This window comes from Bartonella sp. CB10SXKL (assembly GCF_042195515.1).
Lineage (GTDB): Bacteria > Pseudomonadota > Alphaproteobacteria > Rhizobiales > Rhizobiaceae > Bartonella.
Map to the genome: position 1 here is coordinate 1 of NZ_JBHION010000007.1, position 57,671 is coordinate 57,671.

Consider the following 57,671-nt stretch of genomic DNA (forward strand, 5'->3'; position numbering starts at 1 on the left):
ATGGAGCAAGCCAAGGGTAAAGCCGAGGTTATTATAGCAAAACAACGCCATGGTCCGACAGGAATCGTTCCCCTTGCCTTTCAACCCGACTTTACATGCTTTAGTGATTTGGAAAAATAGGAGCAGAAAAATGCGTTAAAGAGAGCTTTAAATACCCTTTGAAAGGCATTTGAAGATCCTTTGAGAACCCCTTAAAAACTCTTTAAAAAAAATAAATTGGTACAAAACCTAGTGTCAAAATATACAAAACCCGCTGGCAAGCTACAGCTACACTGCTGACAAACTAAACACACAATAAAAAAGTAATGGTAGCGGAGGAGGGATTTGAACCCCCGACACAAGGATTATGATTCCTCTGCTCTAACCTACTGAGCTACTCCGCCAAAATAAGCAATCATAATTGTCAATAATTATATCTTTTGCGGATATAAGGGGTAGAATAGTAAGATGTCAAGCATCGTTTTTAAGCTTTTCTCTTGTCATTCTATATTATCCTCGATATGTAAAAGTGTAATTTTATATGATAAAGTAAGGTAAGGCATGAAAATGGTGCCACGTGTAGCGGTTTTAGGATGCGGTCATTGGGGTGAAAATCATATACGGACACTCCACTCTCTCGGAGCTTTAGCAGCAGTTTCTGATATTGATAATGATCGTGCTGCTAGTTTTGCAACACTGTATGGTGTAGAGGTTGTTACACCAGATGATCTTTTTACTCATCGAGATATTGATGCGTTGGTATTAGCGTTGCCGCCACAATTGCATACGCAAAATGTGCTCCGTGCTGTTAAAAATGGTAAAGATGTTTTGGTGGAAAAACCAATAGCCTTGAATGTTTCTGATGCTAAACGCCAAGTTCAGGAGGCTGAGGCCTATGAGCGAGTTTTTATGGTGGGCCATATTTTACGTTTTCATCCGGCTTTTGAAAAAATGTGTGAATTGGTGAAAAACGGAGATGTGGGAGATGTGCGATATATTTATTCTCATAGATTAGGCTTTGGAAAATTTCACACACACAGTGATGCTTTATGGGATCTTGCCCCTCATGATCTCTCAATGATTTTGGCGTTGACAGGATGCGAACCTTCCGAAATTCGCGGTGAGGGGGCTGCTGTCGTTGATCAGATTTCTGATTTTTCTCATATTCATATGATTTTTCCAAATGGTGTGCGTAGTCATCTTTTTACTTCACGCTTAAGTTCTTATCGTGAGAGGCGTTTAACTGTTGTTGGAACAAAGGCTATACTCGTTTTTGATGATATGGAACCGTGGAGTCGTAAATTGGCAATGCACCATTTTGCCGTTTGGAAAGAAAATCAAGAGTGGGCTTTTAGCATGGATGAGCTGAGTTATATTGATGTTTGTGAAGATTTGCCGCTTACTTGCGAATTACGGCATTTCCTTCATTGTATTGAAACGCGTCAATCACCTCGTACAAATGGTGATGATGCTATTGCTGTTTTACGGATTTTAACAGCTGCTGATGTCAATTATGATAGATAAAAGAGATAGGTAGCGCTTTTGCATTTTTGTGATGATCAATGGAGTTAATATGCAATTCATCGACCTTGGGGCGCAGCGTGCGCGTATTGAAGATAAAATTAATTCTGCAATTGCGCATGTAGTCGCTAGTGGTAAGTATATTTTGGGGCCAAAAGTAACAGAATTTGAAGAGAAATTGGCAGAATATCTTGGCGTTAAACATGTGATTGCATGTGCTAATGGAACAGATGCTTTGAAGATGCCTCTTATGGCTAAAAATATTGGTCTAGGGGATGCTGTTTTTTGTCCTAGTTTTACATTTTCAGCAACGGCTGAAGTGGTTGCTTTGGTGGGGGCTGAACCTGTTTTTGTCGATGTTTTACCTGATACATTCAATATTGATGTTGAAAAACTTTCTCACGCTATCGAAATGATAAAAAAAGAAGGACGTCTAAAGCCAAAGGCTATTATTGCTGTTGATTTATTTGGGCTTTCTGCTGACTATGTGCAAATTGCTCAAGTGGCTGCCAAGGAAAATCTTTTTGTAATTGAAGATGCTGCTCAATCTATGGGGGGGAGAAGCGGTAATACTATGTGTGGTGCTTTTGGTGATGTGGCTGCTACAAGTTTTTATCCTGCAAAACCATTAGGATGTTATGGCGATGGAGGCGCTATGATGACCAATGATGATCATTTTGCAAAACTTTTACGCTCTATTTTGTTTCATGGTAAAGGTGAAACGCAATATGACAATGTACGTATTGGTATGAATTCGCGCCTAGATAGCATTCAGGCTGCAATTTTACTAGAAAAGTTTGTGATCTTTGAAGATGAAATGGAAAAGCGTGTAGAAATTGCTCAACGCTATTCCAATGGCTTAAGAGATATTGTTACAGTTCCAGAAATAGGAGAAAATATTCGTTCTGCTTATGCACAATATACGATTAAGGTAAAAGAACGGGATAAATTAAAAGATTTTTTACAAAAAAATTCTATCCCTACAATGATTTATTATAAAACTCCTTTACATCAACAGCCAGCTTATAAACACTTCCCTTATGTAAAAGATTCCCTTTCTGTTTCAGAGTCTTTGGGAGAGTGTGTTTTAAGTTTACCAATGCATCCTTACTTGACACAAACGGATCAGGATATGATTATCAAAAAAATAAGAGATTTTTATCACTCTTGAGAGCGTGTTTTTATCCTTAAAATTATGGTCAAATCTCTATTGGTGATCCATCTTAGAAGGTATTTTTTGTTAGAGTGTGTGACCAATGTCTTTGGTATTATTTGCTTTCTAGAACCTATGAAATGTTGTTCTTTAGAGCGGTGATATGATTAGAAAGTGAATCTGCTAGACAAGAAGATATTTTTTAACAGAACGGTATGGGCTAAAAAACTTTGTTCTTTAGCTTAGCAGAAAAGTCACGTTTAATAAAAAGGATTTGGGTTATGAAAGTTACAATGAACCTTTGTTGATTTTACTCTTCATTTAAGGTGTTTTAAAAGATAACTTATTTAACAGGGCTTTTGGAGAGAAAAGTTATTTTTTTGCGAATACGTGAGGCTAGGTCATTTTTGTTTTTTGATTTTTGAATCAATGTGTTGATGGGTGATGTATTCCCCTCTTGTAGCGCTATTTGAGCTGCCAATGTTGCTGCAAGTTCTTTTGTTTCTTCACGGAGTTCTTCCAGCAATTGGTGGTTAGCAGTCGGGTCAAGCTCATGAGTTTGGATTTTTTGTAAGCGTTGCTGATAGAGTGCGATTTTTTCACGCATCATTTTTCTTTCCTTTGAAAGTGTGTAGTGTGGCGATATTTTGTTTGATTGCTATCGCTTCTTTGGTGAGAGTATCTTTTGTGGGGAGGCATAGCCGATAAAATTGTTCTGTTACTTGGCTCAGTTGTATTTTTTGTTGGGCATATTTTTTTTGCAAAAATTCATACTTTTGTTGGTTGTTTGCTAATTCTACAGCATGTTGTGCACGAAGAAAATCGTGATTTGCTTCTATTTCCGCGAGTGATAATGGCATTTTCGCACAAACATCTTTATACGCAAAATGAACGGCTTTCCGCCAAATAAAAGGAGATAAAAGCACCAGTAACCAAGAAGTGAAAGCAACTCCGAGTATAAAAAAAAGAAATGATTGAATAAGCATAATACCCCTTTTCAAATAAGAATACGTTTAAAACGGATTCCATGTCGGTTTAGGTGTTAATTTTAAATATCCTACATTGATACCAAGGCGTGCGCCGACTCCTGTACGTATTGGGATTAACAAGGTATTATGGTATTTTAGGACATGAAAACCAACACCTGCAATTAAATAGGCCGAACCTGAAATACCACCATAGCGTCTCCATAAATTATTTATGCCATTAAGATTGTAAACTAAGATCATTAAACGGGAGCCTTGGCCGCCAAAATCCCATCCTACTGAGGGACCTTGCCAAAAAACTTTATGTTGACCATAGCTTTTGGTAAAAACCCTTCCTTCGCCATAGGTTAATCCAGCAAAAAAGGCACCAGAAGCTTCTTCTCCTAAAATATAGGCATTGGGATAACCGTATTTTGAAAAAATATTTTGAATTGCAACAGCCAAACCACTGGCTGTTTTTCCAAAAAAAATATGACCAGAATCAATAATTTCTTGGAGTGAATAATGAGGCTCGTTTTGCTCTATTGGTTTTAGTTGAGCATGTGTGGTGTTTATGGTGATGAATAAAAGGAAGATTAAAGATATAATATTTTTGTACCAGTATTTGAGCAGAGAGAGAGCCATGGAGTTTTCTCCTTTTATTAGTGATAAACAAAAAGATAATATTAGAATTTTCATGCTATTCAAATAAAAAATAAGATATAAGGTTATTTAAATTCTTGAATTTATTTCTGATTTTTTAGCATGATTGTTAATATTTCCTATTATGCATCAGATGTTAAGAGTTTTTCTTTAAAATAAAGTTTGTTTTTTTGAATCTAGGAGTTTTCAATCATTATGACGTTAGATATTTCTTTGAAGCCTATGGATCTTGCTGCTTTGCTTTGTAGTCGTATTTGCCATGATTTGATTTCACCTGTGGGGGCTATTCAAAATGCAATGGAGCTTTATGATGAAGGAGGAGCTGAAGAAGATGCTTTACAATTGGTGCGTTTATCCGTTGCAAGTGCTGCTGCACGTCTACAATTTGCGCGATTGGCTTTTGGTTTTGCTGGTGCAAGTGGAGGACAAATAGATACACGGGCTGCAGAGCAGGTTGCTCAACAATATATGAAAGAAGAAAAAGCAACTTTAAAATGGCAAGCTTCTTCTTTATTGTTAGAAAAAGATGAAGTTAAACTTTTGCTTAATTTATTATTGATTGCAAATGCAACAGTTTCTCGTGGTGGTGAAATTGTTGTTATGATTTTGCAAGAAGAAAATAAACGTTCTTTTCGATTTGAGGTTTTCGGTAGAACTCTCCGTATACCCCCTCATTTTCTTGCGTTATTCCGTGGAGAAGTTCAAGAAGAGCTTGTTGATGCACATGTCATCCAATTTTATTACACAATGTTACTTGCTCAGATGACAGAGATGAAAATAAATATTGATGAAAGTGATGGTTGTATTGTTTTAGAAAGTATAAAAAAGCTTTGAATAAGAGAGAAGCGCTTAAGCTGTGTTGGGAAAAGTGGCTTCGATTGAATTTATGAGCGATAAGGTTATATGTGTAAATTTGGTGTGGTTACTTCTTAAGCTTTAAGCGCTTTCTATATGAGATTTTTGGTGTGCGAGTTTTCTACTTTTAACAGAGAAAAGATCTCGGGAAAAAATCTCGGCCCGCTAGACTCCGAGATTTTACAATGTGCATGTTCACTGCTTAAGCGGTTTTTCGTACGTTCTCTTCAACTGGATCACGTAATACATAACCACGTCCCCAAACTGTATCAATGTAATTTACACTAGAAGAGACTGCTTCCAATTTTTTCCGCAATTTACAGATAAAAACATCGATAATCTTTAGTTCTGGTTCATCCATTCCACCATAGAGATGATTGAGAAACATTTCCTTGGTAAGGGTGGTACCTTTGCGTAAAGAGAGAAGCTCTAACATTTGGTACTCTTTACCGGTTAAATGAACAGGGCGCCCTGCAACTTCGACAGTTTTTGTGTCAAGGTTAACGGTGAGATCTCCGGTAACAATAACCGATTGTGCATGTCCTTTAGAACGACGAACAACTGCATGGATACGTGCAATGAGCTCATCTTTATGAAAAGGCTTCGTCATATAGTCGTCTGCTCCAAAGCCAAAACCACGAACCTTGTCTTCAATGGCATTCATACCAGAAAGGATTAAGACAGGAGTTTTTATTTTTGCCAATCTTAGAGTCCGCAAGACATCATACCCTGACATGTCAGGCAAATTCAGATCAAGCAAAATGATATCATAATCATAGAGTTTTCCTAAATCGATACCTTCTTCACCCAGATCAGTGATATAAACATTAAAGTTAGCCGACTTTAACATCAACTCAATGCTTTGAGTAACTGCTCTATCATCTTCAATTAATAATACGCGCATTTTAGATCCCTCACTTTGCTCCTTCACGAATCATAAGGAGCATTTCTATTTTATATCAGTTAGCAAAACCACTGTTATAAAAACAATTCATTAAATCAAACACTTATGACAAAGTGTTTATGAACATTTCAGTAGTACGCGTAACAATCACTACTAAATTCCCCACTATCCATGATAGTGGTTAACAAAATATTTTTATTTTTGAAAGAGGCTACAAAATTATTTTAGAAAAATCCCATATTTTTTAACATAATAAACAAAGAAGGGCTTTTTCTATAAACTTTAACTTAAAAAAAATTTGTAAAAGAGCGTTATAAATTACTTTTTTACAATTTCAGTGTTTATTTACTGAGCTTTAAACCTCTTCATTTATAATGGGGGGAAAAGTTAAAGAAATAGTTATTGCTCTTTAAAGCAGATTGTATTTTCAGATGCTTTAATGCAAGGCAAAAATTATTATAATTTCAAGTTAATAGACTGTTTTTGTCGGATAGACATATAACTAAAAGATATTTATTGGGTGTGAATGCGAGTTTTGAGTTGGCGCAATCAAGGAGTAGTGAGTATGAAGCCACGAGAAAATATGGTGCGATTGAGGATGTTTCAAGTGCGTGGAAAGCGCCGTGAAATTGCACAGCTTGAGATGATGATCGCAGAATTTGAACGAATGGTGTTAGAGTTGGAAGCACAGATTACTCATGAAGAACGTAAATCTGGAAACAATGATGTTCACCATTTTGCTTATTCTGCTTTTGCGCGTGCAGCGCGGCAAAGACGTGATAATCTGATCAATTCAATTCGTGATTTAGAACTTCAAAAAACAAACGCTGAAATTGCTCTCCATGAAGCTAATACAGAGCTGCAACGTGCACAGCTTTTGGAAGCACGAGAAAAGAAGATTGTTGCGGATGATAAGGATATTTTGATTCAATCTAATTCAATGGTTGGCTAATTCAATGGTTGGCTAATAAAAGCAATTATTGAAGAATCCATTCTTTCAGGTTTATCTTTTGGATATAGTATAAAACAGCCAAACTTTTATCAAGTTTGGCTGTTTTATAGATTGCTTTATGTTATCAAATCGTAATCAATGGCAACTTAATGCCTGTAGTGTTGAATCTTGGTCGTTCGTAATCCCGCTAAACCGTGTTCATCGATTAAACTTTGCCATGAAAGAAATTCTTCTACAGTCAAAGTATAACGGTGGCACGCTTCGTCAAGACTTAACAATCCACCTCTGACAGCCGCAACAACTTCAGCTTTGCGACGAATCACCCAGCGCCGTGTTGTTTGCGGCGGTAGGTCGGCAATTGTAAGCGGACTTCCATCTGGCCCAATAACATATTTCATTTGTGTTTTTATCAAGTTGCTCATTCGTATCCTCTACCTTTAGTCAAGGACTTGATTCGTTTATAGAGCATGAAATTTAAAAAAGAGCTAAAAGCGCTGAAAGAAAAAATTAATTATGTAAAAAGAAGCTCAAGTTGAAGTGTGAAGAAGAGATTCTTGCAATATTTTACCGGATTTTTCAAAAGAGCAAAAAAGGATTTCTCCTAAACGATTACCATTATGCCTTATTTCCATCATTCTTTTTTTGTTTGCAGCAGCTCTTAAGAAAGTAATGCCTATGGTTGTGGAAAGGATAAAAAAATAATATAAAGGCAATCAATCGTGTAAAAGTGCTGAAGAGCGTGCATCAGAATGTCAACATATGGGTAGCCATTAAACAGAGCAGTAAATAGAGAATGAATACATGTTTTTAAACAGTCTTGATTTACCAGGACAACCTGAAGATTCTCGCATTGTTGTTGCAATGTCGGGGGGGGTTGATTCATCGGTTGTTGCAGGTCTTTTGAAAAAGGAAGGGTATAATGTTATTGGCATTACGTTGCAGCTTTATGATCATGGGGAAGCAACGCATCGGGTGGGGGCGTGTTGTGCAGGACAAGATATTGAGGATGCACGCCGCGTTGCAGAAACACTAGGAATTCCTCATTATGTTCTTGATTATGAAAAGCGCTTTCGCGAAGCTGTTATTGATCCTTTTGCAGAAAGTTATGCTCATGGAGAGACCCCAGTACCATGTATTGCATGTAATCAAACGGTTAAGTTTGCTGATTTATTAGCAACGGCACGCGAATTGGGGGCAGATGCTTTGGCTACGGGACATTATATTCGTTCGCGTTCCAACGGAGCGCATCGAGCACTCTTTCGTCCTCTCGATAATGATCGTGATCAGAGTTATTTTCTCTTTGCAACGACACAAGAACAGATTGATTATTTGCGTTTTCCACTTGGTGACCTTCCAAAAGCCCGCGTTCGTGAAATGGCAGCAGAAATGGGCTTTGTGGTTGCCAATAAGCATGATAGTCAGGATATTTGTTTTGTTCCACAAGGAAAATATTCAGATGTTATCGCAAAACTGCGTCCAGAAGCAGCTAATCCTGGCGTTATTGTCCATATTGATGGAAAGATTTTAGGTAAACATTCGGGAATTGTTAATTATACGGTTGGTCAACGTCGTGGTATTGGGGTATCAACGGGTGAAGCGCTTTATGTGGTTTATCTCGATGTGGAAAATGCACGTGTTATTGTTGGACCGCGTGAAATGTTAGAAACGCATAAGCTTTTTTTACGTGATGTGAATTGGCTTGGTGATGAGTCGTTAGATAATTTCCCTTCTCAAGGTATTGAGGTGGCTGTAAAGGTGCGTTCAACGCGTCCTCCTCACCTTGCGCGCTTACATTATAAAGAAGGTATTTTTTTCGTTGATTTATTGGAATGTGAAAATGGTGTGGCACCAGGGCAAGCTTGCGTTCTTTATGATGGAAATGGTCATGAGGCGCGTATTCTTGGGGGAGGATTTGTAACACATTCAGAACGTGCAGCTGATACTGAAATGATGTTGAAGCGCGTTTTATGCAATCTCGAAACAAAAGATCCTGTTTCCTCAGAACTAAAAACAACAGCTTTATAAAGCATAGTAAATTGATTTATAATGATATTTTTTAATCTTAAACTTGAATGAGGGACTTCCGGAAGATTTTCTCATTGAAAGTTTGTTTTATGATTGAATCCATCAAAATTATATCTTTTACACGTCATAAGCGGGGTTAGGGTGTGGAAAGTGATGATAAAGAAAAGGTAAAAATGTTTTTTATCAATGCTTTCAAAGGCTAGGGGACGGCAATATTATTGGAGACTGGTAGATAACATACAACATTGGGTATGTTTTATAACTTGAAGTGTTATCATCTTTAGTGGTCAAAGTTGGTAAAATGAGCAAGTGCAATACCTGAGGCTGTGGCAACATTAATGCTGTCAAAACCGTCAGTCATGGGAATACGTAAGGTGTTTGATTGTTGTAGTATATGGGGTGGTAAGCCATCGCCTTCTGTTCCAAAAATAAGTGCTATTCTTTTGGTTTTGTTGGCTTGCTTGAGAGTGTGTGAGGCAGAAGGGGAGAGTGCATAAAGATGAAAGTTTTCATCGTTTAGAGCAGCTATAATGTCATCTATATCAGCGTTTTGCGTATAGGGTACTTTTAAAGCAGCGCCGGCAGACACTCTTATTGATTTGCGATAAAGTGGATCGCATGAGGTTTTGTCGACAATAATGCCATTACTGGCAAAGGCTGCTGCATTACGAAAAATTGATCCCATATTATCGTGATTCGAGATACCACATAAAACAAGAATCAAAGCTTTTTCTGGAAGATGTTGTAAAAAACTTTGTAAGGATGGCAGTATTTTGCGTTTACCAATACCCAGAACACCACGATGAACATGGAAGCCGGTGATATTATCCATAACTTTTTGTGGAACGCAATAAATGGGACATAGAGGCTGTGTTTTTTCTAAAAGCGGTAGAAGTCCAGAGAGACGGTTTGCTACGATGAGCAGTGAGATGGCAGAAAAATCTTTCGAGTGCAGTAATGCGGACAATGTTACTTTGCCTTCAGCAATAAATTGATGTTGCCGTCCAACAAGATCTTTTTCACGGATATTATGATAGGCTTTTAGGCGTGGATCATCGGTTTCATTGATTGTTATGATATTCAAATGCATGCGAGATTTTTAGTGCTTTTTTCTTATGATTTCCAGATGTTAGAATTTATTTTATTTTAACAAAGAGAGAAAAAAACATTATTTTAAAACTTATGGTAGAATTTGTATTGACAATATGCAACCATAGGTATAATGTAAAAATACTGATACGGAATCATATATTTTTTCTCGTATCGGGTGCAGTGTCTTGGGTCCCCGCTATTTCCCAAGTTCTGTATGCCCTTAATTTCTAAGGGAAAAGAATCTGGGTCCCCAATGCCCAGATTCTTTTTTTTTGAGGGTAATCATTGTTCTTCTTTTTATATCTAAATTTTTTAGTAAATCATATTTTAAAATCCAGTTGACCTGTAAAGTTACCGTAGAGTGCTAAGATATTTTTTCTAAGGTGCAACGATGGCTTATAAATGGGGTATAATGCACATCATAAGACTGAAAAATAATGCATGATCATGATAGATTTGAGCAAAAACAAGTTTTTCGTTTATGAGAAGTGAGATGGCTTTAAGTTATTCAGAAAACGATTAATAATGAAGGTTATGTGTTTGATTGCTCTTGGGAAAGCTCTTTTTTCTATTATTTTCTCTCTTCTTTATTTATTGGTGCTGTTCGTGTAACTGAGCAGTTTTTACGATAATAATGGTGAGCTGAGGCGTTTATTGTATGATGAAGCTTCTGTAATATTGAGGAAAGATCGTCGTTATGCCAAAAGTATAATGATATGGTTGAAAATATTAATTCCCTATTTCGTGAAGAAAAGGATGAGGTTCATGGATGTAAAAATCAATATACAAAGCTTGACTTTATACTCTATTTTTATTGCGTGTATTGTTTTTGCTTTGAAATATTGGACATATCACATCACAGGTTCGGTTGCACTTTATTCTGATGCATTGGAATCAATTGTTAATATCCTTGCGTCATTGGCAGCATGGTGGGCTGTTAAAGTGAGTATGAAGCCAGCAGATCATGATCATCCCTTTGGGCATCATAAAGCGGAATATTTTTCCGCAATTCTTGAAGGGGTACTCATTATTATTGCCGCAATTGTTATTTTAAGAGAAGCATGGATAGCTCTTTCTACCGTTAAATTGTTGCAGAAACCTGGAATATGGCTTGTTATTCATCTTATTGCAACTGTCATAAATTGTATGTGGGGAATGGTTCTTATTTGGCAGGGAAAACTCCATCGCTCACCGGCTCTTAAAGCTGATGGAGTGCATTTTATAACAGATGTTTTTACTTCGCTTGCAATTTTAATTGGTTTGATTGCCGGTTTTGTCGGGGGATGGGGAGCTTTAGATCCAATTTTAGCGATAATCGTTGCCGTTAATATTCTCTTACAGGGCTGGAAGGTGATTAGAAATGCTGTTCAGGGGTTAATGGATGTTGGCGTTGAATTGAATGAAAGCATGCGGATTCGGGAACTGATTTCTGCAAATGCATCGGGTGCGCTTGAGGTCCATGATTTACGGACGCGTGTTGCTGGAAGGGTTACTTTTATAGAGTTTCATTTGGTTGTGCCTGCTGTAATGCAGGTAGGAGAAGCACATAAAATTTGTGATAAAATCGAAGCTGTTCTTCAAAAAGAATTTGATAATGTGCGTATTTCTATTCATGTCGAGCCTGAAGATGAGGCAAAATTGCCTCCCGGTACAACGGTAATCCCTTTTATATAAAAAGATTTTTCAAATTGTCTGTTATGTTAGACTGTTTTTTATGATGGGGTGATTCATACCTCTCGAAAATACAATGATGCTCTTTTGTTGATTTAATTTTTGCATCAATCAAGTATACAAGGTTAAACAGAGTATTTAAGGCAAGATTTATTCTATTTCGTTAAAACACTGTCATTTAAGGTGTGGTGAGATAAGGCATATAAAATTTGATCTATTAAGTGTTTTTAGAGTATGGAGTAAATATTCAAAATAGGACTTGCCGGTGTATTCTTTTGTAAGTGAATCTCATGAAATGGTTAGCAGCTTAAATCCATTTAAGAAAACGGATCGTTTACAGACTGTCGGGAGTAGATGTTTCGTTTCTTAGGGCGAAGAGGAGTGAAGCCTTCGTAATAAGTTTAATGAGATTTAATTATAAATTTTGTATAAAAGTTATGAATAGGGTTTTAAAGTTTGTGATCATAGATTAATCGTCATTATTGTTGCTAATAAATGTGTTGTTTTATCGATACAATGTGTTCTGTTTAGAGTGTTCTTTATTGCATGAAGGATGGGGGACTCATTAAAAGATGAAAAAACAAAAATCATGCTCATAACTCTACTCTTTAAAGGATATTATTGTCGTTACTGTAGCAAATTGTAAAGCTGAACTAAAGAATGATGCTAAAGATAGAAACTGGTTTTTAATTGATGCCTTCATATTTTCATTCCAATCTGGCATCAAAATTTTACAAGGACTCGTACAGTACTGGTGCATCCTAATCATAATATGCTGCTATATCAGGGCTATTTTAATTTATAGATAATAACAAAAAGCAAAGACTTTATAAGGAAAAAAAAGCTATAAAGTCAAAAATTTATATGCAATAAATTAGAGAGGTAGATCGAATTTTTATAGAATACTTTATGAAACAACCACCAAACATATCTGGCTTTACTTTTACTTATTTTTACAAACGTTCGTTTGTGTCTTTTGCGTTATATTCGTAAAGATCAGATTAGCGGTAATCTAAAGATAACTCTTGGTTGAGAATATGAAAGGAAAGCGTGATACTATAATAGAGTTTTTTCTGTCTTTATCGTTCAACCAGTAAAAGTGATTACAAATCCGTAATTTCTCCAAAAATGATTTTGTCATACTTATAAACAAAGTTAGATCAAAACGACTTTTTTCTCTTAAAACTGTAAACAAATATATTGTATCCGTATAGCTTGAACGAAGTTAGATGTTTACCTGAATAACGACAGTATATATTTTAAGAATAGAGAAGATATTTCATATCGCTATGATGTTATTCAAGAGCTCTTAAAACAATGATTCCTGGTGTTTTTTCAACATAATTCATAAAAGGAGAATCAACGACTTTTTCGTTTTCTTTTCGTGAAGAAGCATTTCTTAACATTGGCCCTCTATCTGTCATGATAAAGAAGCCCACATGTGTTACATCCAATCCAGCAAGTTTCGTATAAATACCAATGAAATCACCAGACTGTAAACGACCTATAACCTCCTCATTAATAAAGTTACTTGGAATATACGTTATTGTGCGTTTCACAACTGGCAACCCAGGTAGATAGCTTCCACCATCAGCTTTTTTATTGAGATATTTTTCTATTTTTACCGCATGGGGACTTATTTCAGCGGTAATATCAGTGGCGAGTTTATATTCTCTATAAGCCCAATCCGTAAAAAAATGTTTCCGATTTAAAAAATGAACATTACCGTTAATATAACGCGTTTTTATGACGTTATTTATGAATTCTGTTTGGGATGTTGATTTGCGCAATGCTTCAACATAATCCAGATAAGTGAAGCAATCTAAGCCTCTAAAATCAATAATCAGTTTTTCTGGTGTATTTTCTGAGCCATGTAACATATTTGCTTGGTAAGGTGTCCCTAAAAAAGCTTCAGAAAGAAAGTCAATTAGTGCCCCTTTTTCCTGATAATTTGTTTCTGAACGTTTTTTGAGAAGAGCATTTAATTTATTTAGAGTATAGGGATCTAGGTTTACGTTGGTTGTTTGTTGTGTTTTTATTTTATTTTCTACAGTACTCTCTTGTGAATCAGAATCCTGAACATCACATCCTGTTACCAACATTAATATGAGAATTAATAGGGATATTTTTCGCATTTTATACACCATTTTGAATTAAAAATTCATGACGAACTATTTCTAAAAGTGCTATTTTTTAAATGCTTATCATGATCATCGTTAGATTTAATGCTAGCATACAATCATTAAGAGTATCAATGAATATAAAGATAAAATCATGGTTTTTAAGGTTACACAAATTGCAAACGATATGAATCTTTTCTAAGATTATAGAATTAAAGGATTTTTCTCTATAATATACTTATTTTTTAATCAAAATTATTGTCAAATAAATATTTTTAAAAATATGATGAGCTTTTTACGTTGTTAAGCTATTCTGGTGTTGCTGCTTTAACTTTATAGCATATTCTGAGGGTAAGAAAATTTTTTAAGAGCTTATCTTTTAAAAGGTTTCAATTACTATAGGATATCTAACGTATCCAATGGAATTGAGATTCCTGAAAACGGTGGGATGAGAGGGGAAAATGATGTCTGATAAAATTCATCGTAATGTCTCTAAAACTATTGGAAATACTCTGTGTTTCATGAAATTTTGTTCATGAGTTTGTCGCACAAATATTTTGTTCGTATAATGCAAAAAAAAATTTTATTCTTTGACAATGAGATAGCAACTAAAGATACACCAATTAAAACGTAATTTTACAGTTTTATCTTGACTCTTACTTAAATTTTTACTTTGTTATTATTTTGTATGTGAAAAGTATACGGTATAGAATACTTTTAAAAGGAAAAGGGAGTTAAAAGATAGCGGGGGAGTCATTGTATGCGTAAAATAGTGTGTATGTTATGCAAGACCAAATGCTCAATCCGAAATTTGTTCAGCGTGGGCTCATTTTAGTGTTCATCACTTTATTGTTAGATATTCTTTGTATTGCGATCATTTGTCCTGTTTTGCCTGAATATTTTTCTCAATTAACTGGAAAAGAGGTTAGTACATCTTTTGTAGAAAGAGGAAAATTACTTGCAGCTTATTCAGTGATGCAGTTTTTGTTTGCTCCTGTTATTGGCAATCTCTCTGATCGTTATGGTCGTCGTCCTATTTTGCTTCTCTCTATTATCTGCTTTGCTCTTGATAATCTCATATGTGCTATAGCATGGAGCTATTCTATGTTATTTATCGGGCGTCTTTTGTCAGGGATAAGTGGCGCTAGTTTTGCAACTTGTACAGCTTATCTTGCGGATATATCTGATGATAAAACCCGTACACGCAATTTTGGTCTGTTAGGCATTGCATCCGCATTGGGGTTTATTTTAGGATCGTTTATTGGTGGTTTTTTAGGTCAGTTTGGTCCGCGTATTCCGTTTTATTTTGCTGTTGGTTTTTCACTCATTAATTTTATTTTTTCTTGGGTTATGCTTCCAGAAACCCTTTCTTTATGGAATAGGCGCTTTTTTGATATTAAGCGGGCAAATCCCTTAGGTGCTTTTTGGCATCTGAAACAATATCCGATGGTTCTTTGGGTGTTATTGGTCTTTTTTCTTTATTGGTTTGCGGAATCTGTATGGTTAAGCATTTGGGCGTTCATTGCAAAAGAACGCTATGATTGGAGTTCTTTTTCTATTGGACTCTCCTATAGTGTTTTTGGGATAGGCCAATTTATTGTAGTCGCTCTCTTTTTGCCTTATTTTTCTAAACGATGGAGTGATTGGCATATTGTTATAGTGGGGCTTTTGTTTGCCTCCGTTGCTATGCTGGGCTATACATTCGCGACGCAGGGGTGGATGGTTTATATGGTTTGTATGTGTACAATGCTTGAATATCTTGTTCATGCACCTATACGTGCGATTGCTTCAGCGCAGGTACCGACAAATGTACAAGGAGAACTGCAAGGAGCGATGACATCTGTTATTTCATTAAGTTTAACATTTGGTTCTGTTTTTTATGTGTTTCTTTTTGAATGTTTTACAGATAAAAATGCACTGTTTTATTTTTCAGGTGCTCCTTTTGTTGGAGGCTTTTTTCTTCTTGTCGTTGCGACAGTTATTTTTGCCTTGCGGGTACGTTAATTTGTTGAGAGAGGCCGGTACGTACTATTTTGCTAGAAGAATGCACAAGATAAACAAAATGTATCATTTTATAGGCAGAAAGTTTTTTGTGATATTTGTTTAACAAAGTGTTATATAAAATATCGATATATCCTTCTCATTTAGTGCAAATAATTTTTTTTATTTTGTGATATTGTTTGTATAGGGGACTCCGTATTTTTTCTATTGCTTGCAAATTAATATCCAGTGCTAATGCAGCAGCATATTGAAAACAAAAGATTAAAACGTATCTGCGTTAGATGTATCAGTATTGTATGAACAATTCCAAATTTTATATGGCAAATTGGAAGTAAATATTGCTTATATTTGTTGGCATAACTTCTGGAATCGAAAGAAAACCTCATTTTGGAAGAATATAAAGTTGTAAAATTGAAAAGATGTTTTCTGTTTTGCTATTACTTTTTTATTCGGCTTTACAGTTTTCAAAACCATCTACGGCAATATCTTTTAAAAAGTAGAGATTTGTTGCATTGTTTCACACTTTAATTTTTTTTTATTCTTTAGGAGGAGTTATGCTTCTCATGCAAAATAGAATGCTTAAAATTGTATTGTGAATCAAATGCTTATTTGAAGTTTAGACACTTTACTCTTTTTAAAAATAGTTTTTATCGATACACTTACCTTGCTTGGGGGGAGAAGCCAATGATTTTGATGGATACGACCTTAAGAGAAGAGGAAGGAGAAAAATTTAAGTTATTCAGTGCGCTCTTTTTAGTTTCAGAATGATAAATAATAATACAACTTCAATAAGTTGTAGGTATAAAAATAATATAATTGTGCGTAGGAAGATGATATAATTTAAAGGAGAGAAGTTAAAAGGTGAGGCTTTTTATTTTAAGATATTTTTTTATAATTCATAATGAGATCACAAAAATGCTGAAAGAGGTAGTGGCTATCTTGTGGTCCAGGAGAAGCTTCGGGGTGATATTGAACAGAAAAAACAGGTTTTCCAATGATTCGAATACCACAGTTTGAACCATCAAAGAGAGAAATATGTGTTTCTTGAACATGTTGTGGTAAAGAGGAAGAATCTACGGTAAAACCGTGATTCATCGATACAATCTCAACTTTTCCAGTGTTAAGGTCTTTAACTGGGTGGTTGGCACCATGATGTCCTTGGTGCATTTTCACGGTTTTTGCACCAACCGTAAGAGCGAGAAGTTGATGACCAAGACATATTCCAAAAATTGGCAAATTATGATCAATTAATGTTTTAATTGTTGGAATGGCATATTGAGCCGTAGCTGCGGGGTCTCCTGGTCCATTAGAAAGAAAAATGCCATCAGGGTTCATTGCCAGAATTTCTTTTGCAGTTGTGTGGGCAGGCACAACAGTAATGCGGGCTTTTTGTGTTGCCATAAGGCGAAGAATATTACGTTTAATACCGTAGTCAATTGCAATGATATGAAGATTGTGCACATTGTTTGTACCGTATCCTTTATTCCAACTCCATGGTTTTTCATTCCATTGCATTGATGATTGAGATGTCACGTCTTTCGTAAGGTCAAGATTGACGAGACCGTGCCATTTTTGCGCACGTTTCTTTAAAGAAGGAATATCAAAGTTTCCATTAGCATCATGTGCAATGACAGCATTTTGTGCACCTTTTTCACGAATAAGAATTGTGAGTGCACGTGTATCAATACCACAAAGTGCAATAATTTTACGCGTTTTAAGCCATTGATGAAGATTTTCATTGGATCGATAATTTGAGGGATGTGTAATGTCTGCTTTGAAAATAGCGCCAACAGCACCATGACAATTGAGAGGAGAGAGATCTTCAATATCTTCGCTATTTGCCCCTACATTTCCTATATGAGGAAAAGTAAAATTAACGATTTGTTGTGTGTATGACGGGTCGGTGAGGATTTCTTCATAGCCTGTGATGGCGGTGTTAAAACACACTTCAGCTTCAGCGATACCTGTAGCACCTGCTCCTTTGCCTTCAATAACGGTTCCATCTGCTAAGACTAAGAGGGCTGTCGGTTTTTTGATACTCCAAGGGTGGCTGGGTGAAGTTGCTTGTATCATAGTATGTATCCACAATTTATTCTCTGAAAGGTATAATGACCAACTTTACACAAAAATCATACCTTTAACAGATGCTGTGTATATTATTCTGGTAACGTTTCGCTTGAAATAGGCAGTATAAGTACATTCCATGAAGAGGTAAAGTCTTGTTTTAGCTTTTCGAAGATCGAGTCCTTAATTATTTTTTTATCTTCCATTGCAAGATGGATAAAGATTGGTTAAAAGGCATATTCTTCTTGAACAAAATTGGATAAATTTATGTTGCGTAACCAGATTGATGGGGCTCTTAGGGCTGCTTTGAAAGTGCAAGATAGTGCGCGTCTTGCTACACTTCGTTTAATGAATGCTGCAGTTAGGGATCGTGATATTCTTTATTATGATGAGGGGAAGCTAGAAGTGGATGATCAGCAGATACAGTCTGTTTTCACTAAAATGCTTCAACAGCGTGAAGAATTGATGCGAGCCTATAAAGAGTCTGGTTGCTTGGAATTGGCAGAGAGAGGACAAGCAGAAATAGAAGTTATTCGTGAATTTCTTCCCTATCAACTTAAGGAGATGGAAGTAGAACAGGTTCTTTGTGAAGCTTTGGCACAAACAAAGGCTGAAAAATTACGCGATATAGGTAAGGTGATGGCGTGGCTTAAGGAACGGTATGCGGGGCAAATGAATTTTTCTAAAGTGTGCAATAGTCTTCGTAAAAAATTGCAATAGATCTTGTTAATTCAATGGGATGGGAAAATATTTTTTATTGTGCGTCACCTTTATAAATCAGTAGGATGTTGATAAATATCATTTATTTTTTATATACATACTATTATCAAAAAAATATTTTTTTGAAATCAACGAAGTTTTTTTGGCTCTTATAGAGCAATAAACATTCTTTTATGTATTATATTTTTCTGTTCTTCAAAGCTGTTAGATCATTAAAAAACAAAAAGGTTATAGAGTTTTTACTTTTTAAAAAAGATCTATTATTTGCACTGTTAAAAATTTTAAAACAGGATGATTAAGTTAATTGATACAGATTTCCAATTTTGGGGAGTGTATTATTGTCTTTTTTGCTGTTTCAAAGCATTTGTTTGATAAAGAGTTACCATATTTAGAGTAGTGATTATTCGGTAAGAAATTTAAATATAGATGGTTTTATCAATATGGCGTGTATCTTTTTAATTCAAGTGCTGGTTTTAATGATAAGAAAATCAGAATTTTAGAACGTTTTTTCTAGGGAAGAGATTTTTTAAGCTGAGTTTATGAAATAAAAGGATATTTTGAAAAGAAATCTTTGTTTTTAATGTGTTCTTGAGATAATTTTGAAATTCTTTTCTCTGATTAAATCCCTTATAAGCTATATAAAATCTATAAATTATGCAGAATAAAATGAGTAACCTCTATTTGTGGGGATACAGTGGTGAATCTGTTAAAAATAGTTCAGTTAGCAACAATGGCTTACCCGTTAACCGCAAACGGGAACGGCGTGCCCATAGTGCACCTTGTTGACCAATATGAATGTAATCGCGGGTTAATTTGTCATTGTTAAATAAATAATGTCCTAGAGGTACAGTTCCCAAATGCATCAAGGCTTGATTGTGTAGGAGGGTTTCTTGTGGAATTACAGTGCGTCCAAGGAGCCAAGGTTTATTATCTCCCATTAATATGATTTCGCGTAGCCAATAACGCGCACTTTCGGGGAGATGCTCTGCTTCTTCTGTTAATTTATCTTGCGTAATAAAACATTCGCGTTGTGGTTGAACTTGGAGGCAGGTACAATATTTCTTTAATCGAAGCGTCATCGAGCCCGATTCCATGAGCCAATCGCGAACGTTTTCTGGTATTGGAGGATTTTGATCAGAGAACCACGTTAGAGGCGGTAAGATGGAATCTTCAAGATCAGACATCGTTTTACTCCACAGCTAAAGTCTTATTCCATATGTTATGTTGGGTTAAATAGATAGCTCTATTGTAATACAAGGAGTATAAAAGCAGCAAGATTTTAACAGGAAGATATCAAAGGGAAAGTCGATTGCAAAGGTTTTTAAAAGAAGATATGCGGGAAGTATATATTATAGGATTATTTTCATTAAAAAAGCAAAATAAGGTATTATGTTTTATCCAAGGCGCTTTCACAATGCGTTACGGAAATTTCTTTATCGCATGAGAGCAATGGGAAAAATGTTTCGTACTTTAAAATTCGTTTGTAACGCATATAAAGAAGAGCTAAAAATTCATCTATGCAAGATGATATAAAGAGGAAGTTTTAAGAGGAACAAAACTTTATTTTATACTTTAGAAAGTGAAGAGGTATTCAAATCTTTTGAATTGAGATGTAAAGGGGATCGTATTCTTTATAATCAAGAAATTTATATTAATGCATATATTTTTGAAAACTTTAAAATACATTATATTGTTAAAAATTACTTCACATAACATAATTTGTAGTAATTCTATAATAAAGTTACATTAATATTATTTCATATTTATTTTATATACTATTTTCTTTCATAGATTAGAAAAAATTCTTTATCATTTTGTTCTTACCGTCTCTCTTTATTTCTTAAGATGCAAAAAAGCTCTTCGAGTTTTCTTGGTAAAAAGGGCATTGTTGATAGAGTGTAAGCTATTAAGCATTATACGGTAGAATTTTTAATCATCGTTAGTGATTTTTGTAACCTTATGAATTGTTATTCAGTGAGATATGCTGGATTTGCGCACGTGGTACAAAAATCAGTTCGTATTTCGTTAAAATAACGCAACATATCTCTCCTGATATGCGTAAGTTTATATAGGTATGAAATGGTGCGTTATAAAGTTCTTTACTGCATTTCGTTTTATAATACGGTGATGGTGTATGCCTAAAATCGCAGCTTAAGCATCTCACCATCATATCAAAATTGGTAACACCAAGTTACAAGAAAATATTTCAAACTCTGCTAGTTGTTTCCTAGTTTTGTATTGAATTCCAAAAGGTGTAAAAAATAAATACTCTATGATCGAATTTTTTGTCCTATCCATATAAGAATACAGGCTCCTATAAAACCTGAAATAAGATAGCCAAGCCAACCAGCAAAACTTACACCTAAAAGACTAAAAAGAAAGCTTGCTAGCGCAGCGCCAATAATCCCTAAGATAATATTTAACAATATTCCTGTTTGGCTTTTCATAATATACTGTGCAGCCCAACCTGCAATCCCGCCGATAACAATAGCTGCAATCCAGCCGATGTTTGCATTTTCCATGATACCCTCCTTTGCCTGAATTTAAATTGTAACTAGAGTAAACTTTGTAAAAATCAAGGTTTATTCCTTTTTTACCCAGTGGAAAGGATATTGCTTTTAGATATTTTACTTATTACTTTCCTTTATATTAAAATAATATTCACATTTGTATCATAATAATACTTAATAAGTATAAATATATAATACATTTTAATTTATAAACAAATTAATTAATTTAGAAATACGAATAAAATAATAAAATATTAGTGAAAATGTTTTAAGAACTCATAAAGTGTATTTATAAGCTTTTTAAAGCTCTCTCTTAAATTGAAAAAAACAACTGTGATTAAAGCAATAAGTAAAATGGATATTTAAAAGTTTGGAGCTTGCCAATTGATATCAATGATGTTTGAAATTAAAACTGCTTTGTTGACACGTTATAGCGTGGCTGTATAGGTTTAACCTCTACAGATCTTGATATAAATATTGCATTTTTGTGGGGTTTTGCATTCCTTATAGAGCATTTCTGTTTTGCTGCTACTGTGAAGCGATCCCCTTTTTACAAGGCGAGTTTAGGTTGGAACTATCATACTCTTGACCTACTCTTTATGTGTTTAACAGTCTTGGCTTTGAGATGGTTAGGCATTTTTATGTCTTTCTTCAAGAGTTCTATTCTACATGCTGCTTTGTTTGTAATGTGCAAGCAAATGACTTTGAGCAATTCATCATGAATAGATTTTAAATGAAAGAAATTTACGATGAAGAAAGCTCATTTAAATTGTCAAATAATAAGATGTTTTGATTAAATCAATATCTTGACCATATTCAAAATTGAATAATCGATGTGATGTGTGTTCTATTCAAGTTATTTGAAAAGTTTAAGTTTTTTCTGTTTGTTCTTCAGCAGGGGTGCGTAGACGAGAACTTTGAAGAAGTCCCTGTTCTTCTAAAATGGGGTAGATCATTGAGGTCAAAAGAGAGTTGATTTGTTTGAGGTCGCGCACAGTGTCGAGATGAAGACTGGATGATTCTACATTTTTGAGATCCCCTTCACGCAGACGTTTAAAATGTTTTAAACTCATCTCTTTTTCTAAGTTTCGTAGTTGATCTTTTTTTTGTACCAATAGGTGTGCAGTATGTGTATCACGTGAGACGAGAACGTTAAATGCTATATGCGCGTTGGCTAGTACAATGGCGTGGAAACGAAGGAGATCACTCCAGCCCTCGCTGCTGAACTGTAAACCTTTTTGTTGTTTCTTTTTAACCAGCATCAGCATATTATGAATAATGATATCGCCTGCTTGGTCTAATTTTATACAGGCGCCTAGAAGTTCTTGCGTTTGAAGAGCTTCTTCGTCAGATAATTTTTGTCCCGCTAATCGTGCAAGATAAAGTTTGATGGCGATATGTTTTTTGTCCAATATGGTGTTGAGTTGGTTGAGTTCACGAATAATATTGGGGTCAGGATTTTCATAAAGTCCCATGATTTTTTCTAGCATGATGTCTACAAGATCACAAATATGAATGACTTCACGCATGACATTTGAGAGAGCGAGAGTTGGGCGTTCAAGAACACTGTCATCAAGAGCTGTTTGATCGGATAAATTGAGCGTTTTGTTAGCTTGCATTTTTTTTGCACTTATATTCACGATCTGAGTGGTTAATTTTAAAACCCATTTTGAAAGTGGTATTCCAGCAAGGAGAATGAAAACATTAAAAATGATATGGGCGTTGATTACTTGAGTAGGGGCGTTATTGCCAAGCCATGTGATGGGAGGGTGAAAGGAGAGAAATAAGATAAGTATAAGGATTGAACCGGCCCCACGCATGAGTAAATTTCCTAAGGGAACGAGGCGGGTATTAGGAGAGGCGTTGCGCGTTAAAAGTGGTGCTATAAGAGAAGAGCCAAAGTTGACACCAAGAACCATGACAACACAGAGTTGCGTATGAATAAGATCGTAATTGGCAAAATTGACCAGCAAAATGATTCCTGCGATGGATGAATGTAAGAGGTAGGTTAAGCCAGCAGCCAACAAAAAAGAGGAAACAGGATCGGTTGAAAGATAACGAATGATGCTAGGCAAAATTTCGCTTTCACGTAAAGGTTCTGTCGCTGTACTTATCATCTCTAAAGATAAAATCAAAAGACCAATACCGATGACAATACGTCCTATTTGACGCCATTCACGTTTTTCTGTTGTCATGAAGATACAAGTGCCCATTAAAAGACACAAGGGCACAACAAGAGTGAGGTCATAGGTGAGAATTTTTACAACGATTGCTGACCCTAATTCTCCTCCACGTACAGCCATAAGTCCTGCTACTCCAGAGACAAAACCAGATTCAACGAAAGAACCAACGAGGAGCGTTATTGCTGTAGAGCTTTGTAAAATCATTGCTGTAAAAAGTCCAAAACTTACAGCAAACAATGGTTTTGAAATGACGTGGCACATTTTATATTTAAGTCTGTCACCATAGGCGCGTTCAATTCCTGTGCGCACCATGCGTGTGGCCCAGAGAAGTAAAGAAATAGCGCCGGCAAGATGAAGGAGTACCAATGAACCATTCATGATACTTTATTCTTTCTTTGTTGTTGTGAATGTGGTTACTTCAAAATTAATAAATTGAAGTTTATTGTTTTTATTTCACTTTTGCTTTTAATACTTGATTAAAATCATAACCGCTTGGATTTTGAAAAACCTTTAGACCAAAACAGGGCAGAATAGAATAAAGGTGATCAAAAATATCGCCTTGAATTTGTTCATAGTCTATCCAAACGGTGGTGTTCGTAAAGCAATAGATTTCTAAGGGTAAACCATTTTCTGTAGGAGGTAATTGCCTTGCCATATAGGTCATATTAGGGTTGATATTTAGATGCTGTTGTAGATAAGCAAAAACATAAGCACGAAAAGTTCCAATGTTGGTTAAACGGCGCGTATTGGCTAAAACATCATGATTTTTATCTAATTGAGCATTCCATTGATCAATTTCTGCTACTTTTTGCGTGAAATAATTTTCTAATAAATTAAATCGAGAAAGATATTTTTGTTCTTCTTCTGTGAGAAAATGGATACTTGATTGATCAATAAAAAGGGAGCGTTTGATGCGTCTGCCACCTGATTCTTGCATGCCACGCCAATTTTTAAAAGGGTCGGTCACAAGTTTACGGATAGGAACTGAGGTGATGGTGTTGTCGAAATTTTGAACTTTAACAGTATGCAAGGCAATTTCAATAACATCACCATCGGCACCGAGATTGGGGATTTCAATCCAATCTCCAACGCGAACCATATCAGTGGATGAAATTTGAATACCGGCAACGAGAGAAAGGAGCGTATCTTGAAAAATTAACATGAGAACCGCGGCCATTGCACCAAGACCGGAGAAGAGAATAAGAGGGGAGCGGTCAATCAATGTAGCAACCATTAAAATTGTTGCAACAGCAAAAAGTGCAATTTTAGCAATTTGAATATAACCTTTTATTGGTTTTAGTCGTGCTGTTGGTCGTTGTTCGTAAAGGATGTTAATGACATTGAGACAGGAAGAAATTGTCAGGACAACAAAAAAGATAATGAAGGCGTTGGCAACATTACCGATGACAGTGCTAAATGCATCGGGCAATGTTGGAATAAAATTAACACCAATTGAAAGAATAAAAGCTGAAGTGATATTTGCCATGTATTGAATAGCATTATTAATATCGATCGTTGTATTTTTGGGAAGAAAAGAAGAGAGTTTTTTTGCTCCGTGAATAAGTAATTTTCGTCCTAGAAAGTTCACTAGAAGGGCAGCTATAGTAAGAATAATAAGCCAAGAAATAGCCTCTAACCACGGATATTGAACAATAAATTCGATCACTTTTTTATTCTCCATTTCTAAAAATATATGCAGTTGAGGGTTTAAAATTTTACAACTGCTTAAGAAGGAAGTATTGGAATTATGCTCTAAAGTCGTTAAATATGCAAAAAAGAATTTTCAAACTCTGTGAGAGATAATGCGTTTTCCGCCCGATTTCCTTAATGAACTGCGTACGAGACTCCCAATTTCAACAGTGATTGGGCAACGGGTGGATTTTGATCCTCGAAAAAGTAAGCCTTCACGGGGAGACTTTTGGTGTTGCTGTCCATTTCATGGTGAAAAAACGCCAAGTTTTCATTGTGATGATCATAAAGGGCGCTATTATTGTTTTGGTTGTGGTGTAAGTGGAGATATTTTTACCTTTTTGTGTGAGCTTGATGGATTGCACTTTTCAGAAAGTGTAGAGCGTTTGGCTGATTTTGCGGGAATAAAACTCCCTATTTTGGATTCACAAAGTCATAAACGTCAACTGGAAAAAGCTGACCTTTATGATGTGATGAAAATTGCTACAGATTTTTTCCAATATAATTTACGCGATAAAGAAGGTACGCAAGCACGTCGTTATCTGGATGCACGTGGTGTTACACCAGAGCTTGTAGAGCGTTTCCGCATTGGTTTTGCACCGGTAAGGCGTACAGCTTTGAAAGAAGCTTTGAGTGCACGGGGCATTTCAATAAAGCAAATGGAAGAATGTGGGCTTCTCTCAGTGCATGAGGAGAGCGCGGATTCTTATGACCGATTTAGAAATCGCATTATGTTTCCTATCGAAGATTTGCGTGGACGTGTGGTGGCTTTCGGAGGGCGTGCATTAGAGAAAGAGACACGAGCAAAATATCTCAATAGCCCTGAAACAGTGCTGTTTCATAAAGGAAATATACTTTATAACGCGGCAGCAGCTCGCAAAAATAGTCGCTTTGTTGGCGATGAAAAAATTCATTCACTCCTTGTTGTTGAGGGGTATATGGATGTCATTGCATTGACTAAAGCTGGTTTTGAAGGAGTTGTAGCGCCCTTAGGGACAGCATTAACGGAAGCGCAAATTGAGCTTTTATGGCAGATGGGGAAGGAGCCTATTTTGTGTTTTGATGGTGATGATGCTGGTTTAAAAGCTGCTTTTCGTGTTGCTGATCGTGTGTTGCCTCTTTTAAAGGCTGGGGTTTGTGTACGCTTTGTTTTGTTGCCACAAGGGAAAGATCCTGATGAAATTGTTTGTGCTGGTGGAGCACAGCTTTTTTCTTCTTTTTTGCAAAAAGCTATTCCTTTGAGTGAGCTTTTATGGTGGCGTGCTACCTATGGAAAGCATTTTGAAATTCCAGAGACACGAGCAGCGCTAGAAAAACAACTAAAACAACAAATTTTTACGATTAAGGATGAAGATGTCCGTCGTTATTATTTGCAAGATGTAAAAAAACGCCTTTTTGATTTTTTTCGTCCCTCTTTTTCGAAAAAAAAGGGGGGAGGGCGATATGATCAATCTTCACCAAATAGGACCTTTAAAGATCAAACCTTTTCTCTGTTAGCAAATTCTGAAATAGTACGAAATTCTTCGCAATCTATTCCTTTGCGTGAAGCAGTGATTTTACTCACTTTAGCTTACTATCCTGAGTTGTGGTATGAAAATTTTGAAATTCTTTCTGAGTTAGAATTAAAAAATACTCAATTGATAACTCTTCATCAAGCTATGTTGGAAATTCTTGGGGACCAACAGCTTCATGATAAAGAGACGATGGTTGCATTCTTAGAGAAAAGAGAACAAAAAGCTCTGTTAGAGCGTATGAAACATCTTGTGCAAAATATTGGTATGCGTATTATCCTTGGTGGAGCCCCTATAGAAGATGCACGTGCTATATTAAAACAAGCTGTCTACTTGCATCTTCAAGAACACCACCTACATAAGAGATTACAGGATATTGAAGAGCAACTTGTAGAAAATCCTAAGAGTGAGGTTTTTGATCTGCTTCGTGAGGTAAAAAATGAGCTGGAGCAGATGCAGGCAACAGAAGCGTTAATTGAAGGGTTTGGAAGTTGGTTGGATGAAAAAATAGACGGGAATACACAAGATACGATAAAATGATTCGCTTTTTTAATGCGAATCAGTCACTTAAATTTTAGATGAGGAACTTTATGTGGAGTGACATTTTTATAAAGATGACAATTAAATTTTAGAAAAAGCGGGTAAATTTTAGGAAAAGCGGGAAATTGGTTCTTACGATAGGGTACAGAGATTATCTCAGAAGGGCTGAGAGGTGTCGGGGAAACTTCTGGAGTTTTCCCGCGTTTTTGTCTGGATGTCGAGTTTGTCTGGATGTCAGGGCATATACAAAATGTATTCTTTCCAATAGTAATCTCTTAAAAGGAAGTATATATGAGTAACTATTGGTAGATTTTAGTGAGAACAAACAAACTGGTCACATGGAAACTATGGTTACATGGAAACTGTGAAGTGATCGAGTGGAGTTATGGTATGGCAACAAAGGTTAAACAGAAAGATAATGCAGAAGTAACAAGCCAAGCGAGTTTGGATAGTCCTCTTCTTGATTTTTCTGATGATGCCATCAAGAAAATGATTAAGCTTGCCAAAAAAAATGGTTACGTAACAATGGATGAACTCAATGCAGTTCTTCCTTCTGACGAGGTTACATCCGAACAAATTGAAGATATCTTGGCGATGTTCTCTGAGATGGGGGTTAATGTTGTGGATGATGAGGATGAAGTTGAGTCTGAAAATTATGAAGAAGAAGTTACGGTAGAGGGTGGTGATTTAGTAGAAGCCTCTAGCCACGCAATTGCAACGACAACGAATAAACGCGAAGTAACAGATCGTACGGATGATCCGGTGCGTATGTATTTGCGTGAGATGGGAGCTGTTGAGCTTCTTTCGCGGGAAGGCGAAATTGCCATTGCTAAGCGTATTGAAGCAGGGCGTGAGACAATGATTGCGGGACTTTGTGAGAGTCCTTTGACTTTTCAGGCTCTTATTATCTGGCGTGATGAGTTAAAAGAGCAGCGTATTCTTCTTCGTGAAATTATTGATCTTGAAACGACTTATGCTGGTCCAGAAGCAAAGCAGGCTCCTATTATTGAGCGAAGTGAAGTTGATAAGACGGTAGAAGAAAAAATGTCTTCTGGTATACGTAATATGGGGGAGAGCGCAGGAGAGAGAAATATTGAAGACGATGATGAAGAAGACGATGACGATGTTAACTTATCGCTTGCTGCAATGGAAAATGAGCTTTGTCCTCAAGTTATGGAAACATTGGATTTTATTGCTCAAACCTATGTAAAATTACGAAAATTACAAGATCAGCATGTTGAAAGCAGTTTGGCAGAGCGTAAAGAGGGGGCCCTTACTTCTTCTCAGAAGAAGAAATATATTCAATTAAAGGGTGAGTTGATTCAAGCAGTAAAATCTCTTTCTTTAAACCAAAATCGTATTGAAGCTTTGGTTGAACAGCTTTATGACATCAATAAGAGATTGATTCATAATGAAGGTAAGCTGAAACGGATTGCCAATAGCTATGGCATTGGCCATGAGGACTTTTTAAAAGAATACCAAGGGCGTGAATTGGACGCAGATTGGATGAATTATATTGCTGCTTTGCCTACACCTGGTTGGAAAGAGTTTTCGGTGCGTGAAGCAAAAGAAATCCAAAAACTGCGAAGTGAGATACAAAATCTTGCGCAAGAAACGGCTATTTCGATTGGTGAATTTCGTCGGATTGTTATGCAGGTGCAGAAAGGTGAACGCGAATCAACTATTGCGAAAAAAGAGATGGTAGAATCTAATTTGCGTCTTGTTATTTCAATTGCAAAAAAATACACTAATCGTGGTTTGCAGTTTCTTGATCTTATTCAAGAAGGCAATATCGGTTTGATGAAGGCTGTGGATAAGTTTGAATATCGGCGCGGCTACAAGTTTTCAACTTATGCAACATGGTGGATTCGTCAGGCTATTACACGTTCAATTGCAGATCAGGCACGTACAATTCGTATCCCTGTTCATATGATTGAAACAATTAATAAAATCGTTCGTACCTCGCGTCAGATTCTCCATGAAATTGGACGAGAACCAACACCAGAAGAATTATCTAGCAAGCTTTCTATGCCGTTAGAAAAAGTACGAAAAGTTCTTAAAATTGCAAAAGAACCTATTTCTCTCGAAACGCCTGTTGGTGATGAAGATGATTCCCATTTGGGTGATTTTATTGAGGATAGGAATGCGTTATTACCAATTGATGCAGCTATCCAAGCTAATCTGCGAGATACGACAACACGCGTTCTTGCTTCATTAACACCGCGGGAAGAACGTGTTTTGCGGATGCGTTTTGGAATAGGGATGAATACAGATCACACGTTGGAAGAAGTAGGACAACAATTTTCAGTTACAAGAGAGCGTATTCGTCAGATTGAAGCAAAGGCACTTCGTAAATTGAAACATCCTAGCCGTTCACGAAAATTGCGCAGTTTTCTCGATTCTTAAATAAAGGAATTCTTGTGCATTTTAATAACTTCCTCTTTCTTCTTAATGAAGGGGGGAGGTGCGTCATGTTGTACTTGGATACTTTCTTGAGAAAAACATGGGAAGAATTTGAATAATCTAGAAAGTTTGCGATGTTTAATGTTTTTCTTAGCTTTGGGGCTTTATACTTCTCTGTCTCAAAAGAATAGATATAGGGCAAAGGGTGTTTATGGAGTAGAGAGTAGGGGGGCTTTCAAGAAATGAACGATAAAAACATTACCTTGCGTATAGCGCAGCTCGTTTTTTAAGAAATTGGATCTATTAGGAATAAACTTATATTGCAACATACGGACTTTTTGATGAAAAATGTGTATTCTTTTGCGGGATTTTTCTATCATTTTAGGTGACTCATTTTATTCTTTGTCAGTTTATAAAGGGATGTTTCAATAGGTTATGTTCATTTATATGCGCTATTTTTGAATATTCTCTTTTTATTCAGATAGATTTTAAGAACATGGTTTAAAGTATACATTGAGTTGAATCTTTTTAAGAGACAGAAATAGATGAAATTATAGAAATTAAACGTTTTATTTTTATAGATCGTCTTAATTAAAAAAGGTGTGTCTGAGTTTATGAGTGGAGAACTCCCCTTTTGGAAAGTAAAAAAATTAGAAGAGATTTCCATTTCTGAGTGGGAGAGCCTTTGTGATGGCTGTGGCCGTTGTTGTCTCCATAAAGTTGAGGACGACGATACGGGTGACCTTTATGCAACCAGTATTGCTTGTCGTCTTTTAGATGGGGAAACTTGCAGGTGTCGAGATTATGCTCATCGTAAATCAATTGTACCAGATTGTATGTCGCTAGACATTACGACAGTTAAAACAGCGCGTTGGCTTCCAGAAAGTTGTGCTTATAGATTAATTTATGAGGGAAAAGATCTTCATTGGTGGCATCCATTAGTATCAGGAGATTGTCAGACGGTACATACAGCGCGTATTTCTGCACGCGGACAAATAGAGGTTTACGAAGACGAATTATTATCTGAGGAAGAATATCTTTATCACATTACTGGTCTTCTACGTGAAGGCCAGTAATGTAATTTTTATACAACTGTTTGTGACTTAATCGATCGCAAAGACTACAGTGACGCTCACGTTATAATTTAACTCACCACCTGCAAAATTTGTATTTGCGTAGCTTACATCTGCTGCTCTACTCATGAGACGTGGTGTTGGGTGATAGTAATCATCCTTTTCATTGATTTCAATAATTTTTCCTAATTTTAAATCGGCCGCTTGCGCTATCGTTTGCGCTTTTTCAATGGCTTCAGTAATGGCTTTTTTACGTGCTTCTTGATAAAATGGCTTTGTATCTGCGTTGGTAAAAGTAATGCCGTTAACTGAATTAACACCTAGTGACATCGCTTGATCAAAGATTTTACCAGCATTGGTAAGATCACGAATGCGTACGGTTAAAGAATTTGAAACATGATAGAGTTTTTCATTATTCTTTTTTTCGTGCTGTTTATCAGAGGTTGACTGATAAATGGATAAGCCTGATGTTTGCAAATCATTTGCTTGGATACCATTGTTTTTAAAAGCTTTTATAATATCATTGATGGATTGATTATTGGAAGCTAATGCCTTTTGGGCAGTTTTATCATAGGTAACAACGGCTAGATTAATAATTGCCATATCCGGTGCGGCTTGACTTTCTCCGATTGCTGTCACTGTAATTGTTGCATTTTTCATTTTATTTTCTTCAGCATAAGCACGTACAGTCAACGATGTGGTTAAGAGTGTAAATGCTAATATAACTGTTTTAACCAGAGAACCCTTCAGTGGTTGAATTTTCTTTTCTATCATATCTATACCTTTATATTTGTCAGTTAATTATTCTCTCATTTTTAAGAGTTTTTGTAAAGAAATTAGAGCACTGAAAAAAAAACCAATAGAAAAGAGAAAAAGATGGGTTATAATCTTTGTCAGCTCTTGTATCATAGGGCATTTTAGTTTAGAGAGAAACAACCTATGTGGGGCCTGTAGCTCAATTGGTTAGAGCCAGCGGCTCATAACCGCTTGGTTGGGGGTTCGAGTCCCTCCGGGCCCACCAATAGGGAAATATCCAATAGAAAAATGGATCGCTTATATAAAAGTTTTGAGATTCTACCTTTTTCGTTTTTTTTATTTATTTTCCTGTTTGTTCTAAAATCCTTTAGTCGTTGTTTGTTTCATTTTTTTTCTCTCAGTCACTTTAATATAAAGTGAGGGTATATTTTTTTAGTCTCATCAAAGAAGTTCTCTCATTTGCAACATTGTAGCATTTTGATTAACTGATATGTGTCGCTATTTACTTGCTTAATTCATATACTGTTTTGTACTTTTCTTGTGTGATGTGCTTCATAAAATAGAAGGCTAAAAGCTTCATTGGATAAATTTATTTATACTTGTTCTGCAAATAAACAGATCTCAATAAAACCAATTTTAAAGATTGGACCTGTTCAGAACAAATGGCTCAAAAAACATTTAGTGTAAATTTGCTTTTTTCTAAGTGATGTTAATGTCTTTTAGACGTTCGAATAGCATCATCGTGATGAAAGGTTGTATATAAGAGAATGTGATCTATAGGCGTTCATATGTATCATGGGGTCAACGATGATAACATTTGTTGATATTTTCTTTTTCCCAAGAAAGGAGTTCTATTTGATTTTTGAGAAATATTGTTCATAGTGACGGAGGCGTGTTCTTTGAAAAGAATTTCATCAATTGTTCTTTGAAAAATCAATTGAGTGATTGTTTCTATCGCTTTGCATCATCCCGATTTTATTGTAATAAGCATTTTATTATTCTGTAAGAAATGTTTTCTATGATATTAGAAAATTCGTTAAAATGCCATTTTCTGTCTTTGTGTATTTTTTTCTTAATGTCCAAATTATAGAGTTTTCATGTGATCCGAATTATTATTGAAGAGCAGACGTCTTTTTTAATTTTACTCTCATAAGGGATTGGCAATATTGCGGTAAACCTACCACTTTTTTGTATTGCTAACCTTTTTCTCGTATTGATCGTGTTTTATCTTTGTTATGAGTTTTCTCTCTTATGAAAAAGTATTGGCAGGGAGGGTGATTTTTTTTTGTAAAAGTACACTTCTTCTTCAAAATCATACTTTGACAATATAATTCTTCATTTGCATAAGGGAATTTCTCTTGCATAAGGGAATTTCTCTCTTGTTGTAAATCTGCATACAATTTACCTACAAAGATTGTGCGTGGTGATTCGTTTTATTTTTTAAGAGTATCATTTTTGCTTATGATAGAGACTTATATTAGTATTTACAAAGTGCGTTTAGAGGGGAGGTTACCTGTAAACGTGTTACAGAGTTTTAGGTAGTGTGACTCTGTTTATAAGAATTTATTCCTATAACATTGTTATATTCTTGCTTTGCAATATTGTTAAAAAAACATAGATGGTGCTATGTAGAATAAATTGTGATGTATTTTTTTCAAAAAAGCTTTTTCGTGTTCTCTTATATAGAGTTCAGGAGTGTCTTCAGGGATATTTTCACATTAGTTTTCATTGGTCCGAATCGCAAGATCTGCGTAACATTATTCGCGTTTTTGATAGATTATACCAATTTTCATAAGTAAGGTCTGGGTCGTGTGATGCTTTCTGTTTCACCATGGTACATGACTAATAGAACTTCATCTGATTTTGTAAAATAAGTTTGTACACAATTGCTTCCATACTGCCTATTGCAAATATTTTTTTCTAAGGTATGAGATATATTTGAACGCTTTAGCGTTATATAGTTTGACTACATGGAGTATGACTATGAAGAATGATAAAAAATTTGAAACAACTTTATCTGATATTATTGTGAAATGGGAGTCTTTATCGACGTCTCAAAAGCAAGCGATATTGGATAAAGTAGAAAATTCTACAGATTCTGCTCATTCAACAGAACATTTAAGGCTTCAATCTTCTTTTTATCTCCAGACGAAATCAAAGTTATGAGTTTTAAATCTTCATCGGAGATGTTGAAACCAGTTATTACATATATGGCACTAGCATTTCCCAGTGTGTTCAAAATAGCCATGAGTTTATCTACAGAAGGCCTCTTTCCCCCATTTATCATTTGTTGGACGTAATTTTGTCCACAGCCTGCAGCTCTGCTTATTTCAATCATTGTTCGTCCGTCACTTTTTATCAATTCAACTAAGCGTTGGAACCAATCTTTTTCAGTCTTTGTCATTTTTAGACCTTTACATATTTACGCTATAGCGTTAATATTGCGTTGCGAATCCAGAATATATGATACAAGGAGCGTGAAAATATCCATGTGTAGCTCTTCGCTAAGGAAGCATATAGAGTTGTTTTTAACTAATAACAAAATGTCCCCATACACTTTCAGATTCGAATCAATAAAAATGGTTGCTTAGTTCCACGGTTGTGAAAAAGTAAATGTGTATACCAGAAAGGGCGATACACACTCGTATGTTTATGAGATTTCACTGTGATAGTATACGTAGCAGCATTATAAATCAAGATATACCCCAACATCAGAATTTGTAAAAAAATTCTGCGTTGAGGTAGTATGTGAATATAACGAAGCTTTAGAGCCTTAAGAGATAGGATAATGGCTGTAGAAAAAATGTAAATTCATAGGCAAAGAATACTGATTTCTCCTTTATTGTAATAAATTAGATCACTATCAGATGGTATATCGTATATATGCATTAAAAAATTGGGAAATATCAAAAAAGTGATCTTGGATATTTTATTAAACAGGAAGGTAATCTAATCCACAAAGGTGGTTGTTTGGTAGAATTATACATTCGATCAATGCCCTTATGGGGATGAGTGTGTTTTTATGATGCTGCGGTTTATAATGAAGTCTGTGTTTACAATGATATTGTTATTTATAACAATGCATTAACATATGGTTGTGTAGTCGTTCGTAAGAGTTTGCATGTTTATGAAAAATAAGAACTTTATCGTTATTTGAATATGAGTGGAGATGCATATGTTTACGCTAATGCGGTCTTTTTTGATCAAGTTTTGAATGTTCAATGTATTGAATTTTATGGTGATACTCGTGATTGTAGAAAGGCTCGAGTTTATAATGATGCTTTAGTTTATGGTGATGTAAAAATTTGTGGGAAGGCAAAATTTTACAGAAATGCTGTGCTTTGTGACAGTGAAGATTTTTGTAATAATGAAAAACTTTCATATAGCCGCATTCCACATGGCGTAAAAAGGAAGATAGGAACGATTTGGGCAAGGCTTTTATGATTGCATTGCGTCGTTAGTTTTATTTGACGTTCCTTATTTTTTGTATTTTGTGTCAATAAATGTGTCGCAAATAATTGGTGTGAGTGTAGATTTAGCCGCTTTCAGAGATTTGTTTGCGCCATTGATCAATGCTTTAATGGAGAAAATAAGAATGCCGAGAGTGATTGTTCACACTTGGAACATGCAATTTATTGCATTCTTTTTTTGATTGAGGATGAAATAAATTGGTCAAGATGATCACTTGAGCGACAATTAAGGGAGATCCAAATGAGTGTAAACGAAATTTTATTGGGAGCAATGGTTGTTGTTTTGTTGTGCAGCGGGGTTATATTTCGGTTTTCTTTATATTATCGCAGTCAAGTGAAAATTTTAAAAGAGGAATCTAGAAGAATAAAGCATGAGTTTTTAAGAGATTCTATGAAGATGACTGAAGAACGAGATAGAGCTATTAGAGAGCAAAGTATGGTGATTAAAAGACGTGACCAAGCAATTGAAAAACTGAAAAAACAAATTAAGCAATATGAAAAAAATGAAAAGAAATATAAAAAAATGCTTAAATCTGAAGATGATAAAGAGTGATTGTATTCATATTTTGCATTAAAGGGTTTGAAAATGTGTTAGGAAGATTGGAATGACGAGAGAGATAAACTTTAATGAAGCCAATTATGGTGCTGATGGAGATATTGTATTAGAAGAGAATATTCAAGTTTACTCTGATTTTATGAAAACATTTAAGTTTATAAGACAGAGCGTCGTTGGTCATAAAATAAGAGTTTATGATGATAAACCAGTTTATAGGTAGGCTGGTTATTAAAAAGCGCGTCTATACAATCCAGAAATTTTATATTATTGCTGGAAACAATTTTGCACGTTCCTTTTAGATGTAAGGTATAAATGCTACGATAGTTTCAGCTAATAGGTATAAAAAATTGCATGATAATAGGAAGAAAGAGATATTTGCTTTTTATGAAGATGAAATGGGTAAGTCAGTTATGATTATCAGATACAGAAGAGGAATATGAACGTAAAAGATATTAATATCTTGTAGAGTAATTATATCTCTCATTGATGTTTATCTTCTCTTCATGTGCGTTTATTTTTTATGAAAAATACAAGACTTAAGAGATTTTCTTTTTGATAAAGGCTATAGAGATTTGTGTGTGATTGAAAATAAACACATAATCTGTAAGAATATGACTGTTATTTGTAAGCGTCAGAAATAATACAAAAAACGCCCTCTCATTGAGGGAAAAACAATCACTGTTCATTTGTCACAAAAATAACTCAACATACCATTATACAAAATAAACGCTTGTTTTAATGGTAAAGAACGTTAGGATTGTAGTTCTCTAATAAGAGCCTTATGTGTAACTTCTTTTATTTGCTCAATATTGATTAGGATATCTTGTTTTGTTGGATAGCCTTTACTAGAAAAAGCAATTTTTTGTGCATCTCCTGAGATTAAACGCCAGTACCATTGATTGTGAACTCCTTGAAACACCTCAAAATACATGTTTCTCACCTCATAAAATAGCTGATAATTTTCAGGATAAATATTTAACTAATCCGTTTGTAAACATTAATGTATGTCTCTATAGGAAGTCGTCAATATATTCCCCTTAAATTTTCTGACTTAAAAAAATAATTTCTATGAGAGCTATTATTCTTTTAACAAGAAAAAATTTCTTGTCAATAAGATATGAATGAGAATTTTATACTATAAAATTATTTTTTTAAGTTAAAGACACTATACTTTCACTTACAACGCAAATATTTTTATTGTCGTTACAGAAACAAAATTTATAAATTATACAAAATTTCACCAGCACGGATAAAGTAAAAACACTTTTCTCCATACTGGTAGAGTTTAATCATTTCTTGTTTTTTCTTTTGAAATAGACGTTTATTGATTAGCTATAACCTCTTTTTGGGATACGCTTCGAATGAGTAAATCAATGAATAAGCTAAGGGTGTAAGAATTGGCCATTTTAGCTTTCATATCGATAAGAGAGGTTGTAGTTTTAGGGTTAAAACTATTTGATAAACCTTGTCTTGACAAATATTGCTGCAATTTTTCATAAGAACTGTCGATTTTTTCTTGATTTAGTTTTTCGTTACGATCACTATCGGCAAGTGTTTCTTCCAGTCCCTCGATTTTTTTAATAAAATAATTCCAGTCAAAATCACCTTTTGTATATTCGGTGTCAAACATTTTTCCTTGTCCAGTTAAAAGCCAATTAATATTGACACCGTATAACGTGCGGTATGTTTGTAAGACACTAAGATTGGGTTCTCTCTCTCCACGCTCATAAAAAGCAATGGAATTTTTTGTCATGCTAAAACTTTTAGCTAAGGTTTCACGTGATGGATCGCCTAAAGCAAGACGTACATAACGTAAACGTTTTCCAAATATGGTTTTTGATTCAGTTTCAGGACGTGCCACGAATTATCTCCCTCGGTAAATCATCATGGTATAAATCATTAAATAATAAAAGCACACTATGTATTAATATTCTATGATATAATGTCAATATTATAGCTTTAATTTCTTTTTATTTTTTTATTTTCGTGGATAGAAAGCAATCTTTCACTTATTGTATTGACAATTGATATTCACTTCAAAACAAAATTCCTTGTTTGCTACATTTGTCTCTTGCTTTTTTTGAGAGAATTTTCATGTAACTTTACCATATATATTCTATACACCTCTGCATTAATAGATGCAACTTTAAAGAGATGCAAACTTTGGATTTGTACTGGGTGTGCTTTAGATGAAGTAGAAAATAAACTTTGAGGAATGATCATGGCCCTATTACGCTATTTTGGGTTTGCTTTTTTTTTCACGATTATTGGTGTCTTTTTAGGAGGGGTTATTGGTTGGTTTGAGACGGAAAGTATTACTGGTTTTCTTAAATATTTTTTTATTTGCGTTGTTTTAGGAATTTTGGAAATTTCTTTATCTTTTGATAATTCTATTATCAATGCGCGTGTTCTTAGTAGAATGAGTCCATTGTGGCGTCGTCGTTTTCTTATATGGGGCATTTTGATAGCTGTATTTGGGATGCGAATTGTTTTTCCATTATTGGTGGTTGTCGTTGCTGTTGGGATTAATCCAATTGCGGCAGTCAAATTAGCGATATGGGAACCACATCGATATGCTGAAGTTTTAACCGATGCGCATATGGGGATTGCTGCTTTTGGAGGAACTTTCCTTATGATGGTTGGCTTAAAATATTTTTTTGATTCTGAAAAAGAGGTGCATTGGCTTAATGTTATAGAGAGACCTGCTCAAAAGTTTGGGGCGCTTGTTGGAATTGATATTGCAATTGTTTTGATTTTGATCTTATTTGTTTCAGGTCAGATTGACGCAGAAAATAAAATAACTTTTTTATTGGCAGCCCTTTATGGACTTTTGACCTTTATCGGTGTTGAAGTTGTTGGTTATCTCTTGGATACTCCTCAAAAGACTTTAACAACAGTAGCTCACGGGGGGGTAGGGGCGTTTCTTTATTTAGAAGTTCTTGATGCTAGTTTTTCTTTCGATGGCGTGGTTGGTGCTTTTGCCTTTTCACACAACCTTTTTATTATTGCGATAGGTCTTGGTATTGGTGCATTTTACGTTCGTTCTATGACAATTATGTTGGTTGAATCAGGAACATTATTGCATTATCGTTATTTAGAGCATGGTGCTTTTTATGCAATTCTAGTTCTTGCAGTGATTATGTATCTGCAAACGATTATATCGGTTCCTGAAGTTTTAACAGGACTTGTGGGAATCTGTATTATTGGAATGGCATTATATTCTTCGATTCGTTTTAAGAATCGTCAATTGTATAAACATGTTGTGTCTAAGTAATGGAGATTTTCACGCTTTTGTTTATCGCATATCTTTGAATAGAAAGAGGTCTGTCATGCAAAATAAAATACTATTTTATTGCTTATTTGCGTTTTTTAAAGTTGAGTTCATTGCATGATACTACCCATGAAGGGAATAATGTACAATCTCTAGGATACTTTTTGACCTAAATATAAGACAGAAAGCTGATGTTATACTTTTTACCAGCTTTCAATATTATGACAAGCTCTTGCATTTAATGGGGTATAAGAAGCATTCTTACTGTTTTCTTGAATGATTTATTCATACATTGATTCTCTTTGTAACGTGTAAGAGAATGTTTTTGAAACAGGTTTGAAATGAGAGAATTTACGATATTCTGGACTCTTACTTAAATATGTGTAAAATAATTCATCCTTTATAAATCAGTGTATTATAATGGTAGATTAGAGAAGGATATTTTAAGAGACCATTAAAAGTTCTATACCAGCTTCGTTCATCGTTTTAAGCATAGTGTTTAGTGATCCGTTTACATCAATACCAGCACAGGCATTTAATGAAACACTGACTTTAAAACCGCATTGCATAGCGTGAAGAGCAGAAAATCCGACACAAAAATCAGTTGCTAAGCCACACATAATGAGCTTAGTAAAACCATGTTCTTTGAGATAAACTTGTAAACCTGTTGGTGTTTTTTGATCATTTTCAAGAAAAGCAGAATAGCTATCCATTTTTTGATTATAGCCTTTTCTAAGGATAAGTTGTGCCTTTTCTACTCTAAGAGATGGATGGAATTCTGCTCCTTGTGTTCCTCGTATGCAATGATCAGGCCAAAGTATTTGAGGACCATAGTCAAGAATGACTGTATCATAGGGCTTTTTTTCAGGATAGCAGGAAGCAAAGCTGCAATGGTTTTTGGGATGCCAGTCTTGGGTTAAGATAACGTGGTCAAAATGATTTATGAGATTATTGACGGCGGGTAAAATAGCATCACCTTGTGGTACGGCAAGTGCTCCACCTAGTAAGAAGTCATTTTGAACATCAATGACGATTAAGGCTTTTTTTTCCATAAATATATTCCTATACGAGATGAGCTTTTATCGTATTTTTAAAAAGCTATATGTCGTCTTGAAGTTTTGAAATGATGTGCTGGATATTGATATTATTTTTATAATTATCAAGCCAAAAGAGGGGGATGGATAAGTTTTTACAATTGGTTTTATAATTTTTTACGAATTGTAACCACGTACCAATGGGAAGTGCACTGTATTCATTTGTTGCTACGTGTTGATGCAAAGCTTTCATGATCATTGGGCTTGGGACGTCAGATCCCATAAGGCGGCGGTCGTTTTGTAAACGTAATTTAAGCCATATCAAGGCAAGGGGTGAGGTCCATTGCTTTCCGTAGCAAAAAATCGATGAAAAAAGAGAAGGATTTTTTACTGTGTAATATAAAGCCCATAAAGCGAGAAAAGAAGGCGCATAGAGAATTGCTTTTCTTTGTGGTACCATATTACATTGATAAGTTGGTTTAATACGATAAAAATACAATGTTATATCTGGTATGGAAAAGAGAGGTAATGTTTGATAACAGGTTTCAGGTACAGCTAAAAAGATCTGCTTTTTGCTTTTTAGGGAGATGTTTTTTTGCATTCAGGACCATACTGGGGCTTGTGAGATTAGAAAAAATGTACCAATATAAAGCGAAAAGCTTTTGATACGATGTAAGTGCTATTTACTGTACAGTTTCAAAAAGCAAAAGCATTTTTTTCAAAATCCTAATCTTTAATATCGCACAATATAAAGAGAAATTTATGGCACGTCAATTTATCTATCATATGGCTGGGCTTAACAAGTCTTACGGCAATAAAAAAGTTCTAGAAAATATTCATTTGTCTTTTTATCCAGATGCAAAGATCGGTATTTTAGGGCCAAATGGTGCGGGGAAGTCAACTATTTTACGTATTATGGCTGGGCTAGATAAGGAATATACGGGAGAAGCATGGATTTCTGAAGGAGCACGCTGTGGTTATCTACCACAAGAACCTTTGCTTGATGCGAGCAAAGATGTGCGTGGCAATGTAATGGAAGGTGTTGCAGATAAACAGGAAATTCTTGAGCGTTATAACGAATTGATGATGAATTATAGCGAGGAAACGGCTGATGAAAGTGCACAGCTTCAGGACATTATTGACAGTCAGAATCTTTGGGATTTAGAAAGTCAAGTGGAAATGGCTATGGCTGCTCTTGGTTGTCCGCCAGCCGATGGGGATGTAACAAAACTTTCGGGTGGTGAGAAGCGGCGTGTTGCACTTTGTAAATTGCTTTTGTCAAAACCTGATTTATTACTTTTGGATGAACCGACAAACCATTTAGATGCTGAAACGACGGCTTGGCTTGAGAGGCATCTACGTGAATATCCAGGGGCTGTGCTTTTGATAACCCATGATCGTTATTTTCTCGACAATGTAACGGGTTGGATTTTAGAGTTAGATCGCGGTAGAGGTATTCCTTATGAGGGGAACTATTCTGCTTATTTGGGGGCTAAAGCCAAGCGTTTGGCTCAAGAAGGCCGTGAAGAGGCAGCGCGTCAACGTGCTTTATCACGTGAGCAAGAATGGATCGCTTCTAGTCCAAAGGGGCGACAAGCAAAGTCAAAAGCTCGGATTAAGGCTTATGATGAGTTGGTTCAAGCAGCCCGTGAGCGCCGTCCTGGAGAGGCACAAATTATTATTCCTATTGGAGAAAGATTAGGACAGGTTGTTATTGAGGTTGATAATCTCTCTAAAGCTTATGGTGAACGTGTATTGATTGATTCTCTTTCTTTTAAACTTCCTGCTGGTGGCATTGTCGGCGTTATTGGGGCCAATGGTATGGGAAAGTCGACCTTGTTTAAAATGTTGACGGGACAGGAACAGCCCGATTCAGGTCAAATACGTATCGGTGAAACAGTTCACATGAGTTATGTGGATCAGAGTCGCGATTCTTTGGTGGGGGATAAAACTGTTTGGGAGGAAATTTCTGGTGGAAATGACATTATTAAATTAGGTAAATATGAGATGAATAGCCGCGCTTATTGCGGGGCTTTTAATTTCAAGGGGGCAGATCAGCAGCAGAAGGTGGCAAATTTATCAGGAGGGCAGCGCAATCGCGTACATTTGGCGAAACTTCTAAAAGAGGGGGGGAATGTGCTTCTTCTTGATGAACCGACAAATGATCTTGATACTGAAACATTAGGTGCATTGGAAGATGCATTGGAAAATTTTGCTGGTTGTGCAGTTATCATATCGCATGATCGTATGTTTCTTGATCGATTGGCAACACATATTTTAGCCTTTGAAGGTGATGGTCATGTAGAATGGTTTGAAGGTAATTTTGCTGAATATGAGGCTGATAAAGTTCGTCGTCTTGGGGCGGAATCTCTTAATCCTAAGCATGCAAATTATAAACCTCTTACACGCTAGAAATTTTTTTCTTATCTCAACTTTGTTGGAATAATAGTGTACTTTATTGCGTTTGTTATTTCATAAATAAAGTGTGTGTACTCTGTGTAAGTTTTTATTCATTAAACAAAGAGTAAGAGACACTTTATGAAATTATGACCTAAATAGGGTTATTCTACTCATGATATATAACCGGTTATTGCTTGTAAAATTGCAATGAAAAGGAGGGGATGAAGAGTATAGTACTATTTCTACGAATGCTCTGGTCATTGAGCATTATTATCTTTACTTAATAAAAATGCAAGTTGGCATTATCATGTTATTTATTTTTTCTCAATGGTATGCAGTTCTTGTTTTGAGGTGGGTATAAAAGATATTTTTATCCATATGTCCCCTCCGTTTATGAGCTGTAAGAGAATGATTTGGATTGATTTATCATGAATAGATTTGAAATGAGAAAAATTTACGGTATTCCGGTTTTTTATTCAAGTTAACAATGAATGAATTATTATTATAAATCAATGCATTCTCATTATAACAAGCTGCAGGGAGATAAGATCTGTTCGTTTTTTACATTAGCCTATTTTTTTCATAGTATGATAAAATAGAGAGAACAAAATAGATGAGAATATGCGTTGTATGCTTGACTTTTTTTCCTATAAACAAATGTTTATAGGAATGTTTAGGGGATAATTATGCAAAAAAGTGCAAGTTTAGATGCAATGATTGTGCTGCTGAAAGCGGTCGCAGAAGTAAGCCATTTACGTGTTCTTACGCTCTTGCGTCATGAAGATTTAACAATTCCTGATTTTATTTTTATTCTTGATCAGTCGCAAGCGTGTATATCACGATATTTACGTTTCTTGTACGAAGCTCGATTGATTGAGCGTTATCAGAAGGGAGATAGCCTTTATTTTAAGCTTTGTCATGATTTTTGGGGTAAAGACATTGTGATGGGTGTTCTTTCGGCTTTGCCAAAGCATGATGTGTTGTTAGCGCATGATTTAGAACGTTTGAAGGATGTCAAAAAGCAGCGTCAAAAAACGAGGAAGAAGCATTTCTTACAAAATACGTTGCAATGGGATGTATTACGGTCATCCTATATGGCAGATCAGGGTGTAGAAAACGCTTTACTTGAAATCATTGGCGATAAACCATTTCAGACGATGCTGAATATTGGAAGAGGTGGAGGCTCTATCTTAAAATTGTTTTCTAATCTTTATACGCATGCGGTTGAAGTCGTGCTTGATAGCAATGTTTTGCACTTGTCTGTTGGAGATACAACTTTTGATTTAGTTATTCTTCATTGGGTTTTACATTTTCTTGAAAATCATGAAATATTTCTTCATGAAATATCAAGAGTTTTGCGTCCTCATGGCCGTTTATTGATTGTGGATTTTGGTTATCATGAAATTGAGCCTTCATATTCCGATCAAGCGCATATGCGTCTTGGATTTTCGGCTTTACAAATAGAACAATGGCTTAAAAATGCGGGACTTGTTCTAGAACAAACGGTTTGTCTTACTCCTATACAAAATGAAAACAGTGAGGAGGGTATGGTTACGCTTTGGCTTGCTCGTGATCCGCGTTTATTGGTTGACGATATCAAAGATAAACAAGTAGATTTTGCATAAATCGCGTTTGTTAACGTGCTTTATTCTCTGATTTTTCTCAAGGAATAGCGTAGAGATAAAACTTTATTCAATCATTGATAAGCTATTGTTTTTTACATTTGTATTATGTTTTTATATGGGAGTATTGGTGTTTTATAGCGGCGTGTAGGCTGTATAATGAAAGCACCTTCTATAGAGTTAAGCCTATGAGGATCATTATTTAAGGTGTTCTTGATATCATATTTATGTTATTAGCCAATATATTGATTTTAAAAGATCATTGATTTTTTTAGACTCAATGAGAGGTTTGAATACAGGAATATTTTTTCATTTCAAATTTCCTGTTTCAGAATCTAAAAGAGTCTGTTTGTCTGTTACAAAAGAAGGTATTTATCTTAATGATACCGTTTGTAAAAGAAAATACATCTTTGCGGCTGCAATATGATATTGTGCCGCACAATATAATATAGTGATGGCTCATACCTTCATAAATGTCAAAGGTGGTGTGCCCAATAGATCTTAAAATATTTCTTTAAAACAGGTTCTTAGATAAGAAATGCCTTGGAACTTTTAGTGAGGAGTGCAAAAAGATGCTCTAAAAAGACGAAAAAGTAAAAAGGTGAGGCAATGCATGATTTTCATTATTTAAAATACAGCGTTATGAGCGTGTTTGAAAGTCGTAAAGGCAAATGAAGGGGATGGTAAAGATAGCAATAGTTTTTTATCTTTGGGATTTTATGTTTCTTCCAAAATGAATGATGGCTTTTTAAGATTTCTCAAACAGACGTAAATATTTTTACTCTAATTGGGCATATAAAAGCTAGGATTTTTCACATGGCTCTCATTTTCTCTAATCTTTATTTCAAACATATTGTTATGTTTAGAGCAGGTGTTGATTTACAAGTAATAGAAAAAGTAAAAGCTTGGTAGATGACGCCATAAAATTACTCATAAATTGGTAATGATTGGAGTGATATTCTGAATTTTAAAAACATTTTGTACAACAACGGTTATAATAACGCATCTGGTTTTACGTTTATTTCTTCCTATAAGCATTCATATATGGTGTTCATCTATGTGTTTTGCATTATATTCATAAAAATAAGATCGGCGATGATCTATGGATAGTCCGTGGCTGAAAGTAGGAAAGAAAAGCGTGATATTACACTAAAGTTTCGTATCTCTTTATCATTGAGAAGTTATGAAGGTTATTAAATAAGTCCATTGTTCTTGCCAAACGTATTTTCTTTCTTTTTATGTTTGCCGCTCATCTTATGACGCAGTCCGTGGGTATAGCGTAAAATTGATAGGGCACCATCGTCTTTAGTTTAAATAAAAGTTGTAAGCCGGCATTATCGTTTTATGTTTTTTATCCATACGCTTCTTCTTGTTTGTGATGTGCGATAGTATGGCTATTCATTGATTCAATAGACGAAGATTGAAAATAAGGGAACCTTACGTTCTTGAGATCTCTCATGTAAATTGTAAATGATGAGTTATGATTGTAAATCAATGAATTGTTTACGTTAGAAGAACAGACTATACAATTTTTTATCACAGAAACTACTGTGTGTATTATTTTACGGGATCATTTAAATGATAGAGATTAAGAGAAAATGTCTGCATTGATTTCGGTTTGTTATGTTAAAATGCGTTAGAGACTGTTGGTTATTGTAAAATGATTTATCGTTATTTGGAATGACGATGGGGCGTGATTCGAAACAAATACCTTCAGAGTTCTCATTTTTTCATAAGATTAAGCAGTTTAAATTCTTCATTGATTTTTACATGAGGGATGTAACAATATTTTAATGATCATTTACAGCAATTTTTTATAAAAATAGATAAGATTTTATTTATCTAATTTATTGTTTTATATGAATAATTCATAGATTTCTTGCAAGAAGATGTTTTTCATTTTTTACGGTTATTTGTGTAAGATTTTAAAAATCTACGTTTTTCTTTTTGTGGTGATTGCTGTTGGAAAAATGATTCTACTTTTACGTAGTTTGATTTTTATAGGGTGGATACGTAGAAATTACTGTTTTTTTTAAATTATGATCATCAGAGTTATGAAAGAAACTATTTAAAAGTTATAATGATCGTAGATTCTAATTGGTGCTTCTAGAAATAAAATTGCTTCAAATTGGGTCATTTTGAACTTTTTTTGCCTAAATTTAAACATTTTTAAATAATTTATAATTCTTTTATGTTTTTTTGCGTAGAAGATGATAAGAATTTCTTGTTGTTTAAAAAATTTTATTCCATAGCAAGAATATTGCATCGGCTATCTTAGTGGTTGATGTAAGAGGACAATCGGGGAACCTCCTCCCCCCCCCCGCGTGGATCCCCTAGATTGTCTGGCCTGACTGAGGATTTCCTCAGTCAGGCTTTTTGTAATTATTTTAGGAAATGTAAAGTGTTATTAGGGGGGGAAGTGTAAGATCTGTTATTGTTTCGCCTATAGTACCTAAATACATAGAGGGGCGGGTCTTATTGGGCGGAGAGTGTTAGCGTATTCATTTTTAATAATTTGATTTTTCTTTATTGAGGCATTGTTGAATGCTATAAGGGGAATCATAAAAGGAATCTATGTTTGTATTCTGTGATCTTTAGGTAAGAGATAATGGGATCTTTTTCGCATCGTATTATTTTTATTTTATTCGTATTTTTTATTTTTGGCGCTGTCTTTTTTGCTTCTCAAAGTAGTGTTGTTTATCAGTTTTTTTCCGGTCGTTCTTCTTCTTCTCAGAAGCTTGATGTAACAGAGGAGGAGTTGTTAGAGAGATTGTCCGTGTCTTTTCCAGATATTATCAAGCATCTTTCTAAGATGGACCCTCAACAGCAAGAGTTGTTTATTGCGCAGCTGCGTCGTGATGTAATTGCGCTTGCTGCTAAAAGTGGTCAGAGTCGTGAGCAGGCTCAAAAATCTGGTGAAACTGTTGCTATGGCTCTCTCAAAAGCGATTTCTCGTCCTTCCATTGCTAATGCTTATTTTTAGCTATTTTTTAATTGCGCTTTTGGGTTTTAAAGGAGAAAGAGCTTTTCGTGAAGTTTTGAAAAGTGCGAGGAGATAATCAATTTGTAAGATAATTAACAAATTTATCTTACTCAAAAGGTATGCAGTCGGAGTATAACGGTAATGTTGCAATCATTACAGGAGAGATAAAAAATCTATCAAGGGTATTGGTCAAGTTAATCGCATTTTATATGCCAGTTATTTTTTATTTGATATGAGAAAATAAAAATTTTTTAAAGGATTTAAGCTTTCTTTGTTCTACGGGTTTTAGGATATTTATCCACTTGTATGATTTCTGAAAATGAGGTGCAAGGCTGATAAGGTGATAGTCTGTGACAAAGAAAAAATATTTGAATGAAGGTGAGAGGTCTATTTTTATTTAAAAAGGCTTTGGGGGTATTGAGTTTTCTAACATTTTTCAGAAAAACAGACACAAGTAATTGTTAGGCTTTATTGTAGAGACAAAGACGGATATAACTTTTTTAGTATATTGTTTTATAATGATAAATTATCATTATTATATTGAATAAGAATCTTAAGAATTGTAAAATTTTCTCATTTTAAATTTATCCATGGTGAAAAAATCAAAATTAGTTTCTAGTACACTACCAGTGGGAGGACTGTGTGGATAATAGCTCTTTTAAAAAGGAATTAAAAAGCTTCTTTGAGACATCTTGAGAGCTAAAAGTCTGTTGCAATATTTTGAATTGGTAAAGAGTATGATGGTTTTAGTATATTTATGAATTTTTTATGTGCGATAATGGGGGGATTTGTTTTGTGATTTGTTGAGGTTTTATCGGATATAAAGAGTGCTGTGGGGGGTATTAACCAGAGAGAAGCGTTGATAGCGGTTTATATTTTTATGAAACTTTCTTGATATTGAGCATCTCCGGTAAAAAGATGCTCTTGTCTCTCTTACTTTGTGGGATTGATCCCAATAAAAAAATTAATAATCTTATGTAAAAAATATTACATCTAGTTAAGATGCTATTTTTTTAATATAAAAATTAAGTGATACAATAGCGATAGCAGCAATTTATAGATTATATCATTTTATTTAATACGCTATAAGATTAACCATAGTTTCTTTATTTTTTTATTTTATGATATAGAGAAATCTATGATTTGTGAATAAAGAGATATTCTTTTGTTACATGATTTTATCTTGAAATTGTCTTACTCTTTCCTTTTTCAAGCCGTTCTTTTGCTTTCTTTTTTTGTATAATACGTTTGCAAATTACTTGCGGCTAGAATTTGAGAATGTTTGAGTGAAGAGAAAGAAAATGCAATTTTTGAAAATCTTGTTAAATACAGCGTGTGCTGTATTTTTTGTATTTGACATAAGTTGGACTCATAGTGTCTTAAATGTTGCGGAATCAGGAGAAGCCTCAGTGATTGTTGCTCCTAAGATTCCTGATCGCCCTTATGAGTTTCTTATTCAGAAACTTGCGAATAAATATAATGTTCCCGTTAATTTAGCACATGCTGTTGTAAAAGTTGAAAGTAATTATAAGGCAGGTATAAAGGGGGCTGCTGGCGAAATAGGTTTGATGCAAATTAAACCCTCTACGGCACGAGGGTTGGGCTTTAGTGGTTCTGTACAGGATTTGTACGATCCTGCGACCAATCTTGAATATGGTATGCGTTATTTGGCACGGGCGTATAAACTCAGTGGTGGAAGTACGTGTGGTACAATCCTTAAATATAACGCAGGTCATGCTGCAAAAAAAATGAATTCCATTTCGGCGAAATATTGCGCAAAAGTGAAAACTTATCTGGCTTCATTAAAATAAAAACATCTGTTGAGAGAGGTTTGTCATAAAATATTTTAAGATGCTATTTTCATTGAGCAAAAAATATTTTATAAATCAATATGTCAGTCGGCTGGGCAGCCGCGCTTGTCTGATGCTGAAATATGGCAGGTGAGGAAAGTCCGGGCTCCATGGAAAGACGGTGCCGGGTAACACCCGGCGGGGGTGACCCTAGGGAAAGTGCCACAGAAAGTAAACCGCCTATTTTTATAGGTAAGGGTGAAAGGGTGGAGTAAGAGCCCACCGCGCATTCAGTAATGAATGTGGCAAGGTAAACCCCACCGGGAGCAAGACCAAATAGAAATGACGTGCAAAATTTAATTTGCAGCCGATTTCCGGGCGAGTCATTCGGGTAGGTTGCACGAGGCGGATGGTAACATCCGTCCCAGATGAATGGTTGCCATGTAAAGTGTAAGCTTTACTCTACAGAACCCGGCTTATAGGCCGACTGATATTTCATGATGATACGCGATATTTTATAAGATCGATTATATATGATCTTTTATGGAGTCTATGTGTTTGAAATGGACACTTGAGCAAAGAGTGTTTTAAAAAATTATAACATTTCTTTAAGTATAATGCGTTAGGATCTGTTTTGGGATAACTTTAGTTTTTTCGTTCATTGTGATTAATATGAAAGTTGAAGGCTAGGTTATTCTAAGATCAGTTGCCATGAGAGAGCTGTTGATTTGAGACAGCATAACTTCAAGACGGATTATTTTGATAAAGCAGGATCAAAGAGCTGAACGCCATATTCCAGTGTTGTTGCAGCCAGTTTTGACTGGGCTTATGCCATTGGTTGGAGCAAAAGTAATTGATGGTACCTTTGGTGCTGGTGGTTACACGCGCGCTTTGTTAAAGGCAGGGGCACAGGTGATCGCTCTTGATCGTGATCCTCATGCTATCAGTGCAGGACAATCGCTTGTTGAAGAATTTTTTCCACGTCTTCGTTTGGTCCATATGGCATTTTCACAGCTCGATCGTGTCGTTGAAGAGAAGGTGGATGCAGTTATTTTGGATATTGGTGTCTCTTCAATGCAGCTGGATGAAGCAGAAAGAGGTTTTTCTTTTCAAAAAGATGGTCCATTGGACATGCGAATGGCTCAGACTGGTTTTACAGCCAGCGATGTTGTCAATCATTTAAAAGCAAGGGATTTGGCACGTATTTTTAAGATATTAGGAGAAGAGCGTTATGCGGGGCGAATTGCACGGATGATTGAAAAGCGTCGTGTTGTACAGCCTTTTTTGCGTACAGGTGATTTGGCGTATGCTATCGAAGCATTGATAGGACGTAAACCGGGAGATCGTATTCATCCAGCAACACGTGTATTTCAGGCTCTTCGTATCTATGTTAATGATGAAATTGGTGAATTGGCATGTGGTTTATTTGCTGCTGAACGCGTTTTAAAAGCTGGAGGCCGTTTGGGGGTTGTCAGTTTTCATTCTCTTGAAGATCGTATGGTCAAAAGATTTTTTTCGGCTCGTTCTGGAGAATGTATGAGATCACGCTATCTGCCTGAAATGAAGGCTGCTCCAGCAACATTTTTTCCTTTGTTTAAAGGTGGGATCACGGCAACTAAAGAGGAGTTACAGAAAAATCCTCGTTCACGTTCTGCGAGGTTGCGTATTGGTGTACGGACTGAAGCAGAGGCTCTTGCAGCAGATATGAAATTATTTGGTTTAGCAGAGATTGCCAGTTTTGAAGGCAGCAAAAAATGACAGTTTTTCGTACATTTGATATGATTTTAGTGTTGATTATGATTTGTATGGCAGGACTTACTTATAAGGTAAAATATGATGTTCAAAAACGAATGAACGAAGTTCTTCATCTTGAGCATGAAATTGCTGCAGCAAAAAATACGGTAAGTTTGCTTCATGCTGAGTGGGCTGTGATGATAAGGCCTTCACGCATGCAAAAACTTGCGAAACGTTATCAGAAAGAACTTGGGTTAGAGGTTATACAGCCGCGTCAAATCGTGGAGTTTAAAGACATTCCGGTACAGGTACATGATCAAATTGAAGAAGTGATTAAACAAAATATCTTGGAAGATAATCAGGATATTTTGACAAATAATCGAGCTTCTCAGATCAATAGTGTTGTCCAAAAAGGCGCGCAGTAATGAAATCGACTTTTTTATTCTCACAGAAGAAAAAGCGCTTAAAGAATTCGTTGAATAATCATAATGTTTCTGTTCGTCGTCCCTATTCTAGTCGTCCACGTTTGCTTTTTTCGTTGTTCTGCTTTTTAATTTTATATGGAATCATGGGGGCTTGCCTTATTTCTTATGGGTTGGAAGGTGGACAGATTGAAGAAGCAAAGGGGCCAGGAATACTTCAATTGATGGCACGGCCTGATATCGTTGATCGTAATGGTCGTTTATTGGCAACAGATATTAAAACTTATTCACTTTTTGCTGAGCCACGGCGTATTATTGATGTGGATGAAACAATTGAATTGCTCTCAACAGTTTTGCCTGATCTTAATTGGCAGGAAACCTATAAGCGCTTAAAAAGAAAATCTGGTTTTTCTTGGATACAGCGTGGGTTAACACCAATGCAGAAGACGCAAATTATGGCTCTTGGTATACCAGGAATTGGTTTTCGGACTGAAATTCGTCGTTTTTATCCTGATGGACCTGTAACTTCCCATATTCTCGGTATGGTGAATGTTGATAATCAGGGCATTGCAGGTATGGAAAAATACATTGATGATGCGGGGCTGAGTGCTTTGCGTGCCGCTGGTCTTGCCATGGAAGAATCATTAAAACAAGTTCAGCTTTCGATTGATGTGCGTGTTCAGTCAATTGTTCATGATGAACTTATTCAGGCTATGAAGCGTTATAAGGCAATTGCTGCAGGAGCTGTTATTTTAAATATACATACGGGGGAAGTTTTGGCTTTGGCATCACTACCAGACTTTGATCCTGGAAATCCTGTTGAAGCTTTAAAAAGTGATCGTCTCAATCGGATGACGGCAGGAGCTTTTGAAATGGGATCGATCATTAAAAGTTTTACGACCGCTATGGCTCTTGATTCCGATATTTTTCATTTAAACAGTATTATCGATGCTTCAAAGCCAATAAAAGCAAGTAGTGGCTATACTATTCATGATTTTCATGGAAAAAATCGACCCTTAACGTTATGGGAGGTTTTTATTTATTCTTCTAATATTGGTTCTGCTAAAGAGGCGTTGGCGATAGGGATTGATAAACATCGTGGTTTTTTGCAAAAACTTGGATTACTGGATCGTCTCACAACAGAGTTGCCTGAAGTTGCCCACCCTATTGTGCCAAATCATTGGAAGGATATCCATTCTATGACGATTTCTTTTGGGCATGGTATGGCAACAACACCCTTGCAAACAGCTGTCGGGGCTGCTGCTTTAATGAATGGTGGTTGGTTAATTGCTCCGACATTTTTAAAACGGCCAAAAGAACAAACTTTGCACCATGCAAAACGGGTTTTGCAGGCTAAAACAAGTCAAAATATGCGTTACCTTTATAAATTAAATAGTGATATTGGTTCTGGACGTAATGCAAAAGTTGAAGGTTATCGTGTAGGTGGTAAGACAGGAACAGCTGAAAAAGTTGAAAATGGAAAATATTCTAAAACAAAAAATTTTAATAGTTTTCTTGCTGCTTTTCCTATTGAGGATCCTGCTTATGTTGTTTTAACAATTATTGATGAACCAAAGCCTGCTGAGGGACAGCGTTCAGCAACAGCGGGGATGAATGCTGGACCAATGCTTGCTAATATTGTTCGTCGCACAGCTAGTTTTCTTGGTGTAAAACCCGATTTTAAAAAAGAATATGAGCCTCTTTTAAGTAAAAAGAGCAATTCAAGTTTCGTTAAACAACGGTAAAATGAATATAAAGGTGCGTTATCATGTTGTTGGGAACAGTTTTTACAGAATGCGTTGAAGATGAAAGTCTTTCTTCAATAGAAATAACAGGAATAAGTGCGGATTCTCGACAAGTTTTGCCAGGCTATGTTTTTGTTGCTGTTCAAGGAAAAAAAAGTGATGGAAGACACTATATAGATGATGCGATAAAGCGTGGTGCACGAGCAATCGTTACAGATTGTCATGCTGTTCTTGAGGATTTATCTGTTCCCATTTTACGTGTTTCTAATGTTCGTCATAGTTTAGCGTTGGCAGCTGCACGTTTTTACGGTTCTCAGCCTGAAACGGTCGTTGCTGTGACTGGTACAAGTGGTAAAACATCTGTTGTCTCTTTTCTTCGGCAAATTTGGACTTATGTTGGATTTTGTGCTGCGAGTATAGGAACGGTTGGTGTTGTTTCTCCTAAACGGAATGTTTATGGTTCTCTCACAACACCTGATCCGGTCGTCTTGCACCGTCTTCTTTATGAAACTTCTCATGAAGGTGTGACACATGCAGCTCTTGAAGCTTCTTCGCATGGGCTTGATCAAGGGCGACTTGATGGAGTCCGTTTAACGGCTGGTGCCTTCACCAATTTAGGGCGAGATCACATGGATTATCACACGGGGGTAGAGGATTATTTGCGGGCTAAAATGAGGTTATTTGATACACTTTTGCCTGTATCTGCTCCTGCTTTGATTTTTGCTGATGATGTCTATTCACAAAAGGTTATTGATGTTGTCACACAAGCGCGTCGCCGTGTTTTGACAATTGGTCGTAAGGGGCAATTTATCACGATTAATCGTGTCGAACATCAACGCTCAAAACAGTGTATTGAGTGTCGTGTGGAAAACAATATTTATACATTTGTTTTGCCTTTAGCTGGAGATTTTCAGGTAGCTAATGCGCTTATGGCAGCGGGGTTAGCAATTGCAACGGGTGCTTCACCTCGTAAGGTTTTTTCTGCGCTTGAAACTTTGCAGGGGGCACCTGGGCGATTAGAGTTTGTGGGAAAGACAGAAAATAATGCGCTTGTTTATATTGATTATGCCCATAAACCAGAAGCTTTGGAGCAGGTTTTGCTTTCTGTTCGTCCCTTTACGCAAGGGCGCTTGATCGTTGTTTTTGGTTGTGGAGGAGATCGTGATCAAGGAAAAAGACCTTTGATGGGAAAAATTGCGGCGGATAAAGCGGACATTGTTATTGTAACGGATGATAATCCTCGCACAGAAATGCCAGAAAAAATACGCAAGGATATTTTACAGGCGGTGCCAACAGCAATAGAGATAGCAGATCGTGGTGAGGCTATTTCTTACGCGGTGGAGCTTTTGAAAGTTGGTGACACATTAATCATTGCTGGAAAAGGTCATGAGGATGGCCAAATTATAGGGCAGACAACTTATCCTTTTTCAGATCGTCTGAAAGCGATAGAAGCTTTAGAGGACCGAAAGAAATGACAGCTTTATGGGATAAGCAAGCACTTGTTGCTGCAATTAATGGTGTTGTAATGGGAAGCATGCCAGAAACTTTTTCTGGGGTTTCCATTGATAGCCGTACTCTTGCGGAAGGGGATGTTTTTTTCTGCATTAAGGGGCATCATCTTGATGGTCATGATTTTGCTGCGCAAGCTTATGAACGAGGTGCAGGCGTTCTTATCGTTGCGGAACACCGTTTGAGGGATATGAAAAAGATATCGGCTCCACTCATTGTCGTTCCTGATGTTTTGCAAGCCTTAGAACAACTTGCACAAGCTGCACGCAAACGTTCAAGAGCTAAGATTATCGCGGTAACAGGATCAGTGGGAAAAACAACGACAAAAGAAGCTTTGAAACAAGCTCTTGCAACGGCTGGGAATGTTCATGCGAATCTCGCTTCTTTAAACAATTGCTGGGGGGTTCCACTCACTTTAGCGCGGATGCCTATGGAGAGTGATTATGGTATCTTTGAAATTGGTATGAATCATAGAGATGAAATTCGCCCTCTGGTCAAACTGGTTTGTCCGCATGTTGCTCTCATTACGCATATTTGTGCAGGACATATGGGTTTTTTCAAAAATCTTGAAGAAATAGCAAAGGCAAAAGCTGAAATTTTTGAAGGATTAGATGAAAAAGGAATTGCCATTTTAAATGCGGATAGTGATTTTTTTTCTTATCTCGTTCAAAAAGCAAAGAAATGCGGTGTAAAGAAGATCTTAAGCTTTGGTGAGACTAAAGATGCTGATTATCAAGCGCGAGGTATACGTCTTCTAACTGATAGTACTTCTATGATTGTGCGTATTGGGGGGCGGGATAGGGAGGTTCAAATTGGTGCTCCAGGACGCCATATTGTGCAAAATAGTTTAGGGGTTATTGCTGCTTGTGATGCTATGGGGGTTGAGTTAGAGCCTGTTTTTCTTTCTTTTCGCCATTTTTCTTCTCAAAAGGGGCGAGGTGTTCGTTATCAATTGTCTTTATCAAATGGGGGTGAATTTTATCTCATTGATGAAAGCTATAATGCAAATCCTGCTTCTATGCGTGCTGCACTTGAGCTTCTTGCTACAGGACCTGTAGGGAAAGAGGGGCGGCGAATTGCTATTTTAGGGGATATGCTAGAATTAGGGGAGTATAGTGAAAAGCTTCATCGTGATTTAATAAAACCAATACGTCTTTCCGGTGCTAATCCGGTTTTTCTATTTGGTGAGGCGATGAAATCTTTAGTCAGTGATTTGTCTACTGGTGTTAAGGTTTATTATGCTGAAAATATTGAGAAAATTTTACCGATTCTTTTAGCAGAAATTTCTTCTGGGGATCTGCTTATGGTTAAATCATCCAATAGCCTTTGTTCATCAAATATTGTGACTGCATTGCTTGATCGCTATAAAGCGGTTTCTTCATAGTTTTAAGAGGTTTTTTGTACAATGATGCTGTTTTTTTCTTCGTTTAGTGATTGGCTTCCAGGTGTGAATGTATTTCGTTATATTACTTTTCGCACAATAGCGGCTATGCTTACTTCGGGACTTATCGTCTTTTTGTTTGGACCTAGCATCATTGCTTCTCTTAAATTGCGGCAGGGTAAGGGACAACCGATTCGTGCTGATGGTCCTCAAACACATTTTAAAAAGGCTGGAACACCTACAATGGGTGGATTGATGATTTTAACCGGCATTGTGGTATCGGCATTTTTGTGGTGTAATTTATCGAATATTTACTTTTGGGTATCGCTATTGGTTATGCTTTCTTTTGGGGCAATTGGATTTTATGACGATTATCTTAAGGTCACAAAACAAACAGACAAAGGATTTTCTGGGAAAGCACGGTTAAGCTTAGAGTTTTGTGTTGCCGCAATTGCGGCTTTTGTTATTCTGAAAATTGGCTCATCTGGATTCGCTTTGCCTTTTTTAAAAGATTATCTTATCAATTTGGGCTGGTTTTTTATTCCTTTTTCTGCGTTTGTCATTGTCGCGACGGGTAATGCGGTTAATTTAACGGATGGACTCGATGGGCTTGCTATTGTTCCTGTGATGGTTGCAGCTTTATCTTTTGCTCTGATTGCTTATCTTTCTGGTAATATGAATTTTGCTGATTATCTCCAAATCCATTATGTATCGGGTACAGGTGAATTGGCTGTTTTATTGGGAGCTGTTGTTGGGGCAGGGCTTGGTTTTTTATGGTTTAATGCACCACCTGCAGCTATTTTTATGGGAGATACTGGTTCATTGGCTCTTGGAGGACTCTTAGGGACTGTTGCGGTTGCTACGAAACACGAAATTGTTTTGGTTCTTATTGGTGGGCTTTTTGTTGTGGAAGCTTTTTCGGTCGTTATTCAGGTTGGTTATTTCAAATTAACAAGAAAACGCGTGTTTCTTATGGCACCGATACATCACCATTTTGAGAAAAAAGGCTGGACTGAAAGCCAAGTCGTGATACGCTTTTGGATTATTTCGATTGTTCTCGCTCTCATAGGTCTTTCAACACTTAAATTGCGGTGAGAATGTGATTTCTGTTACGTGTTATAAAGGTCAAAAAGTTGCTCTGTTTGGATTGGGACAGTCTGGACTAGCAACGGCACAAGCATTGATGTGTGGTGGTGCAGAAGTGGTGGCGTGGGATGATAGTCCTTCAAGCGTGCAAATGGCTTTTCGGCACAATATTCCAACACGAGATCTCCGTTATGAAGATTGGTCAGAATTTGTTGCATTGATTGTAGCTCCTGGAGTTCCTTTAAGTTATCCTCAACCCCATTGGGTTGTTGAAAAAGCACGAAAAAAAAATATAGAAATTATCGGTGATATTGAATTATTTGTTCGGGCGCGCCATCAATTTTTACAGCATTATGGTTTTTGTGACAAAGACGTTCCTTTCATTGCGATTACGGGGACGAATGGGAAGTCAACCACAACATCTTTACTTGCGCATTTGTTGGAAAAAATGGGCTATGATGTGCAGATGGGGGGAAATATTGGAAAGGCAATATTGACGCTTAAGCCCTTTGTTAAAAAACGTATCTATGTGATTGAATGTTCATCATTTCAAATTGATCTTACTCCCTCTCTTCAGCCGACCATTGGACTTTTATTAAATCTCACACCTGATCATATTGATCGACATGGAAGTTTTGCCTGTTATGTGCAAACCAAAAGGCATCTGATTGCTCAGGCTTCTCAGGCTTTTATTTCAGTTGATGATGCAGCTTGCCGAGTTTTATATCAACAGTTACTTCATGAGGGGAAGCAAATTGAGGCAATTTCCAAGGATCATTTTGTTGAAAATGGTTTTTATGCAGATGGGACCAAGCTCTTTTCTGTTCGTCAAGGACAGCGTCATATGCTTGCAGATCTTGCTCCTATGGCGGTGTTACGTGGGAGGCATAATGCGCAAAATGCCCTTATGGCATTAGCAACGTTGCAGGCTTTAAAAATAACCGATCCTTCTATGGACAAGCATTTAGCAAGTTATAAAGGGTTGGATCATCGTATGCAACAGGTGCGTAAAATGGGGGCGGTTTTGTTTATCAATGACAGCAAGGCGACTAATGCAGATGCAACAGCTCCTGCGCTTTCCACCTTTAATGATATTTTTTGGATTGTTGGGGGACAGGCAAAAAAGGGAGGAATAGAGTCTCTTAGAGAATTTTTTCCTAAAATTCGTAAAGCCTATTTGATTGGGAGCGCGGCGGAAGAATTTGCTCGCACTATTGGATCTTCTTTTCCCTTTTCTATGAGCTTAACTTTGAAAAATGCGGTGCGTGAAGCAGCTGTTGACGCAATAGGCTGTAAGGCAAAAGAGGTGACGGTTCTT

At 36.0% G+C, this 57,671-nt stretch carries 46 protein-coding genes, 2 tRNA genes and 1 other RNA gene (1 of these 49 running past the window's edge); 30 read left to right on the plus strand and 19 right to left on the minus strand.

The window, feature by feature from the left end; all coding sequences use genetic code 11:
- The coding region (locus ACFIK3_RS04905; RefSeq protein ID WP_375659717.1) for a DnaB-like helicase C-terminal domain-containing protein at positions 1-120 on the plus strand (120 nt) is incomplete at its 5' end.
- 186 nt (positions 121-306) lie between these two features.
- Here ACFIK3_RS04905 and ACFIK3_RS04910 read toward each other — a convergent pair.
- Positions 307-383: transfer RNA gene (locus ACFIK3_RS04910), tRNA-Met, on the minus strand.
- Positions 384-546: 163 nt separating this feature from the next.
- On the opposite strand from ACFIK3_RS04910, the gene ACFIK3_RS04915 reads away from it, so the two are divergent.
- Together ACFIK3_RS04915 and ACFIK3_RS04920 are read left to right on the plus strand one after the other, a co-directional pair.
- Positions 547-1,503 (plus strand): Gfo/Idh/MocA family protein, encoded by a 957-nt coding sequence (locus ACFIK3_RS04915; protein WP_375643469.1) that lies wholly within the window; start codon positions 547-549, stop codon positions 1,501-1,503.
- A 49-nt stretch (positions 1,504-1,552) separates the two neighbouring features.
- Positions 1,553-2,671, plus strand: a complete 1,119-nt coding sequence (locus ACFIK3_RS04920; RefSeq protein ID WP_375631199.1) for a DegT/DnrJ/EryC1/StrS family aminotransferase — start codon at positions 1,553-1,555, stop codon at positions 2,669-2,671.
- Between the two features lie 325 nt (positions 2,672-2,996).
- Here ACFIK3_RS04920 and ACFIK3_RS04925 read toward each other — a convergent pair whose 3' ends face one another.
- Genes ACFIK3_RS04925 through ACFIK3_RS04935 form a run of 3 tightly spaced genes read right to left on the minus strand, consistent with a single transcriptional unit; the run spans position 2,997 to position 4,263 of the window.
- Complete coding sequence (locus tag ACFIK3_RS04925; protein WP_375660011.1) at positions 2,997-3,263, minus strand: hypothetical protein; 267 nt, start codon at positions 3,261-3,263, stop codon at positions 2,997-2,999.
- Positions 3,253-3,639 carry a hypothetical protein gene (locus ACFIK3_RS04930; RefSeq protein WP_375631197.1) on the minus strand — a complete coding sequence of 129 codons (387 nt, stop codon included), beginning with the start codon at positions 3,637-3,639 and terminating at the stop codon, positions 3,253-3,255. The genes ACFIK3_RS04925 and ACFIK3_RS04930 overlap by 11 nt, the downstream gene beginning before the upstream one ends.
- A gap of 27 nt (positions 3,640-3,666) precedes the next feature.
- Positions 3,667-4,263, minus strand: coding sequence for a DUF1134 domain-containing protein (locus ACFIK3_RS04935; protein WP_273790821.1), 597 nt, complete (start codon positions 4,261-4,263; stop codon positions 3,667-3,669).
- A gap of 213 nt (positions 4,264-4,476) precedes the next feature.
- Between ACFIK3_RS04935 and chpT the strand changes: the two genes are divergently transcribed.
- The gene (gene chpT / locus ACFIK3_RS04940) at positions 4,477-5,115 is read left to right on the plus strand and encodes a histidine phosphotransferase ChpT (RefSeq protein ID WP_273790820.1); all 639 of its coding nucleotides are present in this window, start codon (positions 4,477-4,479) and stop codon (positions 5,113-5,115) included.
- Positions 5,116-5,338: 223 nt separating this feature from the next.
- On the opposite strand, the gene ctrA is transcribed toward chpT, so the two are convergent.
- Positions 5,339-6,040 (minus strand): response regulator transcription factor CtrA, encoded by a 702-nt coding sequence (gene ctrA, locus ACFIK3_RS04945; RefSeq protein WP_273790819.1) that lies wholly within the window; start codon positions 6,038-6,040, stop codon positions 5,339-5,341.
- Between the two features lie 565 nt (positions 6,041-6,605).
- On the opposite strand from ctrA, the gene ACFIK3_RS04950 reads away from it, so the two are divergent.
- Positions 6,606-6,992, plus strand: a complete 387-nt coding sequence (locus tag ACFIK3_RS04950) for a flagellar export protein FliJ (protein ID WP_273790818.1) — start codon at positions 6,606-6,608, stop codon at positions 6,990-6,992.
- Between the two features lie 146 nt (positions 6,993-7,138).
- Here ACFIK3_RS04950 and ACFIK3_RS04955 read toward each other — a convergent pair whose 3' ends face one another.
- Positions 7,139-7,414, minus strand: a complete 276-nt coding sequence (locus tag ACFIK3_RS04955; RefSeq protein ID WP_273790817.1) for a DUF1153 domain-containing protein — start codon at positions 7,412-7,414, stop codon at positions 7,139-7,141.
- A 379-nt stretch (positions 7,415-7,793) separates the two neighbouring features.
- On the opposite strand from ACFIK3_RS04955, the gene mnmA reads away from it, so the two are divergent.
- The gene (mnmA, locus tag ACFIK3_RS04960) at positions 7,794-9,017 is read left to right on the plus strand and encodes a tRNA 2-thiouridine(34) synthase MnmA (RefSeq protein WP_375676337.1); all 1,224 of its coding nucleotides are present in this window, start codon (positions 7,794-7,796) and stop codon (positions 9,015-9,017) included.
- Between the two features lie 280 nt (positions 9,018-9,297).
- Here the strand turns inward: mnmA and ACFIK3_RS04965 are convergent, their stop codons facing one another.
- A complete protein-coding gene (locus ACFIK3_RS04965; protein WP_375676338.1) occupies positions 9,298-10,107 on the minus strand; it encodes a TrmH family RNA methyltransferase in 810 nt (269 codons plus the stop codon).
- A gap of 767 nt (positions 10,108-10,874) precedes the next feature.
- Here ACFIK3_RS04965 and ACFIK3_RS04970 point away from each other — a divergent pair.
- A complete protein-coding gene (locus ACFIK3_RS04970; RefSeq protein ID WP_375631194.1) occupies positions 10,875-11,783 on the plus strand; it encodes a cation diffusion facilitator family transporter in 909 nt (302 codons plus the stop codon).
- Positions 11,784-13,075: 1,292 nt separating this feature from the next.
- On the opposite strand, the gene ACFIK3_RS04975 is transcribed toward ACFIK3_RS04970, so the two are convergent.
- Complete coding sequence (locus ACFIK3_RS04975; RefSeq protein ID WP_375658181.1) at positions 13,076-13,915, minus strand: DUF1460 domain-containing protein; 840 nt, start codon at positions 13,913-13,915, stop codon at positions 13,076-13,078.
- Between the two features lie 768 nt (positions 13,916-14,683).
- Here ACFIK3_RS04975 and ACFIK3_RS04980 point away from each other — a divergent pair.
- Positions 14,684-15,904, plus strand: coding sequence for an MFS transporter (locus tag ACFIK3_RS04980; protein WP_273790812.1), 1,221 nt, complete (start codon positions 14,684-14,686; stop codon positions 15,902-15,904).
- An 873-nt stretch (positions 15,905-16,777) separates the two neighbouring features.
- Here the strand turns inward: ACFIK3_RS04980 and carA are convergent.
- Positions 16,778-17,974 (minus strand): glutamine-hydrolyzing carbamoyl-phosphate synthase small subunit, encoded by a 1,197-nt coding sequence (gene carA, locus ACFIK3_RS04985; RefSeq protein ID WP_375664780.1) that lies wholly within the window; start codon positions 17,972-17,974, stop codon positions 16,778-16,780.
- A 258-nt stretch (positions 17,975-18,232) separates the two neighbouring features.
- Here carA and ACFIK3_RS04990 point away from each other — a divergent pair, with 258 nt between their 5' ends.
- Positions 18,233-18,685 carry a GatB/YqeY domain-containing protein gene (locus ACFIK3_RS04990; RefSeq protein WP_273790810.1) on the plus strand — a complete coding sequence of 151 codons (453 nt, stop codon included), beginning with the start codon at positions 18,233-18,235 and terminating at the stop codon, positions 18,683-18,685.
- Between the two features lie 677 nt (positions 18,686-19,362).
- Here ACFIK3_RS04990 and ubiC read toward each other — a convergent pair.
- The 4 genes from ubiC to ACFIK3_RS05010 all read right to left on the minus strand — a co-directional run bounded on the left by ubiC (position 19,363) and on the right by ACFIK3_RS05010 (position 25,044).
- Entirely contained in the window at positions 19,363-19,869 is a 507-nt protein-coding gene (ubiC, locus tag ACFIK3_RS04995) for a chorismate lyase (protein WP_375621383.1), read from the minus strand.
- A 1,086-nt stretch (positions 19,870-20,955) separates the two neighbouring features.
- Entirely contained in the window at positions 20,956-21,207 is a 252-nt protein-coding gene (locus tag ACFIK3_RS05000) for a GlsB/YeaQ/YmgE family stress response membrane protein (protein WP_273790808.1), read from the minus strand.
- Positions 21,208-22,064: 857 nt separating this feature from the next.
- Positions 22,065-23,756, minus strand: coding sequence for a Na/Pi cotransporter family protein (locus ACFIK3_RS05005; RefSeq protein WP_375664781.1), 1,692 nt, complete (start codon positions 23,754-23,756; stop codon positions 22,065-22,067).
- 70 nt (positions 23,757-23,826) lie between these two features.
- The gene (locus tag ACFIK3_RS05010) at positions 23,827-25,044 is read right to left on the minus strand and encodes a mechanosensitive ion channel family protein (protein ID WP_375631190.1); all 1,218 of its coding nucleotides are present in this window, start codon (positions 25,042-25,044) and stop codon (positions 23,827-23,829) included.
- 136 nt (positions 25,045-25,180) lie between these two features.
- Between ACFIK3_RS05010 and dnaG the strand changes: the two genes are divergently transcribed.
- From dnaG to ACFIK3_RS05025, 3 genes are all read left to right on the plus strand, one after another.
- Positions 25,181-27,118 carry a DNA primase gene (gene dnaG / locus ACFIK3_RS05015; RefSeq protein WP_375631189.1) on the plus strand — a complete coding sequence of 646 codons (1,938 nt, stop codon included), beginning with the start codon at positions 25,181-25,183 and terminating at the stop codon, positions 27,116-27,118.
- Between the two features lie 390 nt (positions 27,119-27,508).
- A complete protein-coding gene (gene rpoD / locus ACFIK3_RS05020; RefSeq protein ID WP_273790804.1) occupies positions 27,509-29,524 on the plus strand; it encodes an RNA polymerase sigma factor RpoD in 2,016 nt (671 codons plus the stop codon).
- A gap of 611 nt (positions 29,525-30,135) precedes the next feature.
- Entirely contained in the window at positions 30,136-30,597 is a 462-nt protein-coding gene (locus ACFIK3_RS05025; RefSeq protein ID WP_273790803.1) for a YcgN family cysteine cluster protein, read from the plus strand.
- 27 nt (positions 30,598-30,624) lie between these two features.
- Here ACFIK3_RS05025 and ACFIK3_RS05030 read toward each other — a convergent pair whose 3' ends face one another.
- The gene (locus ACFIK3_RS05030; protein WP_273790802.1) at positions 30,625-31,368 is read right to left on the minus strand and encodes an SIMPL domain-containing protein; all 744 of its coding nucleotides are present in this window, start codon (positions 31,366-31,368) and stop codon (positions 30,625-30,627) included.
- Between the two features lie 170 nt (positions 31,369-31,538).
- Here ACFIK3_RS05030 and ACFIK3_RS05035 point away from each other — a divergent pair.
- Both ACFIK3_RS05035 and ACFIK3_RS05040 read left to right on the plus strand, forming a co-directional pair.
- Positions 31,539-31,615: transfer RNA gene (locus ACFIK3_RS05035), tRNA-Ile, on the plus strand.
- Between the two features lie 1,718 nt (positions 31,616-33,333).
- Entirely contained in the window at positions 33,334-33,516 is a 183-nt protein-coding gene (locus ACFIK3_RS05040; RefSeq protein ID WP_273790801.1) for a hypothetical protein, read from the plus strand.
- On the opposite strand, the gene ACFIK3_RS05045 is transcribed toward ACFIK3_RS05040, so the two are convergent.
- Positions 33,440-33,754 (minus strand): helix-turn-helix domain-containing protein, encoded by a 315-nt coding sequence (locus ACFIK3_RS05045; protein ID WP_007347852.1) that lies wholly within the window; start codon positions 33,752-33,754, stop codon positions 33,440-33,442. The genes ACFIK3_RS05040 and ACFIK3_RS05045 overlap by 77 nt on opposite strands.
- 755 nt (positions 33,755-34,509) lie before the next feature.
- Here ACFIK3_RS05045 and ACFIK3_RS05050 point away from each other — a divergent pair.
- The 3 genes from ACFIK3_RS05050 to ACFIK3_RS05060 all read left to right on the plus strand — a co-directional run bounded on the left by ACFIK3_RS05050 (position 34,510) and on the right by ACFIK3_RS05060 (position 35,596).
- Positions 34,510-34,794 (plus strand): hypothetical protein, encoded by a 285-nt coding sequence (locus ACFIK3_RS05050; protein WP_375631187.1) that lies wholly within the window; start codon positions 34,510-34,512, stop codon positions 34,792-34,794.
- A gap of 267 nt (positions 34,795-35,061) precedes the next feature.
- Complete coding sequence (locus ACFIK3_RS05055; protein WP_273790799.1) at positions 35,062-35,373, plus strand: hypothetical protein; 312 nt, start codon at positions 35,062-35,064, stop codon at positions 35,371-35,373.
- A gap of 52 nt (positions 35,374-35,425) precedes the next feature.
- Positions 35,426-35,596 carry a hypothetical protein gene (locus tag ACFIK3_RS05060; protein WP_375631186.1) on the plus strand — a complete coding sequence of 57 codons (171 nt, stop codon included), beginning with the start codon at positions 35,426-35,428 and terminating at the stop codon, positions 35,594-35,596.
- Between the two features lie 531 nt (positions 35,597-36,127).
- Here ACFIK3_RS05060 and ACFIK3_RS05065 read toward each other — a convergent pair.
- Both ACFIK3_RS05065 and ACFIK3_RS05070 read right to left on the minus strand, forming a co-directional pair.
- Positions 36,128-36,307: a DUF1508 domain-containing protein gene (locus tag ACFIK3_RS05065; protein WP_273790798.1), complete on the minus strand. Its 180-nt coding sequence runs from the start codon at positions 36,305-36,307 to the stop codon at positions 36,128-36,130.
- Positions 36,308-36,697: 390 nt separating this feature from the next.
- Positions 36,698-37,237: a helix-turn-helix transcriptional regulator gene (locus tag ACFIK3_RS05070; protein ID WP_273790797.1), complete on the minus strand. Its 540-nt coding sequence runs from the start codon at positions 37,235-37,237 to the stop codon at positions 36,698-36,700.
- 360 nt (positions 37,238-37,597) lie between these two features.
- Between ACFIK3_RS05070 and ACFIK3_RS05075 the strand changes: the two genes are divergently transcribed.
- The gene (locus ACFIK3_RS05075; protein ID WP_375676339.1) at positions 37,598-38,650 is read left to right on the plus strand and encodes a DUF475 domain-containing protein; all 1,053 of its coding nucleotides are present in this window, start codon (positions 37,598-37,600) and stop codon (positions 38,648-38,650) included.
- 440 nt (positions 38,651-39,090) lie between these two features.
- On the opposite strand, the gene pncA is transcribed toward ACFIK3_RS05075, so the two are convergent.
- Together pncA and ACFIK3_RS05085 are read right to left on the minus strand one after the other, a co-directional pair.
- On the minus strand, positions 39,091-39,699 hold the full coding sequence (pncA, locus tag ACFIK3_RS05080; RefSeq protein WP_273790795.1) for a bifunctional nicotinamidase/pyrazinamidase: 609 nt from the start codon (positions 39,697-39,699) through the stop codon (positions 39,091-39,093).
- Between the two features lie 46 nt (positions 39,700-39,745).
- On the minus strand, positions 39,746-40,282 hold the full coding sequence (locus ACFIK3_RS05085; RefSeq protein WP_375666928.1) for a hypothetical protein: 537 nt from the start codon (positions 40,280-40,282) through the stop codon (positions 39,746-39,748).
- A gap of 161 nt (positions 40,283-40,443) precedes the next feature.
- Between ACFIK3_RS05085 and ettA the strand changes: the two genes are divergently transcribed.
- From ettA to murD, 12 genes are all read left to right on the plus strand, one after another.
- Positions 40,444-42,093 carry an energy-dependent translational throttle protein EttA gene (ettA, locus tag ACFIK3_RS05090; protein ID WP_273790793.1) on the plus strand — a complete coding sequence of 550 codons (1,650 nt, stop codon included), beginning with the start codon at positions 40,444-40,446 and terminating at the stop codon, positions 42,091-42,093.
- Between the two features lie 674 nt (positions 42,094-42,767).
- A complete protein-coding gene (locus ACFIK3_RS05095; protein WP_375667419.1) occupies positions 42,768-43,706 on the plus strand; it encodes an ArsR/SmtB family transcription factor in 939 nt (312 codons plus the stop codon).
- A 2,605-nt stretch (positions 43,707-46,311) separates the two neighbouring features.
- Positions 46,312-46,686 (plus strand): hypothetical protein, encoded by a 375-nt coding sequence (locus ACFIK3_RS05100; protein ID WP_375676340.1) that lies wholly within the window; start codon positions 46,312-46,314, stop codon positions 46,684-46,686.
- 1,301 nt (positions 46,687-47,987) lie between these two features.
- Positions 47,988-48,497: a lytic transglycosylase domain-containing protein gene (locus ACFIK3_RS05105; RefSeq protein ID WP_273790789.1), complete on the plus strand. Its 510-nt coding sequence runs from the start codon at positions 47,988-47,990 to the stop codon at positions 48,495-48,497.
- Positions 48,498-48,580: 83 nt separating this feature from the next.
- Positions 48,581-48,971, plus strand: an RNA gene (rnpB, locus tag ACFIK3_RS05110) — RNase P RNA component class A.
- Positions 48,972-49,235: 264 nt separating this feature from the next.
- The gene (gene rsmH, locus ACFIK3_RS05115; protein ID WP_375643449.1) at positions 49,236-50,234 is read left to right on the plus strand and encodes a 16S rRNA (cytosine(1402)-N(4))-methyltransferase RsmH; all 999 of its coding nucleotides are present in this window, start codon (positions 49,236-49,238) and stop codon (positions 50,232-50,234) included.
- Positions 50,231-50,635: a hypothetical protein gene (locus tag ACFIK3_RS05120; protein ID WP_273790787.1), complete on the plus strand. Its 405-nt coding sequence runs from the start codon at positions 50,231-50,233 to the stop codon at positions 50,633-50,635. The genes rsmH and ACFIK3_RS05120 overlap by 4 nt, the downstream gene beginning before the upstream one ends.
- Positions 50,635-52,377 (plus strand): peptidoglycan D,D-transpeptidase FtsI family protein, encoded by a 1,743-nt coding sequence (locus ACFIK3_RS05125; protein ID WP_375658189.1) that lies wholly within the window; start codon positions 50,635-50,637, stop codon positions 52,375-52,377. The genes ACFIK3_RS05120 and ACFIK3_RS05125 overlap by 1 nt, the downstream gene beginning before the upstream one ends.
- A 23-nt stretch (positions 52,378-52,400) precedes the next feature.
- On the plus strand, positions 52,401-53,852 hold the full coding sequence (locus tag ACFIK3_RS05130; protein WP_375676341.1) for a UDP-N-acetylmuramoyl-L-alanyl-D-glutamate--2,6-diaminopimelate ligase: 1,452 nt from the start codon (positions 52,401-52,403) through the stop codon (positions 53,850-53,852).
- Entirely contained in the window at positions 53,849-55,270 is a 1,422-nt protein-coding gene (murF, locus tag ACFIK3_RS05135) for a UDP-N-acetylmuramoyl-tripeptide--D-alanyl-D-alanine ligase (RefSeq protein ID WP_375676342.1), read from the plus strand. The genes ACFIK3_RS05130 and murF overlap by 4 nt, the downstream gene beginning before the upstream one ends.
- A 21-nt stretch (positions 55,271-55,291) precedes the next feature.
- Positions 55,292-56,362, plus strand: a complete 1,071-nt coding sequence (mraY, locus tag ACFIK3_RS05140; RefSeq protein ID WP_273790783.1) for a phospho-N-acetylmuramoyl-pentapeptide-transferase — start codon at positions 55,292-55,294, stop codon at positions 56,360-56,362.
- Between the two features lie 4 nt (positions 56,363-56,366).
- Positions 56,367-57,671: the 5' portion of a UDP-N-acetylmuramoyl-L-alanine--D-glutamate ligase gene (gene murD / locus ACFIK3_RS05145; protein WP_375664783.1), read on the plus strand. The gene runs 90 nt beyond the window's last position; only the first 1,305 of its 1,395 coding nucleotides appear in the window; it begins with the start codon at positions 56,367-56,369; its stop codon lies beyond the right edge, outside the window.

Excerpts from the sequence above, each read along its gene's own strand:
- ACFIK3_RS05025 (WP_273790803.1), top strand. The coding sequence starts at position 30,136 with ATGAGTGGAGAACTCCCCTTTTGGAAAGTAAAAAAATTAGAAGAGATT.
- ACFIK3_RS04965 (WP_375676338.1), bottom strand. The coding sequence starts at position 10,107 with ATGCATTTGAATATCATAACAATCAATGAAACCGATGATCCACGCCTA.
- ACFIK3_RS04970 (WP_375631194.1), top strand. The coding sequence starts at position 10,875 with ATGGATGTAAAAATCAATATACAAAGCTTGACTTTATACTCTATTTTT.
- dnaG (WP_375631189.1), top strand. The coding sequence starts at position 25,181 with ATGCGTTTTCCGCCCGATTTCCTTAATGAACTGCGTACGAGACTCCCA.
- ACFIK3_RS04920 (WP_375631199.1), top strand. The coding sequence starts at position 1,553 with ATGCAATTCATCGACCTTGGGGCGCAGCGTGCGCGTATTGAAGATAAA.
- ACFIK3_RS04950 (WP_273790818.1), top strand. The coding sequence starts at position 6,606 with ATGAAGCCACGAGAAAATATGGTGCGATTGAGGATGTTTCAAGTGCGT.
- ACFIK3_RS05045 (WP_007347852.1), bottom strand. The coding sequence starts at position 33,754 with ATGACAAAGACTGAAAAAGATTGGTTCCAACGCTTAGTTGAATTGATA.
- ACFIK3_RS05120 (WP_273790787.1), top strand. The coding sequence starts at position 50,231 with ATGACAGTTTTTCGTACATTTGATATGATTTTAGTGTTGATTATGATT.
- ACFIK3_RS04975 (WP_375658181.1), bottom strand. The coding sequence starts at position 13,915 with ATGCGAAAAATATCCCTATTAATTCTCATATTAATGTTGGTAACAGGA.
- mnmA (WP_375676337.1), top strand. The coding sequence starts at position 7,794 with ATGTTTTTAAACAGTCTTGATTTACCAGGACAACCTGAAGATTCTCGC.
- ACFIK3_RS05040 (WP_273790801.1), top strand. The coding sequence starts at position 33,334 with ATGAAGAATGATAAAAAATTTGAAACAACTTTATCTGATATTATTGTG.
- ACFIK3_RS04925 (WP_375660011.1), bottom strand. The coding sequence starts at position 3,263 with ATGATGCGTGAAAAAATCGCACTCTATCAGCAACGCTTACAAAAAATC.
- ACFIK3_RS04955 (WP_273790817.1), bottom strand. The coding sequence starts at position 7,414 with ATGAGCAACTTGATAAAAACACAAATGAAATATGTTATTGGGCCAGAT.
- ACFIK3_RS05000 (WP_273790808.1), bottom strand. The coding sequence starts at position 21,207 with ATGGAAAATGCAAACATCGGCTGGATTGCAGCTATTGTTATCGGCGGG.
- chpT (WP_273790820.1), top strand. The coding sequence starts at position 4,477 with ATGACGTTAGATATTTCTTTGAAGCCTATGGATCTTGCTGCTTTGCTT.
- mraY (WP_273790783.1), top strand. The coding sequence starts at position 55,292 with ATGATGCTGTTTTTTTCTTCGTTTAGTGATTGGCTTCCAGGTGTGAAT.
- ACFIK3_RS05100 (WP_375676340.1), top strand. The coding sequence starts at position 46,312 with ATGGGATCTTTTTCGCATCGTATTATTTTTATTTTATTCGTATTTTTT.
- carA (WP_375664780.1), bottom strand. The coding sequence starts at position 17,974 with ATGATACAAGCAACTTCACCCAGCCACCCTTGGAGTATCAAAAAACCG.
- ACFIK3_RS05055 (WP_273790799.1), top strand. The coding sequence starts at position 35,062 with ATGAGTGTAAACGAAATTTTATTGGGAGCAATGGTTGTTGTTTTGTTG.
- ACFIK3_RS05060 (WP_375631186.1), top strand. The coding sequence starts at position 35,426 with ATGACGAGAGAGATAAACTTTAATGAAGCCAATTATGGTGCTGATGGA.
- ACFIK3_RS04935 (WP_273790821.1), bottom strand. The coding sequence starts at position 4,263 with ATGGCTCTCTCTCTGCTCAAATACTGGTACAAAAATATTATATCTTTA.
- ACFIK3_RS05125 (WP_375658189.1), top strand. The coding sequence starts at position 50,635 with ATGAAATCGACTTTTTTATTCTCACAGAAGAAAAAGCGCTTAAAGAAT.
- ACFIK3_RS05030 (WP_273790802.1), bottom strand. The coding sequence starts at position 31,368 with ATGATAGAAAAGAAAATTCAACCACTGAAGGGTTCTCTGGTTAAAACA.
- ACFIK3_RS05075 (WP_375676339.1), top strand. The coding sequence starts at position 37,598 with ATGGCCCTATTACGCTATTTTGGGTTTGCTTTTTTTTTCACGATTATT.
- ubiC (WP_375621383.1), bottom strand. The coding sequence starts at position 19,869 with ATGTCTGATCTTGAAGATTCCATCTTACCGCCTCTAACGTGGTTCTCT.
- ettA (WP_273790793.1), top strand. The coding sequence starts at position 40,444 with ATGGCACGTCAATTTATCTATCATATGGCTGGGCTTAACAAGTCTTAC.
- pncA (WP_273790795.1), bottom strand. The coding sequence starts at position 39,699 with ATGGAAAAAAAAGCCTTAATCGTCATTGATGTTCAAAATGACTTCTTA.
- ACFIK3_RS05050 (WP_375631187.1), top strand. The coding sequence starts at position 34,510 with ATGAGTGGAGATGCATATGTTTACGCTAATGCGGTCTTTTTTGATCAA.
- ACFIK3_RS05105 (WP_273790789.1), top strand. The coding sequence starts at position 47,988 with ATGCAATTTTTGAAAATCTTGTTAAATACAGCGTGTGCTGTATTTTTT.
- ACFIK3_RS05085 (WP_375666928.1), bottom strand. The coding sequence starts at position 40,282 with ATGCAAAAAAACATCTCCCTAAAAAGCAAAAAGCAGATCTTTTTAGCT.
- ACFIK3_RS05130 (WP_375676341.1), top strand. The coding sequence starts at position 52,401 with ATGTTGTTGGGAACAGTTTTTACAGAATGCGTTGAAGATGAAAGTCTT.
- rpoD (WP_273790804.1), top strand. The coding sequence starts at position 27,509 with ATGGCAACAAAGGTTAAACAGAAAGATAATGCAGAAGTAACAAGCCAA.
- ACFIK3_RS04980 (WP_273790812.1), top strand. The coding sequence starts at position 14,684 with ATGCAAGACCAAATGCTCAATCCGAAATTTGTTCAGCGTGGGCTCATT.
- murF (WP_375676342.1), top strand. The coding sequence starts at position 53,849 with ATGACAGCTTTATGGGATAAGCAAGCACTTGTTGCTGCAATTAATGGT.
- ACFIK3_RS05005 (WP_375664781.1), bottom strand. The coding sequence starts at position 23,756 with ATGAATGGTTCATTGGTACTCCTTCATCTTGCCGGCGCTATTTCTTTA.
- ACFIK3_RS04990 (WP_273790810.1), top strand. The coding sequence starts at position 18,233 with ATGTTGCGTAACCAGATTGATGGGGCTCTTAGGGCTGCTTTGAAAGTG.
- ACFIK3_RS04915 (WP_375643469.1), top strand. The coding sequence starts at position 547 with ATGGTGCCACGTGTAGCGGTTTTAGGATGCGGTCATTGGGGTGAAAAT.
- ACFIK3_RS05095 (WP_375667419.1), top strand. The coding sequence starts at position 42,768 with ATGCAAAAAAGTGCAAGTTTAGATGCAATGATTGTGCTGCTGAAAGCG.
- ACFIK3_RS05065 (WP_273790798.1), bottom strand. The coding sequence starts at position 36,307 with ATGTATTTTGAGGTGTTTCAAGGAGTTCACAATCAATGGTACTGGCGT.
- ACFIK3_RS04930 (WP_375631197.1), bottom strand. The coding sequence starts at position 3,639 with ATGCTTATTCAATCATTTCTTTTTTTTATACTCGGAGTTGCTTTCACT.
- ctrA (WP_273790819.1), bottom strand. The coding sequence starts at position 6,040 with ATGCGCGTATTATTAATTGAAGATGATAGAGCAGTTACTCAAAGCATT.